The organism is Nocardia sp. NPDC059154 (assembly GCF_042755705.1).
Lineage (GTDB): Bacteria > Actinomycetota > Actinomycetes > Mycobacteriales > Mycobacteriaceae > Nocardia.
On the sequence record NZ_JBHZCS010000005.1, the window covers coordinates 57,672 to 100,780 of the forward strand.

The window sequence follows — 43,109 nt, forward strand, 5'->3', positions numbered from 1 at the left end:
AATACCGTGCGCCGGATCCACGAGGATCCGCGAGTCACCCTGCCCTACACCGATTCCCAGTGGGAGCGCATCCGCGCCGCGGGCGCGGTCGTGGACGCCCGGACCGAGGCCGCCGGGATCGGCCTGACCATCGGCGGTGAACCCACCTTCGTCTCCCTCGACGATCAGACCGGTCCGGAATGGACCACCGAGGCCGACGGCCCGCGCAAGCGCGAACGCGCCGCCGACCTGGCCGAGCGCCTGCGCCGCATCTACGCGCCGACCGGCCTGGTGCAATACCGCCAGGGCAAGTGGTATCCGGGAGAACCCCTGCCGCGCTGGGAAATCGCCATGCTGTGGCGCGACGACAACGAACCGCTCTGGCGGCACCCCGACCTGCTCGCGCATCCCTGGCTCCCACAGGCCGGCGACGTGGGTGAGGCCGCCGCGTGGACACCCGGCGCGACCGAACAGCGGCGGACCGCACCGGGCGATGAACCGCAATCGCATCGCTCGGACGTCCGGGCCGCGCGGGCGGTGATCGCCCACATCGCGCGGGGCTTGGGCCTGCCGGACGGTCAGGTGCGGCCCGCCTACGAGGATTCGCTGCTCCGGATGGCCGCCAAGGCCGCTGTGCCACAGGGTGATCCGGTCGGTGCCGGCGAGGATCTGGACAGTGGCGGGGATTCGCTGTCGGCGCGCCGCGCGCTGCTGGCTCGGCTGGATGCCGCCGTCGGCGAGCCCGCCGCCTACGTGCTGTCGCTCTATCGCCGGGACGACGAGGCCGGGTGGGCGAGCGCCGACTGGAAGTTGCGGCGCGGTCGAATCGTCTTGACGGAGGGCGATTCCCCGGCCGGACTGCGGTTGCCGCTGCGGTCCGTCACCTGGAACGCGCCACCGCCGCGACCCGAGGCGGACCCGTTCGCGCCGCGCCCGCCGCTGGCCGCGGATGAGCCGCCCGCGGTGGTGGAGTCCGCCGAGCGCGCGCCGATCACCGCGCTGGTCGCCGAGGTCCGCGACGGCCGGCTGTTCGTATTCCTGCCTCCCGTCGAGGAATTCGGCGCGTTCTGCGATCTGGTGCGCCGGGTCGAGGAGGCCGTCGCCGCGGTCGGCCGGCCGGTCGTACTGGAGGGTTATCCGGCCCCGGTGGACGGCCGATTGCATACCTTGTCCCTGGCACCAGACCCGGGCGTGATCGAGGTGAACGTCCAGCCCACCACCGGTTTCGCCGAGCAGTCGCGGCTGCTGGAGACGCTCTACGAGCAGGCCCGGCTGGCCCGGCTGAGCACCGAATCCTTCGATGTGGACGGCACCGATCGCGGCACCGGCGGCGGCAATCACATCACGCTCGGCGGCCGCACCCCGGCGCGCTCGCCCCTGCTGCGCCGCCCGGACCTGCTGGTGTCGCTGCTCACCTACTGGCAGCGGCATCCGGCGCTGTCCTATCTGTTCTCGGGCCGCTTCATCGGCCCGACCTCCCAGGCGCCCCGCGTTGACGAGGGCCGTGAGGACGCGCTCTACGAACTGGAGATCGCCTTCGCCGAGATCGCCCGCCTGAGCCGGGCCGCCGCGGCCGCCGACCCCGACCAGCCGGCCGCGCCGCCCTGGGCGGTCGATCGCGCGCTGCGCCACCTGCTCACCGACCTCACCGGCAATACCCACCGCGCCGAATTCTGCATCGACAAGCTCTACAGCCCGGATTCGGCGCGCGGCCGCCTCGGACTGGTGGAACTGCGCGGCTTCGAGATGCCGCCGCACTTCCGCATGGCCATGGTGCAGTCGCTGCTGGTGCGGGCGCTGGTGTTGCGGTTCTGGGAGCACCCCTACACCGCGCCGCTGCTCCGGCACGGCGCCAACCTGCACGGGCGCTACCTGCTGCCGCATTTCCTGCAGGCCGATATCGCCGAGGTGGCGGCCGATCTGCGCGCGCACGACATCGAATTCGACACCAGCTGGCTGGATCCGTTCTCGGAGTTCCGTTTTCCCCGCTTCGGCACGGTGGTACTCGGGGATATGGAAGTGGAACTGCGCGGGGCGATCGAGCCGTGGAACACCCTCGGGGAACAGACCACCGCCTCCGGGACCGCGCGATACGTGGACTCCTCGGTCGAGCGCCTGCAGGTCCGGGTGACCGGGGCGGACCGGGACCGGTATGCGGTGACCTGCAACGGTTTTCCGCTGCCCCTCATCCCGGCCGGGCGGGCGGATGTGCAGGTCGCGGGCGTGCGGTATCGGGCGTGGCAGCCGCCGGAGTCCCTGCACCCGACGATCACGGTGGACGCGCCGCTGGTCTTCGACGTGGTCGAGCTGCAGACCGGCCTGTCCCGCGGCGGCTGCACGTATCACGTGAGCCATCCGGGCGGCATGTTCTATGCCGGGCCGCCGGTGAATTCGGTGGTGGCGCAATCCCGGCGCAATCGGCGATTCGAATCCTCCGGGCACACTCCGGGCCCGGTGGATATCGCTGATTTGCGTGCCAAAATGGCCATACAGGCAACAGACGTCGGTGCGCCCGGAATACTCGATCTGCGCCGGGCGCGGGCCGTGTGGGGCGTCGTCGGCGATCGATAGGCATACCCGGGGATGTGGTAGCGGTGACAGTGCTCGACGCAGTGCCACCCGGCGAGGAGTTCGCGAATTACCGTGCTGCCGCGGCCGATACCGGCGCCCGCGACGCCTGCGGTCTGGCCACCGGCGGCTTCTACGACGAACTCGTCGATCACGACGGCCGTCTGCGCGGCCTGTGGGCCGACCTGTCCGCCGACTTCCTGGACCAGGGCCGGGCCGGACTGCACCGCATCGACGGCCGGGTCCGGCGGCTGATCGAGGACGACGGCATCACCTACACCGAACTGACCGGCTCCGAGGGGGCCGCGACGCCCTCGCCGTGGCGGCTGGACCCGATTCCGCTGCTGCTCTCCGACACCGAGTGGGCGGCGCTGGAATCCGGTGTGGTGCAACGTTCCCGGCTGCTCGACGCGGTGCTCACCGACGTGTACGGCCCGCGCCGCACCCTCACCGAGGGGCTGCTGCCACCGCAGGTGGTCTTCGCGCACCGCGGCTATGTCCGTGCCGCGCACGGTATTTCACTGCCGGGACGGCATCAGCTGTTCCTGTACGCCTGCGATGTCAGCCGCTGGAGCGACGGCGGCTTCCGAGTGCTCGCCGACTGGGCGCAGGCCCCCTCCGGCGCGGGCTACGCGCTGGCCGACCGCCGCGTGGTGTCCGCCGCCATTCCCGAGGCCTTCGAGCTGGCCGGCCCGCGTCCGCTCACCCCGTTCGTGCGGGCCATGCGGCTCATGCTCATCGAGGCCGCGCCGCAGGGCGCCGACGAGGACCCGGTGGTCGTGGTGCTGAGCCCGGGCGTGCACTCCGAAACCGCCTTCGATCAGGCGTATCTGGCCTCCGTGCTGGGCTTCCCGCTGGTGGAGAGCGCCGACCTGGTGGTGCGCGACGGCCGGCTGTGGATGCGCTCGCTGGGCACGCTCGAACGGGTCGACGTGGTGCTGCGCCGTGTGGACGCCGAGTTCTCCGATCCCCTGGACCTGCGGCCGGATTCGCGCCTGGGCGTGGTGGGCCTGGTCGAGGTGCTGCGGCGCGGCGCGGTCACCGTGGTCAACACCCTGGGCAGCGGACTGCTGGAGAATCCGGCGCTGGCCGCGTTCCTGCCGCGCCTGTCACGGCGGCTGCTGGACGAGGAACTCACCCTGCCGGGCATCGAATCCTACTGGGGCGGAGACGATTCCGAACGCTCCCACCTGACGGCCAACCTGCACCGCCTGATCCTGCGCTCCACCGTGGACGGCACCACGGTCTTCGGCCCCATCCTCACCGCCGTGCAGCGCGCGCAGTGGCGGGCCCGCATCGAGACCGAGGGCTGGAAGTGGGTCGGCCAGGAACCGGCCCGCTTCTCGGTCGCCCCCGCGGTCGACGGCTCCGGGGGACTCGCCGCCGCTCCGGTCGCCGTCCGCCTGTTCTCCCTGGCCGGACGGGTCGGATACCGCATCATGCCGGGCGGATTGGGGCAGCTGCATCAGCACGGCGGACCCGAGGGCATGGTGGGGAAGGCCGCCGCCAAGGACGTCTGGGTGCGCGCCGCGCCCGCCGCCGTCCCGGCGGTGCCCGCGGCCACCGCCGAGGTACCCGAGGAGCGCGAGCGCCGGGTCGTCGCGGTCGCCCCGATGGACGTGGTCAGCTCACCGCGCGTGCTCAACGACCTGTTCTGGCTGGGCCGCTACGGCGAGCGCGCCGAGGTCACCGTGCGCCTGCTCAGCGCCATCCACGAACGCCACCAGGACTACCGCTACCGGCCGTGGCTGGAGGGCGCGGAGGCCATGCCCATCCTGATGGCCGCCCTCGCCCGCATGACCGGCACGACCCCGGCCGAGCCGAAGCTGCCTGCCGTGCCGAAACCGACTGCTGTGCACACTGATTCGCCGGAACGTCGGCGCAGGCGCCGCCAGCCCGAGGCGCAGTCCGCTGCGCGGACCCGATCCGGATCCCAGCCGCCACGGCGTCGCGAGTACTCCGACGAGCCGACCGTCCCGATCGCGCTGCCCGGCGCGTCCCGCCGCGACCACGACTACCTGGTCTCCCTCACCGTCGACCGCGAGGTTCCCGGCTCGGTCGCGTTTTCCGTGGAGCGCTACGCGAAAGCCGCACGCGCCGTGCGTGATCAGCTCTCACCCGACACCTGGATGGTGCTCGGCTCCATCGATCGTGCCCTGTCGGAGTACCGGGCCGTCCGCGGCGACCGCGGCGCGGCCCTGTCGGCCGTGCACTCCCGCGCCCTGTCCGCCCTGCTGTCGCTGACCGGCATCGACGCGGAATCGACCGTGCGGGACACGGGGTGGCACGTCATGGACATCGGGCGCCGCATCGAGCGTGCGCTGGCGCTGTCGGCCCTGCTGACCGCCGCCCTCACCGACGCCTACCCGCCGGAGGTCGGCCGGGTGGTGACCGACGCGGTCCTGCAGGCCACCGTCTCCGCGGTGAGTTACCGCCGCCGCCACGGTGATTCGGTCCGCATCGCCGCCGTCGCCGGACTGCTGCTGTTCGACGGGCACAACCCGCGCTCGCTGGCCTACCAGCTGGAACGCCTCGAGGCCGACTTCCCGGTGCTGCCCGGGGCCTCCGGATCCTCACGCCCGCAACGACTCCTGGCCGATGCCCAGCGCATGCTGCGCCGCGTCGACCCGGCCGAGCTGGAGACCGTCGCCGACGGCCGCCGTACCGAGTTGGCCGAGCTGCTCGACGGCGTCCACCTGCGGCTGCGCAAACTCTCCGAATCCTTCGAGGCGAGCCGGCTGTCGGTGCCGCGCGAGATCCAGCCGCTGTGGGGCTCCGCCCGGGTGGTGGGCTGATGCGCCGCTACCGGGTGCTGCATCGCACCGTCTACCTGTACTCGGACGTGGTCAGCAGCTCCTACGGCCGCGCCTACCTGACACCGCGCGAGTTTCCGGGACAGCGGTTGCTGTCCCACGACATTCGCGTCGATCCCCTCCCGTCGGATCGATCGGTCGGCACCGACGTCTACGACAACACCACCCTCTACTTCCACGTCACCGCCGAACACCGCCGGCTGGAGGTGACCGGCGAATCCCTCGTCGAAGTCGGCGCGCCCGCCGCGCCCGCCGCGCAGCCGGCCTGGGAGCAGGCCCGCCCGACCGCCGAAAACGGCCCGCTCGCCGTGGAATTCACCCTCGACCTGACCCCGCCCGAGATCATCCCCGAGGTCGCCGCCTATGCCGCCGAATCCTTCCCGCCCGGCCGCCCGCTGCTGGACGCGTTGCGGGAACTGACCACGCGCATCCATACCGACTTCGCCTATGAATCCGGTTCCACCACCGTCAGCACCAGCGTTGCCGACGTCTTCGCCGCCCGCCACGGCGTCTGCCAGGACTTCGCCCGCCTCGGCATCGCCTGCCTGCGCTCCCAGGGTCTGGCCGCCCGCTATGTCTCGGGCTACCTGTCCACCGATCCGCCCCCCGGCAAGGAACGCATGGTCGGCGCGGACGCCACCCACGCCTGGGCCGCGGTCTGGCTCCCGGGCGCCGCCGGGCACTGGATCGGCTTCGACCCCACCAACGACCAGTTCGCCGACGACCGCTACGTCACCGTCGCCTGGGGTCGCGACTACGCCGACGTGCCGCCCCTGCGCGGCATCATCTATACCGATGCCAAGGAATCGACCATCACCGTGTCGGTCGATGTGGCACAGATCGCCGCCGATGAGTGACACGCCCGGGCTGTGGCGCCCGCCTCCCCTGCTTCCGGGCATCTATTGCGCCCCTGTAAACTCGTCGCCATCATGCAGCGGGCACTTCTCCTCGGCCGCCGCGACGGGGTCTGATTCGGACCGGCTCCCGTCGCGGGGATCTGCCGTGCCGGTCTACCCCATACCTGGGATCCAGCCACACCCTCGGAGATAAATCGCCATGTCAGCCGCTGACGCTTTCGTATCCGGTACCCGGTCCATCACCGCGCCGTCCAAGCCCGCGCCCGCCGACCAGCCGGCCTGGAACACACAGAAGAACTCCTCCATGCCGGTCTTCCGGTATCGGCCCTTCGCCGAGGAGGTCGAGCCGGTCACCCTTCCCGACCGCACCTGGCCGGACAAGATCATCGACCGCGCGCCCGGCTGGTGTGCGGTGGACCTGCGCGACGGCAACCAGGCGCTGATCGACCCGATGAGCCCCGCCCGCAAGCGTCGCATGTTCGACCTGCTGGTGCGCATGGGCTACAAGGAGATCGAGGTCGGCTTCCCGTCCGCCTCGCAGACCGACTTCGACTTCGTCCGCGAGATCATCGACGACGGCGCGATTCCGGCCGATGTCACCATCCAGGTGCTGACCCAGTCCCGGCCCGAGCTGATCGAGCGCACCTTCGAGGCCTGCGCCGGCGCCGCCAATGTGATCGTGCACTTCTACAACTCGACCTCGATCCTGCAGCGCCGTGTGGTCTTCCGTGCCGACCGCGACGCCGTCAAGAAGATCGCCACCGACGCCGCCAAGCTGTGCCTGGAGGTCGAGAAGCGCTACCCGGACACCAACTGGCGCTACGAGTACAGCCCGGAGTCCTACACCGGCACCGAGCTGGACTACGCCCGCGAGGTGTGCGACGCGGTCTCCGAGATCATCGCGCCGACCCCGCAGAAGCCGCTGATCATCAACCTGCCGGCGACCGTGGAGATGGCGACGCCCAACGTCTACGCCGACTCCATCGAGTGGATGCACCGCAACCTGGCCCGCCGCGACTCCATCGTGCTGTCGCTGCACCCGCACAACGACCGCGGCACCGCCGTGGCCGCCGCGGAACTGGGCTACCAGGCCGGCGCCGACCGCATCGAGGGCTGCCTGTTCGGCAATGGCGAGCGCACCGGCAATGTCTGCCTGGTGACGCTGGGCATGAACATGTTCTCGCGCGGCATCGACCCGCAGATCGACTTCTCCAACATCGACGAGATCCGCCGCACGGTCGAGTACTGCAACCAGCTGCCCGTCGCCGAGCGCCACCCCTACGGCGGCGACCTGGTCTACACGGCCTTCTCCGGCTCGCACCAGGACGCCATCAACAAGGGCCTGGACGCCATGAAGGCCGCCGCCGACGCGCAGGGCGCCGACGTGGACGACATCGTGTGGGAGGTCCCGTACCTGCCCATCGACCCGAAGGACGTCGGCCGCACCTACGAGGCCGTGATCCGGGTGAACTCGCAGTCCGGCAAGGGCGGCGTGGCCTACATCATGAAGACCGATCACGGGCTGGTGCTGCCGCGCCGGCTGCAGATCGAGTTCTCGCAGGCCGTGCAGAAGATCACCGACGGCGAGGGCGGCGAGGTGACCCCGAAGGAGATGTGGGACGTCTTCTCCGAGGAGTACCTGACCCCGATCCTGCCGCTGGAGCGCATGCGCCAGAAGGTCACCGCCGCCGAGACCGACGGCGGCGTCGACCACATCGAGGCCGTGGTCAAGGTGGGCGGCGTCGAGCACGCCGTCTCCGGTGAGGGCAATGGCCCGCTGGCCGCGTTCGTCGACGCGCTGGCCACCATCGACTACGACGTGCGCGTGCTGGACTACAGCGAGCACGCCATGTCCTCCGGCGACGACGCCCAGGCCGCCGCCTATGTCGAATGCGCCATCGGCGATCAGGTCACCTGGGGTGTCGGCATCGCCACCTCCATCACGACCGCCTCGCTGCGCGCGGTCGTCTCCGCGGTCAATCGCGCTGCCCGTAGGGCCTGAGGGATTGTTCCCGATCCTCGCGAACGTGACGACTGATTTCGCGAGGATCGGGGTAACTCACCGGGTACGTCCAGAATCGGTTCGGCACCCGACGTAGGCACGCATGCAGGAGAGATAACGGCACTCGGCCGGGCGCCGAAGCTGCGGGGAGGCGGCTCTGCCTCGCCGCGTCCGGACGGGTCAACAATGCTAGCGTTGGGACGCATTAGCGCCGAGCTCTCTGTTCGAGCCGTCGAGCAGATGGGGGACACGTGACCACGAAAGATCAGAATTCGACCTCGAAGCCTGTGCAGGGCAAGGGGGTTACCGACGACGCCGTCGAGGTGGCCGATGTCGAGGCCGAGCAGGACGCGGTGAAGGCCGACGGACTGGCCGAGAACAACGGCGCGGCGAGCGATTCCGAGGAGCAGGTGGCCGGATTCTTCCCGCCGGTGCCGGATTCGATCGACCAGGCCCTGCCTCACCCGGGTGAGGGGCCCAACCCCTTCGCACCGCCCAACGCCCCCTTCCCGGGGCCCTACGGTGCGCCGGACGGCCACAATCCGTTCGCGGGCGATGGCCACAATCCGTTCGCGCCGGGCGGTCCCGGACCGTACGGACAGCCGGGCTTCCCGCCCGCCGGCGCGTTCCCGCCGCCGGATGCCGGGCAGTTCGCGCCGCCGCCGAATCCTGGTGTGCCGGGCGGTTTTCCGCCGCCCGGTGCACCGCTGGGCGAGGTGCGCGATCAGACGCCCTACGGCGAGATCCGGCAGGAGATCGGCAGCGACGGCATGGTGCGCCGGGTGTTCGCCGAGCCGCCGGGCGTGCCGGGTAACGGTGAGAAGCCCGGGGAGCCGGGACATTTCGGTGGTCCGGGCCAGCCGGGGCAGTTCGCGCCGTCCAATGATCAACCGGGCGGGCCGATCTACAGCTGGTCGCCGCCCCCGGCCGCGCCGCCGCAGACCCAGCTATCCCAGCCGCAGCCCCAGGTGGGTTTCCAGCCCGGCTGGAATCCGCAGCCGCAGCAGGGTTTTCCGCAGCAGCAGGGTGGTTTCGGGCAGCAGTTCGGGCAGCAGCCGATGCCCCCGGGGCATTCGGTCAATGATCTGAACCTGTTGAAGCGGGCCAAGCGGGCGCCGCGCAGCGGGTGGCGGCGGGCCGTGCACAAGGCGTCCGGCGGTGCCATCAACCCGGGCGAGTCGGCCGCGGATGTGGTGTATCGGCAGCTGGTGGACCGGGTGAACCAGCCGGTCCGCGGGGACTACCGGATCGCGATCCTGTCGCTCAAGGGCGGCGTCGGAAAGACCACCACCACGGTCGGTCTGGGCTCCACCTTCGCCTCGTTGCGCGGTGACCGGGTGATCGCCATCGACGCCAACCCGGACCTCGGAACGCTGGCGCACCGCGTGCCCCGGCAGACCCGCTCCACGGTGCGAAACCTGTTGGAGGACGGGCACATCTCGCGGTATTCGGATGTGCGCGCTCACACCTCGCAGGCGCCGAGCCGACTGGAAGTGCTTGCCAGTGAACAGGATCCGGCGGTGTCGGAGGCGTTCTCCGAGGCGGACTACCGCAAGGCCATCGGCATCCTGCAGCAGTTCTACAACATCATCCTCACCGACTGCGGCACCGGCCTGATGCACTCGGCCATGTCCGGCGTGCTGGATATGGCCAGCTCGCTGGTGCTGGTGACCTCCCCGGCCATCGACGGCGCGCGCAGTGCCTCGGCCACCCTGGACTGGCTCGACCACCACGGCTACCACAAGCTGGTGGAGCGAACCGTGGTGGTGGTCAACGCCTCTCGCAAGGGTTCCTCCACGGTGGACCTGGACCAGCTGCGCAAGCTGTTCCTGGACCGCACCCGCGCGGTGCAGGTCGTCCCGTTCGACGACCACCTGGCCGAGGGCGCGGAGATCGACCTCGAACTGGTCGGCAAGCCGACGCGGCGGGCCCTGCTGGAACTGGCCGCCATGGTGGCCGACGATTTCGGCTATCAGGCTGCGCAGCAAGGGTTCCCGCCGCAGGGCGGCTTCCAGCAGCCCCCGCAGGGCGGATTCGCGCCGCAGCAGGGCGGCGGTTACCCGCCGCAGGGTGACGGCGGCTATCCGCAGGGTGACGGTTTCCGGCCGCAAGGCTGATCCGGTATCGAACGACGAAATGCCCCGCAGTTCAATTGAACCGCGGGGCATTTCCTATGAGTCGGCCTCGGAAAGGGGAGCGGGTCAGCCCCGGACCAGGGGAGCCAGGGCGCGACCGGCGAGTTCGACCGCGCCGGCCTCGTGGCCGTTGGTGACCATGTTCACGATGATGCCGTCGATGCCCTGGTCGAGCACCCGGGACTGGATCTGCTCGGCGACCTGATCCGGGGTGCCGACGAACTGGCGGTCCGCCGGGGTGTTGCGCAGCGCCTCGTTGGGCAGTGCGCCCAGATCGGTGATGCCGATGCGGGCGAGCATCTCGGCCTGGGTCTTGCGGGCGCGGTCGCCGTCCTCGTCCACGATGACGAACGCCAGGAAGCTGGTCTCCAGGGTCTTCGGGTCGCGGCCCGCCTCGTCCAGGCGCGCGTGCAGGGCCTCGAGCTTGCGCGGGATCTCCGAGGCATTGCAGATGATGTTGAGGTGGTCGGCGAAGCGGGCGGCCAGGCCGAAGGTCTTCTTCTCGCCGCCGCCGCCGAGCAGGATCGGCAGGTCGTCACGCACGCGCGGCTCGTTCATGGCGTTGTTCGTGCGGTACCACTTGCCGTCGAAGGCGGAGTGCTGCCCGCGCAGCATCGGGGTGATGATCTCGAGGGCCTCCTCGAGCTTCTCGAACCGCTCGGTGAAGGTGCCGAAGTCGAAGCCGTAGGCCTGGTGCTCGAGCTCGAACCAGCCCGCGCCGATGCCCAGCACGGCCCGGCCGCGGCTCACCACGTCCAGGGTGGTGACGGTCTTGGCGGTGAGCGCCGGATTACGGTAGGTGTTGCCGGTCACCAAGGCGGACAACTGGATTCGCTCGGTCGAGGCGGCCAGGCCGGACAGCGCGCTGTACGCCTCCAGCATGGGCTCCTCGGGCGCGCCGAGCAGCGGCAACTGGTAGAAGTGGTCCATGACGAAGGCCGCGTCGAAGCCGGCCGCCTCGGCCTCCCGTGCCTGTGCCACCACCGCCGGGAACAGGTCCCGCGGCGCGACCCCGTAGCTGAAGTTCGGCATCTGATACCCGAGTCGAATGCTCATGCCGCAAAGGTAGGACCTGGAGTGCGCTCCAAGTCAACCGCTGATTTCCGATTCCCGGTCGCGCGGTGTGGCCGGGCTATTCGGTCCCGGTGGCGCGGCGGGCCGCGGCCTGGAACGCGGCGATGACCATGGCGACGGCCGGGCGCTTGTCGGCATGCGGGCGGGTGGCCAGGTCGTAGACGCGGGCGGCGCGGACGCCGGCCAGGCGGAGCATGACCAGGTCGGGGTGACGGACCGCGTGGCGGGGCATGAGGGCGACGCCGTAGCCGGTGGCCACCAGCGCCTCGATGACGCTGAACTCGTTGAGCCGCTGCGCGATTCGCGGCTGCACGCCGGTGACAGTCGCGATCGAGCGCAGCACGTCGTCGACCGGGAAGCCGGTGCGGACGCTGATCCAGGTCTCGTCGGACAGCTCCGCCGGAACCACCGCGCCCTGCCGGGCCAGCCGGTGATCGGGCGCGACCACCACGTCGATCGGCTCGCGCATGAGCACCCGCGAGGACACCCGCGGCCCGCTGAGCGAGGGCGCCCGCTCGTCGCGATGGGTGAGCACCACGTCGTAATCGGCCAGCAAACGCGGCACCTCGCTGGGCGGCACGTCCTCGTCGCGCGCCACCATCTCCACCCCGCTGTCCGCCAGCTCGGCCAGCACATGCGGCAGCAGCAGCGCCGCCCCCGACGGGAACAAGGCCACCCGCACCCGCCCGCGCGGCGACCCGCGATACTCCGCCATCTCGCTGACCGCCCGTTCCATGGCCTCGAGCACCTCATCGGCCCGCACCACCAGCGCCCGCCCCGCATCGGTCAGCCGCACCCGCCGCCCATCCGGCTCCAGCAGCGCCACCCCCGCCTCCCGCGCCAGCACCTTCAACTGCTGCGACACCGCCGACGGCGTCATGGACAACGCCTCCGCCACCGCGGCAACCGTCCCGCGATCGGCCAATTCTCGTAGCACCCGCAGTCTTTCGAGTGACATGAGCGGCCCCTCGGGCCGTGCCACGCCGGACCCCTCGAGCTGCGCCGCGCGGACCTCCGCGGCGTCGCCCGTGCCTCGGCCGCCCTCGTGGACCGGGGCCGCGTCGGGAGGGCCCGGTTTGACGCGTCGCGCCCGCGTAGGGGCGCGGCCGGGTTGGGCTGCGGTCGCCGGGGCGTCCGGGGTGGCATCGGCGCGGGTGTCGCGGGGGATGCGGCGTGGGGGTGGGACGGAGCGGGGTGGGTCGGGCTGGGGCATAGTTAAGTAGTACTACATTGTTGCTGCAGAATTATTCGATTGTTCTTATCTATTAGCGTCAGCAAGATTTTCGGCATGACCAATCGCGATCGACTGCTCGGGCTCACCGTCGTGGTGCTGTGGGGGTTGAACTTCCTGGCCATCCACGTGGGGCTGGAGCATTTCCCGCCGTTCTTCTTCGCGGGGCTGCGGTTCGCGGTGATCGCGATTCCGGTGCTGCTGTTCGTGCCGCGGCCCGGGGCGCCGTGGAAGTGGTTGCTGCTGTACGGGATCGGGTTCGGGATTCTGCAGTTCGCGTTTCTGTTCACCGCCATGCGGGCGGGGATGCCGACGGGCCTGTCCTCGCTGGTGCTGCAGTCGTCCGCGCCGTTCACGGTGCTGCTGGGCGCGGTGTTCCTGCGGGAGCGGCTGCGCGGCATTCAGCTGGCGGGGATCGCGGTGGCCATGGCGGGTATGGCGGTGATCGGGTGGGACCGTTCGCACCACGCGGCGCTGCTGCCGCTGGTGCTGACCCTGCTGGGCGGACTGGGCTGGGCCTTCGGCAATATCGGGTCCCGGCTGGCCGCGGCCTCGTCCGAGCAGGTGAACCCGCTGCACCTGACCCTGTGGATGGCCGTGGTGCCGCCGATCCCCATGTTCGTGCTGTCCGCGCTCACCGAGGGCCCGGCCACCGGCTGGAACGATCTGATCGACTCCTGCTCGGCGACCGGCTGGCCCGCCTACGCGGCTCTGGCCTACATCGTCGCGCTGGGGACGATCGCGGGATCGGGGCTGTGGACCTATCTGATGAGCCGCTATCCGGCGGGCACGGTGGCGCCGCTGTCGCTGGCCGTGCCGGTGGTGGGAATCGCCGCCTCCTGGGCGTTCCTGCACGAGACTCCGTCCGCGTTGTCCCTGTTCGGGGCCGTCATCGTGATCGCCGGCGCCTTCACGGCCACCTCGGCGGGCCGCCGCGTCCGGGTGCCGGAGGCAGCGCTCGACACGCCCGGACCCATCCGACCCGCCGAGCCGACACGCCGGTCAGAACTGGACCCGAATCTCGTCGAGGCCTAGCTGAGCAGTCCGATTTGCTGTAGTTCGCCCATCTTTCGGGTCTTCGGGATGAAATTTTCCACCCCAACCGACCATCTGTCTGCGACAGCTCCATAGGATGCGGACCAGGCGTGGGAGGTAACGGGTATGGCAGGACGACGTTTGTCCGTCACGCGGCGATCAGTGCTGCGTGGAGCGGTCGCAGCCGGGGCAATGGCGGGAGCGGTGGCGGCGGGGGCCGCCCGCCCCACCACCGCCCGGGCCGAGGCCGGACGGCGGGTCGCGGTGCTGGGCGGTGGGGTCGCGGGTCTGACCGCGGCACACGAACTGGCCGAACGCGGCTTCGAAGTGACCGTCTACGAGCGGCGGGCCCTGGGCGGCAAGGCACGCAGCATCGCGGTCCCGGGCAGCGGCAAGGAGGGGCGGCCGGAGCTGTGGGGCGAGCACGGATTCCGGTTCTTTCCCGGCTTCTACCGCCACCTGCCCGACACCATGCGGCGAATCCCGTTCGCGGGCAACGCCAATGGTGTGTGGGACAACCTGATCGCCGCCCCCGAGGCGCGGTTCTCGCGCAAGGACGCGGACGACACCATCATTCCGATGGGCAAGTTCGGCAAACCCTGGTCGAGTCCGGACGACTTCCGCGAGACCGTCGGGTCGGCCATTACGACCTCCACGAAAATGGGCACCAGCGACGCCCTCTATTTCGCGAGTCGCCTGCTGGTCTTCAACACCAGCTGCGACGCCCGCCGCTACGGGCAGTGGGACAACATGGCCTGGCGGGATTTCGTGGGCGCGGGCAGGCGCTCCAACGAATTCCGCATGCTGCTCTCGCGCACGCTCACCACGCTGCTGGTGGCCGCGCGGGAGGACAAGGCCAGCACCCTCACCATCGGCACCATGGGCGAGCAGTTCCTGGGCAATCCGCTCGAGGTCGGCAATGACGGCGCGCTGGACCGGCTGTTGAACGGGGCCACCAACGAGGCATGGATCGATCCCTGGGTGAACCGCCTCCGGGATCTCGGCGTCACCTTCGTCAACGCCGAGATCCGGGGTCTGGATCTGGAGGGCGCGCGCATTTCCGGTGCGCGCGTGGTGGATTCGTCGGGCGCGGCCCAGACGGTCACCGCCGACCATTTCGTGAGCGCACTGCCCGTGGAGGTGGCCCGCACCCTGTGGACGCCCGAAATCCTGTCGCTGCGACCGGAATTGGCGGGCATGAGCCAGCTGACGGTGGACTGGATGACCGGCATCCAGTTCTTCCTCCGCCGCCCCACCGACATCGCGCGCGGGCACACCGCCTACGTCGACTCTCCGTGGTCGCTGACCTCCATTGCGCAGGGCCAGTTCTGGAACCGCACCCCGGTCACCGGCATGGGCGACGGCACCGTGCAGGACTGCCTGTCGGTCGACATCTCCGACTGGAACACACCCGGCATGCTCTACGGCAAAACGGCCAAGGAGTGCACCCATGACGAGATCGCGCGCGAGGTGTGGGCGCAGCTGAAGGCACACCTCAACGATCGCGCCGACCTGCTGCGCGACGAGGATCTGCACTCCTGGTTCCTCGACACCGGCATCGCGTGGGACGCCGCGCAGCAGCGCAACACCAATGCCGATCCGCTGCTGATCAATACGGCGGGCTCCTGGGCGCTGCGCCCGGAATCGCATTCCGACTCGCTCCAGAACCTGTATCTGGCAGGCGATTACGTGCGCACCAATGTGGACCTGGCCACCATGGAGGGCGCGTGCGAGGCGGCGCGCGGCGCGGTGAACAAGCTGCTGGAGGTGGCGGGCTCGGATGCCCCGCGCTGCAAGCTGTTCACGCTCTACCGCACGGAGGTGCTGGAGCCGTTCCGGCAGCTGGACATTCAGCGGTACGCGGCGGGACAGCCGAACATGTTCGACGCCTAGGGTGCTTCCTCACACCGGCGAAAAAGGCTGGTGTGAGGCCCGCACCGCGCGTTGAATCGGGAGCATGAGCGAGATCACGGACCCGGTCGAACTGCGTGAACTGCTGGGGGAGGTCGCACCGCGGCCGCGGAACAAGGACCGGCACTCCCTGCATCACCGGGATCGGGAATGGATCGCCCGCTCACCGTTCGTGGTGCTGGCCACCAGCGATGCCGACGGCAACTGCGACGCCTCGCCGAAGGGCGATCCGGCGGGATTCGTGCAGGTGCTCGACGACAAGACGATCGCCATTCCCGAGCGGCCCGGCAATCGCCGCGCGGACGGCTACCTCAATATCCTGAGCAATCCGCACGTCGGCGTGCTGTTCCTGATTCCGGGCCGCGGCGACACCCTGCGGATCAACGGCCGCGCCCGGCTGCTCCGTGACGCACCCTATTTCGACGACATGGTGGTCAAGGGTCATCGCCCGATCCTGGCCATCGAGGTCGCCATCGAGCAGATCTTCTTCCACTGCTCCAAGGCGTTCATGCGCAGCGCGCTGTGGCAGCCGGAACAGTGGCCCGAGGATACGATGCCCAGCGTCGCGCGCCTGGTGAAGGATGTGCAGCCGGCCACCCCCGAGACCTTCGAGCAGCTCGAGGCGTACTACACGGGCGAGGGCTATCGAAAGATGCTCTACAACGGCTGAGTGCGGCGCGTATCACGCCGTGGGCCCCGATGCCGCCTGCACGTCCCGCCCGCCATCCCCATAAACTCGCGTCGTGGCAGACATCTCGATGCGCGGACAGCTGGCGCTGCGGGCGGCGACGGCGGCGTCGTGGGCCTCGCGGCGGGCCGGGCGGGGCAACGGCTCGATGATCGGCGGGCTGATCGCGCTGAAGATCGATCCCTCCCTCATGACCCAGCTGGGCCGCGGCAAGCGCACCGTGCTGGTGACCGGCACCAATGGCAAGTCCACCACCACCCGCATGACCGCCGCGGCGCTGCAGACCCTCGGCGGCGCCGATCGCCGCGGACTCAGCAGTGTCGCCACCCAGGCCGACGGCGCGAACATGGACGCCGGGATCGTGGCCGCGCTCACCGCGCACCGCAGCGCGCCGCTGGCCGCCATCGAGGTGGACGAACTGCATCTGCCGCATGTCGCCGACGCGCTGAACCCGTCGGTGGTGGTGCTGCTGAACCTCTCCCGGGACCAGCTGGACCGGGTCGGCGAGATCAATATGATCGAGCGCCGCCTGCGCGAGGGCATGGCGCGGCATCCCGCGGCCGTGCTCATCGCCAACTGCGACGACGTGCTGGTCACCTCGATCGCCTACGACCACCCGAACGTGGTGTGGGTGTCGGCCGGCAGCGGCTGGTCGGTGGACGCCACCAGCTGCCCGCGCAGCGGCGAGCCCATCGTGTGGGAGGGCGAGCACTGGTACAGCACGGGCGCGGACTTCCAGCGGCCCGTGCCGCAGTGGCGGGTCGGCGAGCACACGCTGTCCGGGCCGGACGGCCTGGAAATCCCGCTCGCCCTTGCCCTTCCGGGGCGCGCCAATCGCGGCAACGCCGCGCAGGCGGTGGCCGCCGCGGTGGCGCTGGGCGCGGATCCGGACGCGGCCGCGGCCGCCGCGGGCACCGTGCGCGAGATTGCGGGCCGCTATCGGACGGTCGAGGTCGACGGCCGCCGCACCCGCATGCTGCTGGCCAAGAATCCGGCCGGCTGGCAGGAGGCGCTGTCCATGATCGATCCGGCCGCAACGGGTCTGGTGATCGCGGTCAACGGCCAGGTGCCCGACGGCGAGGACCTGTCCTGGCTGTGGGACGTCCGCTTCGAGCACTTCGAGGGCACCCAGGTGGTGGCCGCCGGGGAGCGCGCCACCGATCTCGCGGTCCGCCTCACCTACGCCGGCGTCGAGCACATCACCGTCGCGGATCCGCTGGACGCCATTGCCTCCTGCCCGCCGGGCCGGGTCGAGGTGCTGGCCAACTACACCGCGTTCCGCGACCTGAACCGCGACCTGGAGACTGGGGCCCGCGCATGAGTGAATCGACCGTCCGCATCGGCCTGGTCCTGCCCGACGTCATGGGCACCTACGGCGACGGCGGCAATGCCGTGGTGCTGCGCCAGCGCCTGCGCATGCGCGGCTACGACGCCGAGATCATCGAAATCCCGCTCACCGAGCCGGTTCCCAACTCGCTGGACGTCTACACCCTGGGCGGCGCGGAGGACTCGGCCCAGCGCCTGGCCACCCGCCACCTGCAGCGCCACCCGGGCCTGCAGGAGGCCGCCGAGCACGGCGCTCCGGTGCTGGCCATCTGCGCCGCCATCCAGGTGCTCGGCCACTGGTACGAGACCTCCTCCGGGGAACGTGTGGACGGCGTCGGCCTGTTCGATGTCACCACCTCGCCGCAGGAGAAGCGCGCCATCGGCGAGGTGGCGACCCAGCCGCTCGTTCCGGGCCTCTCACAGCCCCTCACGGGCTTCGAGAACCACCGTGGCGGAACCAAACTCGGCGGCGACGCCAAACCGCTGGGGCGCGTCACCAAGGGCGTCGGCAACGGAGTGGGCGACGGCCTCGAGGGCGTCATCCAGGGTTCGGTGCTCGGCACCTACATGCACGGCCCGGCCCTGGCCCGTAACCCCGAGCTCGCCGACTATCTGCTGACCCGGGCGCTGGGCGTGGATTCGCTTCCGGCCCTGGATCTCCCGGAGGTCGACCAGCTCCGCCGCGAGCGCCTGCGGGCCTGACACCGGCCGGCCTCCGCTCGGTCCCGCGCCGCAGGTGAAGTGTGGAAACACATAGCCGGCCCGCATATCTCGGTGGTGATCTCTCACCAACCTGTTGAGGCGTTGCCGAGCGGCCGGTAATCTCGCGCGCGGCCATGCGTGATGAGGGAGGTGGCCGCTTGCGTAGGCGCGCCGTGTTGAAGGCTGCTGTTTCGGCGGCTCTGCTGGCAGGTGTCGGGACGGGTACCGCCGGTCGCGGCGCCGGACCGGCGTCGGCCAATCCGTTGTGGAACGCGCTGTACCAGGCGTGGGTACCGGAAATCTTTGCGCCGCTGCCGGATCCGCCGGAACACAGCGAGGCCATCGTCATCGGCTCCGGCTTCGGGGCCGCGGTGACCGCGCTGCGGCTGGCCGAGGCGGGCGTGCAGAACACCGTGCTCGAGCGCGGCTCGCGCTGGCCCAACGACCCGTGGCGGGAGATCTTCACCGGCGACGACCTGCCCGACGGGCGCGGCTTCTGGCATCGCACCAGCTTCACCGGCATCACCAAGGTGCCCATGCCGTGCTCGGATTTCGGTGGCGTGCTGGACGTCACGGAGTATCCGGGCATCGACGTGTGGCGCGCTGCGGCGGTGGGCGGCGGGTCCATCGTGTTCAGCGGCGCCATGGTCGCGCCACCGCGGCACCTGTTCGACCAGGTCTTCGGGGGCGTGGTGAACTACGACGAACTCGATTCGGTCTACTACCCGCGCGTCCGCCAGATGCTGCGACTATCCACCATGCCGCAGGATGTGTACGACTCCGTGCCCTTCACCCATTCGCGGGTATGGGATCAGCAGGTGCGGGCCGCGGGTTACGAACCGCAGGCCAATGATTCGATCTTCAACTGGGATGTGATCCGCGCCGAGCTGGCGGGCGCGAGCCGGGCCTCGGCCACCGCGTCGCGCAGCAATCTCGGCAATTCCAATGGCGCCAAGTTCGATCTGAACCAGAACTACCTGCGCTACGCCGAGGGCACCGGCCGCTCGGCCATCTACCCGGGCCACCGGGTGGACGCCATCGGCCAGGACGGCAGCGGCAGATACGTGGTCACGGTGACCAAGCTGGCCCCGACCGGTCAGGTGCTCGGCAGCCGCACCCTCACCTGCGACCGCCTGTTCCTCGGCGCGGGCTCGGTGGGCACCTCCGAACTGCTGGTGCGCGCCCAGGCCACCGGCGCCCTGCCCAACCTCAACGAGCATGTGGGCGACGGCTGGGGCACCAATGGCGATGTGGTACTGGCCCGCAGCGTCAGCTCGCTGTCCATGACCGGCGGTGGCGTGCCCAGTGCCAGTCGCATCTTCGACGACTCGGGCATGCCGCTGCACCTCGAAAGCTGGTATGTGCCGGGCATTCCGGTGGACACGGGCGCCATCGGCTCGCTCGGCATCACGCTGGATCCGACCCGGGCCCGCTTCGGCTACGACGCCGGCCGCAACGCGGTGGGACTGAGCTGGCCCAGGGCGGCCCAGGATCAGGTGGTCGCCGCCTGCCGCGCGGTCGATCAACGGGTGGCGCAGGCCGACCGCTCGCTGGTGAACTACACGCCGATCGGCTTCGACGCGCAAGGCTTCTTCACCGCGCACCCGCTGGGCGGGGCTGTGCTGGGGCAGGCCACCGACGCCTACGGCCGGGTCATCGGGCATCCGGGCCTGTACGTCATGGACGGCGCGGGTATCCCGGGCAGCACCGCGACGGTGAACCCGTCGCTCACCATCACCGCTGTGGCGGAACGCAATATCGAGGCGATCATCCGGGCGGGGAAGTAGCCGGCCCGGCCGCCCGGCCCCTCGAAGCCCGCCGCGCGGTCGTTTGCGCCGACTACGCTGGCGGGACCGTTCGATGAGGAAGGGGACGTCGTGATCGAGCTCGGCGCAGCGGATGAGGATGAATTCCCCCACAAGCCTCCCACCCTGTGGACCGATTTCGTCATGCTCGGGCTCGCGGTGGTCTCGGTCGCGCTCGTCACCTGGGTGACCTTCTTCCCGGTCTCCGATCACACCTACCGCACGATCCGCATCACGGACTACAGCATCTGCGCGGTGTTCCTCGCCGAATTCCTGTGGCGCTGGCGGCGTGAGGGCTGGAGCTGGACCTTCCCCTTCATCTACTGGTACGAGGTCCTCGGCATGGTCCCGGTGACCAGTCCGTTCTTCCGCGGTTTCCGGCTGCTGCGCATCGTGGTGATCGCGGTGCGGGTGGGCCGGGTGGCCGACCGCGCGTTCGGCGATCGGATCACCGCGGCGGTGGTGAACCGCTCGATCGGCGCCATCGTCGAGGCCATCGAGCGCCCGATCACGGTGGCCGTGCTGGACGAGGTCGCCGAGGTTTTGCGGTGTGGCCGATACACCCGCAATATCGCGAATGCGCTGGAGGAGAACCGTTCCGAGATCGACCAGATGATCCTCGAGGTGATCCGCAGTGATCCCCAGCTGGGGAAGGTGCGCTATGTCCCGTTCCACGAGGAGATGATTCGCGGCATCGCCGACGCCAGTTTCCGCGTCGTGCTGCAGGTGCTCGCCGATCCGCGCACCGACGAGCTGGTGGCGGATGCCCTGCGCGAGAACATCAATCAGATCCGCGAGGCCGTGAACTCGGGGGAGCGGGTGCCGGAGGCCATCGACAATCGGCTCACCCCGCGGCCCTGAGCCGTCGTCGGCCGCGTGTTCGAGGGCCTCAGTCGAGCCCGTGCCGGATCAGATCGCGCGGCTGGGCATAGCGCACCACCTCGAACACGATGAGCGCCAGCAGGACCGCGCAGAGCATGCCGAGCGCGGCCAGTGCGGGCATTGCCGACGCCAGCGGGATCAGGGCCAGCAGCACCACCGCCGCCACCAGTCGCGGCACCAGCACCTTGCCGGTCGCGTAGTGCCGGAACCCGACCAAGGCGACCAGGTACGCGATCACACCGCCGTACAGCGCGAACAGCGGGATCCCGTGCAGCTCGTCGCTGAGCGAATGTCCTTGCGCCCCACCCACATAGTTGAGCACCTTCTTCAAACCCAGTGCCATGGCTACGATTCCGGCGATCATCGGGAAGTGCCAGAAGGTGTAGCAGTTGCGCGCGATCTGGATGCGGCGCTCGCCGCCGGCGCGGTGCATCGCGTGCTCCACGACCAGTGCGGCCACATCGAAGTACGCCCACCACAGCAGGCCCGCCACGCCCAGGCCCAGCATCGAGCCCACGGTGATGGACCAGGAGATCGGCAGCCCGGCCACGCCGACGCCGATGGACACGATGGATTCGCCCAGCGCGATGATGACGATCAGCCCGTACCGTTCGGCGAAGTGCGAGGGCGAGTAGAGCCGCCACTCGTTGCCCGCGAAGAACGTCCAGCCCATGTCCCAGACCAGCGCCGCCAGCCACAGCCCCAGCTGCGCGGTCCCGGTGGTGAGCGCGCCGGCCACCAGCAGCACGCTGGCCACGCTGAGTGATCCTGCGGCCCAGCGGATCACCTGCCGGCGTAGCTGGGCGTCGTGACTGCTGGCCATCCAGAACACGGTCAGGTGGACCAGCCGGACGGCCAGGTACGCGATGACGAACACCAGTGGCCCGTACCAGCCGCCCGGCAGATCGTGGAAGGACTCGGGAATGGTGAGCGCGATCATGAACGCCGCGCCCATGGCCACGAACATGGCCACCCGGGCGATGCCCTCATCGGCCTTGACCACATTGCCGAGCCAGGAGTAGCCGATCCAGCCCCACCACAGCATGGCCAGAATGAGCAGTGCGCGCAGCAGATTGACCGCGGTGGTCTCGTGCGCGGCGAAGTCGGTGACCATGGTGAAGGCGAAGACGATCACCAGGTCGAAGAACAGTTCCAGCTGCGTCACCGAGGCGTCCTCGGCGACGGGCATCATGCGGGTGCGTACGGGACCGGGCATGAGGGACATCCTGCCCAATGCGCGGCTCGAAAGGCAGTGCCGATCACGACTGTTCGCTGTTCGCGATCAGCCGCGAGTGTTCGCGGCCGGCCTAGGCGGTGCCGAAGCCGGGCTCGAAATTGCGGCCGTAGTCCAGGCGCTGCGCGTAGCCCGGCTGGGCGTACCCGGGCTGGGCCTGACCGGGCTGCTCGAAGGCGGCCGATTCGGTGTAGGACGCTTCGTCCACCTCGCCGAGTCCCTGGACGCCGGTGACGGATTCGACGAATGCGATGAAGTTGCTGATCATCGCGTCGCCCTCGCGGCGGGCGGTGCGCTTGAGCAGCATGCCGGGCGCGGGAATCGGCAGGTAGACCTCGGAGTGGTACCAGACCTCGGTGGCGCCGTCCTCGGTTTCGCCGAGGTCGAACCAGCCCTTGCCGCCGGCGCCGGCGCTGGATTCGGAAACCCGCCATTCGACGCGGTTCTCGGTGCAGGTGTACTCGACGACCTGCCGGTCGGGGCGGCCCATGAGATTGGCCGACACGTAGACGCGCTTGGGGCGCCCGCGCTTGTCGCGGGTGGCGACCCGGACGTCCTGATGGGAGGGGGACCAGTCGGGCATTTGCTCGACCATGAGCAACGCATCCATCACCTGTCCGGGATCGATGTCGATGACGAACCGGTGATCAGTCTTCGTTCTCATATCTACCCTTCCATTCGGGCACCGATTGTGACCAGGGTCGCTCGGAGAGTCAACTGTGCTACCCCTCGCTTCTGACCGACTGGTCGGTCTGGTAAGTCCCGATTTCCCTGCTCGGCAGGGCTATCCGGTCACGCCGGGGCGTGATCGGAAAATCTTGGGCTAACGCGGCCGAAACGGGTTGTGACCGGGTGTCGTCAGCCCGGCTCCACCACGGAGTCCGGGCCCGGGAACACCAGGCTCGTACGGCCGTCGGCAAACCGCACCACGTAGGGCGGCTCACCTTCCGCGCCGCGCACTTCGACGATTTCCGCGGTGTGATCGGGGAGTCCGACATTGCGCCCATGGATGACCAGATGATCACCGACACTTGCATGCATACCTGGGATTATTCGCCCCTGGTGATGCTCGTCACAAGGTCGGAATGGCACGTTCCACCGCCATGCGTACCAACCGGGCCGCCTCCTCGTCGGTGAAGATGTCCGGCAGTGTGAGTCTTTCTACGATCAGCCAGTTCAGGGCCAGGTAGAGCAGCGTCACCGAGTCGGCGTCGCCGGGCAGGCCGGAGTCCAGATGGTTGCGGACATTGAAATCGAGGTCCGCGCGCACCCGCTCGGCGAGGATCGCCTGCAGCTCCGGGCGGCGGGTGGCCTCGAGTCGGAGTTCCAGCAGGGCGAGGTAGCCGGTGCGGAACCCGGTGATGCGGGTGACGGTCTCCGCCATCAGTTCCGCGATGGTCTCGCGGGTGCGCGGGCCGGTGAAGAGATGGTCCATCGTCTCCTTGCTGGGTTGTAGCCGCTCGTAGAAACGGTGCCCGGCCTGGATCAGGAGTTCGTCGCGATTGGCGAAGTAGTTCGAGGCGGTGCCCGCGGGCACCCGGGCCTCCTTGTCGACCGCGCGGAAGGTGAGTCCGCGCGCGCCGTCGCGGGCCAGGACCTCGATGGCCGCGTCGATCAGGGCATTGCGTCGTTCCGGATTCGTTCGAACCATTGACACCACTCCATGTGTAGTACTACGTTCGTAATCACTACGGACATAGTACTATGAACAAGGCGGTAAACAATGCGAAAGCTCGTCTACTACGTGGCGGTCTCCCTCGACGGCTACATCGCCGGTCCGCAGGGGGAATACGACTTCTATCCGACCGGCGACGACCTGATGGCCTGGTTCGGCGAGGCCATGCCGGAGACGGTCCCGACCCACCTTCGCGAACTGGTCGGCCTGCCGGTCGATACGCCGAACCGGCAGATCGACACGGTCCTCATGGGTCGCGGCAGTTACGAACCCGGCCTGGCCGCCGGCACCGACAGCCCGTACAACCACCTGAAGCAGTACGTCTTCTCGACCACCCTTGCGCCGGTGGACAATCCGCAGGTGGAGATCGTCTCGGGTGATCCGGTCGAACTGGTCCGGCGCCTGAAAAAGGAAGAGGGCCTGGACATCTGGCTCTGCGGCGGCGCGAATCTGGCGGGACAGCTGATCGGCGAGATCGACCGTTTGATCCTCAAGAGCTACCCGGTCATCGCGGGTGCGGGCCTGCCCATGATCATCGGCAACTTCAGCCCGTCCCGGTTCGAGGTCACCCAGCGCCGGGAATTCGGCAACGGCACGCAGGTCACCTGGCTCGACCGGGCCTGAGTCCCGTTCGTGCTCAATCGCTTTCGCGGAGCCGGGTGGTGACGTCCATCGAGGTCTCGTGCAGCCGGTTGAAGATCTCGAGCAGTAGCTCCAACTGCTCGTCCGAATAGTCGCGGGCGATCTTGGCGAATTCCGTTGCCAGGAACTCGTAGTGCGGTGCGATCTCGTCGATGCGGTCGTCCAGGGCGGTGATGATCACCCGGCGCCGATCCTTCGAATCGTGTTCGCGCCGTACGAATCCGCCCTTCAGTAGCCGGTCGATCATCCGGGTGATGGCCCCGGTGGTGAGGCCGGTGCGCTGGGCCAGTTCGCCCGCGGTGGCCGGGCCGCCGATGCGCAGCATATTGAGACAGCGCAGGTCGGTGACGTGCAGGCCGAGCTTGTCGGCCATGGCCCCGTGCAGCATCACGGCGTCGGTGGCGCTGCGCTGGGCGGCGAAGGTGAGGGCGGCGCCCAGTTCGTCGTGTTTCTCGCTCATCCCTTGACAGCTTAGTCTCACTCGGACAATATCTGAATAAGTCAACTACTTCTCAAGTCAGTTGATGACTCGTTCAGATATCTTCGGGAGAGATGTCATGACTGTTCAGCAGATCACCGACGAAACCACCGTTCGCGCGCTGTTCGACCGGTCGAATCAGGCATGGGCGGACGGGGATGCCGCCGCCTACGCCCAGGTCTTCACGCCGGACGCCGACTACGTCACCTGGTTCGGCGCCCGGCTGCGGGGGCGCGAGGCGATCCGGGCCTCGCACGAACCGCTGTTCGCGAAGTACATGAAGGGCACCCGCCTCGACGGTGAGATCACCGGTCTGCGGTTCGTCACCCCGGATGTCGCGGTCGTGCACGGCCGTGGCGCGGTGGTGAAGGGCAAGCGCCGCCGGAACCGCTTCAACACCAAGGCGAACGTGTACGTCGCGGTGCGGCGGGACGGCGAGTGGGGCTTCGCCGCCTTCCACAACACCAAGTACAGCTGGCTGTTCAACACCCTTGTCGCCAAGCATGATCCGGGCGTGCGGATGTCGGCGCCGGAATAGCTGCCGGGTGACTGGAATCCGCGGACGGGAGGTGGGACGAAAAGTCGTGGACCTGGGCCGGTAGTCTTGTGGGTCGGTAGCAGCAGTTTGTCGATCTTGGAGGATTTCCGCCGTGGCTCTCGTCGTCCAGAAGTACGGAGGATCCTCGGTCGCCACCGCCGAGCGCATCCGGAGGGTCGCCGAGCGGATCGTCGAGACCAAGAAGCTCGGCCACGATGTGGTCGTCGTGTGTTCCGCCATGGGCGACACCACCGACGAACTGCTGGATCTGGCCCAGCAGGTCGCGCCGGCCGCTCCGGCCCGCGAGATGGACATGCTCCTCACCTCGGGTGAGCGCATCTCCAATGCGTTGGTCGCCATGGCCATTCACTCGCTGGGCGCCGAGGCTCGTTCGTTCACCGGCTCGCAGGCCGGTGTCATCACCACGGGCACGCACGGCAATGCCAAGATCATCGACGTGGCCCCGGGCCGGGTGCAGCAGGCGCTCGGGCAGGGCACCATCGTGCTGGTCGCGGGCTTCCAGGGTGTGAGCCAGGACAGCAAGGACGTGACCACGCTGGGCCGCGGTGGTTCCGACACCACCGCCGTCGCGCTGGCCGCCGCGCTCAATGCCGATGTCTGCGAGATCTACACCGATGTGGACGGCGTCTTCTCCGCCGACCCGCGCATCGTCTCCGACGCCCAGAAGCTGGACACCGTCTCCTACGAGGAAATGCTGGAGATGGCCGCCTGCGGCTCGAAAGTTCTCATGCTGCGTTGCGTCGAGTACGCGCGCCGCTACAACGTGCCCGTTCACGTGCGGTCCTCGTACACCGACAAGACGGGCACCATGATTACCGGATCGATGGAGGACATCCCCTTGGAGCAAGCAATCCTCACGGGCGTCGCGCACGACCGCAGCGAGGCCAAGGTGACCGTGGTCGGCATTCCGGACGAGCCCGGCTACGCCGCCAAGGTGTTCCGCGCGGTCGCCGATGCCGAGATCAATATCGACATGGTGCTGCAGAACATCTCCAAGGTGGAGACGGGTAAGACCGACATCACCTTCACTCTGCCCAAGCTGGAGGGCCCGCGCGCCGTCGAGCTGCTCACCAGGCGGCAGGGCGACATCGGCTTCTCCCAGGTCGTGTACGACGACCACATCGGCAAGGTGTCGCTGGTCGGCGCGGGCATGAAGTCGCACCCGGGCGTGACCGCCACCTTCTGCGAGTCGCTGGCCGACGCGGGCATCAACATCGACCTGATCTCCACCTCGGAGATCCGGATCTCGGTGCTGGTCAAGGACACCGACCTGGACGAGGCCGTGAAGGTGCTGCACTCGTCGTTCGATCTGGGCGGCGACGAGGTCGCGGTCGTGCACGGCGGAACGGGACGGTAGCGGCATGGGTGTGCGTGTAGGCGTCGTCGGCGCGACCGGTCAGGTCGGCGCGGTCATGCGAAAGCTGCTGGAGGAGCGCAACTTCCCGGCCGACGAGGTGCGGTTCTTCGCGTCCGCGCGCTCGGCGGGCAAGACGTTGCCGTTCCGCGGCCGCGACATCGTGGTCGAGGACACCGAGACCGCCGATCCGAGCGGACTGGACATCGCGCTGTTCTCGGCCGGCGCCACCATGTCCCGGGTGCAGGCGCCGCGTTTCGCGGCCGCCGGTGTCACCGTCATCGACAACTCCTCGGCCTGGCGCAAGGACCCCGAGGTGCCGCTGGTCGTCTCCGAGGTGAACCCGGAGGCCACCCGCAACCTGGTCAAGGGCATCATCGCCAACCCGAACTGCACCACCATGGCCGCCATGCCGGTGCTCAAGGTGCTGCACGACGAGGCCGGGCTGCAGCGGCTGATCGTGTCCAGCTACCAGGCGGTGTCGGGCTCCGGCCTGGCCGGTGTGGAGGAGCTGGCCTCGCAGGTGCGCGCCGTCATCGGCGATGCCGAGAAGCTGGTGCACGACGGTTCGGCGGTGGAGTTCCCGGCGCCGAACAAGTACGTGGCCCCGATCGCCTTCGACGTGATCCCGCTGGCGGGTTCGCTGGTGGACGACGGCAGCGGCGAGACCGACGAGGATCAGAAGCTGCGCAACGAGTCCCGCAAGATCCTGGGTCTGCCGGATCTGCTGGTGAGCGGCACCTGTGTGCGCGTCCCGGTCTTCACCGGCCACTCGCTGTCGATCAATGCCGAATTCGCGCAGCCGCTTTCGGTGGAGCGCGCCGAGGAGCTGCTGGCGAAGGCGCCGGGTGTGAAGCTCACCGACGTCCCCACCCCGCTGGCCGCCGCCGGTATCGACGAGTCGCTGGTGGGCCGCATCCGCCAGGATCCGGGTGTGCCGGACGGCCGCGGTCTGGCGCTGTTCATCTCCGGCGACAACCTGCGTAAGGGCGCCGCGCTCAACACGATTCAGATCGCGGAAGTTCTTTTGAACAACTGATCAGATCTATCCGTTACGGACCGTGCACAAGAAAGTGCACGGTCCGTTTTCGGATATTGTCCAGGCATCAATGCGATAGGCTCCCTGGAGTCGGTCAATCCGCCCAAAGTTCGGCACAGGGGAGCGGCGGTAGTCGATCGGTCCGGAGCCCGTCGATCACGACTTCTATGCGATGCGGGCGCAAATGCGCAGCGAGGCGTTCGGCAATTGCGCGTTCCGCGCGGTAATCCAAGATCATTCCTCCGGGAAACCGCAGGCGCACATGGACTTCGCCGGTTTTCGGCACGGCGGTCATCTCGATGGTGCCCGATGCGAGGCTGGTTGACCTTTCATCGAGCGCGAGTTCCGGATACCCTCGCGTTCGAGGCGCGCGGTGATGCTTTGCACCGTCGCCCCGTCGGCAGTGGAGGAATACTTGGTGGCCGCAAGGGCGCACGCCGCGAACCACATTGCCGCGCCGCCGATTCCGGCTCCGAGTAGGAAGAAGAGAAGTTCGCCGGGCATGACCACCTCTTGTCGTCCGATTGGTTCGACGGGTCCTCTTCAAACGTTAAACACAGAAAAATTGCGGTGCAATAAGAAAAATCCATGTTCCATACTGTGCGCCGTAAGCTCGGTCGGTCTGGAATCCTTGTCGGCAGATCCCCCCTCTGGATGGAAAGGGCGGAAGGAGAAGGGCATGGTAGACATCGGCGAAACAAGCGGGCGGTGACGGCCGGGAAAGCCGATCAGGCAGAAGGAGTTTGACCCGGTGGCCGAAAGTACCCTTGGGGCACGGGTAGCGGAGTTGCGCCGGCGGCGGGGACTATCGCAGAAAGAGTTGGGAGCGGCGATTCGGCGCTCGGAAAGCTGGGTGTCGCAGGTCGAGCGAGACGTGCTGCCTGTTGAGCGACTGTCCGTTCTGCAAAGACTGGCGGACGTGCTCGGAGTGGCGGTACGCGATCTGCGTCCCGAAGCGGCCGAACCGATTGCCGCCGACCGCGGTGACGGGCATCGGCCCGGCTCGGCGGTGTTCGAGCAGCTGCGGCTGCTGCTCACCGGGCATCCCGCGCTGGAACAGCTCTTCGGAGACGAGGCCGATCGCAGTCTCGAGCTGAGCACTGCGGCCGCGAAACTGCCGGAGCTGCAACAGCGAGTGGACCTGGCCTGGCAGCTGGCGCACGAATCCCGGCTGGTCGAGGTGGGCAGCAGTCTGCTGGAACTGATTCCGGATCTCGAGCACGCCGCGCGGGCGGATGCCACGCGGCGGCCGGAGGTGCTGACCCTGCTCTCGCGCGCCTATCAGGTGGCCGCGACCGCGTTCACCCGCCAGGAAGAGGTCGACGCGGCGTGGGTCGCGGCCGATCGCGCACTGTCCGCGGCCGAGGAATCCGGTGACGCGCTGAGCGTCGTGGCCGGAACCTATCGCATGGCACAGGCTTTCCTGCGTCTGCAACGCCTGGAACAGGCCGAGCAGGCGGCGCGAGTGTCGGTGGCCGCGTTGGCCGCGCAGGTGGCGGCCGAGCAGCCGCGGCCGGAAGTGCTGTCGCTCTACGGATCTCTGCAGCTGATGCTGGCGGTGATCGCGGCGACGGACGGGAATCGCACGGCCGCCCGCACCGGGCTGGCAGCGGCGCGCGCCGCCGCCGACCGGCTGGGCGAGGGCCGCAACGATTTCGACACCGAGTTCGGTCCGACCGGGGTCGCCGTGCACGCGGTGGCCGTGGCGGTCGAACTGGGCGACGCCGGCGAGGCGCTCGATACTGCGCGCACCGTCGACGCCTCGATCCTGTCTCCGGAGCGGCAGGCGCGCTTCCTGGTCGATGTGGCCCGCGCGCACGCGCAGCGGCGGCAGGCGAGCGAGGCATTGGAAGCGTTGCTCAATGCCGAGCGACTAACCCCCGAACTGGTGCACACCGATCATCGCGCCCGCGAAGTGGTGCGCGATCTGCTGCAGTTCGCCGGTCGCCGACCGGCCGACGAACTACGGGAGCTGGCGGGCCGCGCCGCGGTCACCCCCTGAGCGAACCAGGGGTGGCGGCCGGTCAGCGAATCCCGGTGTGCGCGAGCCGGGTCCGACGCATGCCGCTCGGGCGAACCCGGAAAGTTGAAGCCGACGCCCAACAAGCGCCTCTCGGCGAGTGGTCGCTCGTAGCGACGAAGGGTGCGGCCCGGGGCTGTTCCGACGCCGGCAAGGGGGATCAACCCGGGGTCCGCCGGATCTATTCCGGGGTGGGCACTGTGATCTGGGCAACGGTGCCGCGATGGTGTCCGGTGTCACCCTGAGGTGCGGATCGGCGTGATCGAGCTGCTGGCCGCGCGTGGCCGGCACGCCGAGGCGCTGACCCCGCCCCGATGGACCTCGGGCGTCCCCCGGCCGCCGAACCATCCGCCGACAGCGCCACCCGTGGTCCCGCGATAAACCTTTGCTCGATATTTGCCGAACCTGCGCGTCCGGACTGTATATACCTTTGTTTACTCACCGCCCTGCGGACTTTTCTTGACTAGTTCCAGAAAACTCGGCACGCTCGAAAACATGACCAAGGCGACCACCACCAATACCGGCGCCCCGGTGCCCAGCGACAACGAATCGCTCACCGCGGGCACACAGGGCCCGATCCTGCTGCACGATCACTACCTGATCGAGAAGCTCGCCCACTTCAACCGGGAGCGGGTGCCCGAGCGCGTTGTGCACGCCAAGGGTTCGGGCGCGTTCGGCGAACTGGTGGTTACCGGTGATGTCAGCCGCTACACCAAGGCCGCGCTGTTCCAGCCTGGCACCCGCACCGAGTCGCTGGTGCGTTTCTCCACCGTCGCCGGTGAGCAGGGCAGCCCCGACACCTGGCGCGACCCGCGCGGTTTCGCGGTGAAGTTCTACACCACCGAGGGCAACTACGACATCGTCGGCAACAACACCCCGGTGTTCTTCATCAAGGACCCGATCAAGTTCCCCGACTTCATCCACTCGCAGAAGCGCCTGCCCGGCTCCGGCCTGCGCGACGCGAACATGCAGTGGGACTTCTGGACCCTGCGCCCGGAGACCGCCCACCAGGTCACCTGGCTCATGGGCGACCGCGGCATCCCGGCCACCCTGCGCCACATGGACGGCTTCGGCTCGCACACCTACCAGTGGATCAACGAGGCCGGCGAGCGCTTCTGGGTGAAGTACCACTTCAAGACCGACCAGGGCATCAGGAACCTGACCCAGGCCGAGGCCGACGAGCTCGCCGGTAAGGACGCCGACTTCCACCGTCGCGACCTGTACCAGGCCATCGAGCGCGGCGACTTCCCGAGCTGGACCCTGAAGGTCCAGATCATGCCGGTCGCCGAGGCGGACAACTACCGCTTCAACCCGTTCGACCTGACCAAGGTCTGGTCGCAGCAGGACTACCCGCTCATCGAGGTCGGCCGCTGGGCCCTGAACCGCAACCCCGCGAACTTCTTCGTGGACATCGAGCAGGCCGCTTTCGCGCCGTCGAATGTGGTTCCCGGCATTGCCTTCTCGCCCGACAAGATGCTGCTGGGCCGCGTCTTCGCCTACGCCGACGCGCACCGCTACCGAATCGGCGCGAACCACGAGCAGCTGCCGCCGAACCGGGCCAAGGCCGCGCCGGTGAACTCCTACTCGCAGGATGGCGCCATGCGCTTCGCGCACAATGCCGCGAGCGTTCCGGTGTACGCGCCCAACTCCTTCGGCGGCCCGCACGCCGATCCGGCGCGCGCCATCGACGACGGCGCCTGGGCGTTCGACCCGTCCATGGTCCGGGCCGGCTACCTCCAGCACCGCGAGGACAACGACTTCGCGCAGGCCGGCACCCTGGTCCGCGAGGTCATGAACGACGCCGAGCGGGATCGCCTGGTGGGCAATGTCGTCGGCCACATCCTGGGCGGCGTGCGCGAGCCGATCCTGAGCCGGGTCTTCGACTACTGGAAGAGTGTCGACGCCGAGCTCGGCAAGCGCATCGAGATCGGCGTCCGCGAGCAGCTCTGACCCGAATCCCGGGACAGTCCGGGGCCTTCCCCGGACCCCGCACGAGGCCCGCGCCGCGAATTGTGGCGCGGGCCTTCGTCATATCCGCGCAGCGGATAGCTGCGGTGTCCATAACGCGGCTATCTATGATGGGGGCTCGGTGGGCAAGCCCCGCGCGGCGACGAGGAGGTCCGATGCGAATCGGGGAGCTGAGCAAGGCCAGTGGCGTGTCCACCCCGACGATCAAGTACTACCTGCGGGAAGGCCTGCTGCCCAAGGGCGAGGCGACCGGCCACAATCAGGCGCAGTACGACGACGCGCATCTGCGCCGCCTGCGGCTGATCCGGGCGCTCGTCGAGGTCGGCGGGCTCTCCATCGCCTCGGCGCGCGAGGTGATCGCGGCCCTGGACGATTCGGATCTCGGCACCCACAAGATCCTCGGCGTCGCCCAGCACACCGCCGCCCGCAGCATCGCCTTCTGCGACGAGGAATCTCGGACCGCCGCCCGCGCCGAGGTGGAGGCCATGCTCGATCGCCTGGGCTGGCGCGTCGGTCGCGACAATCCGGCGGTGTCGGCCGCCGCCGAGGTGGTCGGCGCGCTGCGCCAGCTCGGCCACGGCGATATCGCGGACCGCCTCGACGACTACGCCCACGCCCTGGAGTCGATCGCCGAACTGGACATGGCCGTGCTGACCTCGCGCGGCGATATCGACAGCATGGCCGAGACGGTCGTGGTCGGAAACGTGCTCGGTGACGAGCTCATCGCCGCGCTGCGGCATCTGGCACAGACCGATCGTTCGGCCGAATTCTTCAGCGGCCGGCCAGCATCGAGTCGGTGAGCCGTTCGGCGAGCGCGTCGTCCAGGGGCGCGTGGCCGAGGATGAAGCGGTACCAGAACACCCCGTAGAACTGGTCGACCAGCAGATCGAGATCGGCGTCGGCGGGCAGTTCGCCGCGTAGCCGCCCGCGCTCGAGCACGGCCCGCACCGCTGCCCGGCGCTGCGCGGTGAAGGTCTGCAACAGCTCCGCGAGATGCGGGTCGTGCGCCGCCTCGCGCACCAGCGTGCGCAGCGCGGGTGCGGTCGAACTGCTCTGTGCGCCACGGAAAGTCGCTTCCATGAGGGTGCGCAGGTCGGTGCGCAGCGAGCCGCTGTCCGGCGGCGGCGCCTCGAGCGCCGACCGTTCGGTGAGCGCGTCCAGCAGGACCGCGCCCTTGGACGGCCACCACCGGTACACGGTCTGCTTTCCGACGCCGGCCGCCCGCGCGATGGCGTCGATGGTGACCGGTGCGCCGTCGGATTCGCCGAGCAGCCGCAGCGAGGCATCGAGGATGGCCTGCCGGGTGGCTTCGTTGCGCCGTCGCCCGGTGTGTGGTCGCGCCGGATTGGGCTGTGCCGCCGTGCTTTCCATGATCGCCCTCCTGTGACGCACCTCACCGCTTTGTCGAGACTAAAAGTCTCGCCAACAGTGTTGTCGAGACTGTCAGTTCCGTAAGAATAGACGGACAGCGACAGAGAGGGTTTCCGACAATGACCACAACACCGCGCGTCGTCGTCATGGGTGGCAGCTCCGGCATCGGCGAGGCCACCGCCACCGCCTTCGCGGCCGACGGCGCCGAGGTCGTCATCACCGGCCGCGGGCGGGACAAGCTCGACGCGGCCGTCGCGCGTATCGGCGGCAAGACCACCGGCTACGCCCTGGACGCCACCAGCCAGGCCGATATCGACGCCTTCTTCGCCCAGGCCGGGACCATCGACCACCTGGTCATCTCGGTGAGCGGCTCGGCCGGCAGCGGTCCCTTCGCCGACCTCGATCTGGACCAGCTGGCCGCCGGCTTCGACGGCAAGTTCTGGCCGCAGGTGCGCATCCTGAAAGCCGCGCTCCCGCACCTGGATTCGCAGGGCTCGGTCACCCTGGTGACCGCGGGCTCGTCCCGCTCGGCCTTCCCCGGCACCGCGGGCCTGGCCGCCATCAACGGCGCGCTCGACGCCATGGTGCCGCCGCTCGCCGTCGAACTCGCCCCGCTGCGCATCAATGCCGTCTCCCCGGGCGTCATCGACACCCCGTGGTGGGACCGGGTTCCCGAGGCGCAGCGCACCGCCCTGTTCGACGGCCTGGTGGCGACCACCCCGGTCGGCCGCGTCGGCCGCCCCGAGGACATCGCCCGCGCCATCCACATGCTGGCCATCAACGGATTCATCACCGGCGTCGTGCTCGACGCCAATGGCGGCACCAGTCTCGCGACGGGTCGCTGACCGGCCAGTAGTTTGGTCGGCATGCTCGAAAGCTCCGCCGCCGCACCGGAAACCACCACACCGCGCCGGGCCACCTGGTTCGAATGCTTCGGGGATCTGGTGTTCGCGGCGGCGGTCGGCCAGATCACGCATCGGGTGGGCGCGCGCCCCGATGCCGGATCGGTGGCCGCGGCGGCCGGACTGTTCGTGCCGCTGTGGTGGGCCTGGGTCCTGTACGCGGTGCACGCCAATCGGGCCGATCGGGATACCGCGGCCCACCGCCTGCTCACCAGTTTCGGGCTGACCGGCATCGTGGGCATGGCGGTGTTCGCGGGCGCGGTCGGCCAGAGCCGGGGCGTGGACGCGGGATTCGTCCTCGCGTACCTGGTGGCCCGGGCCGGTGTCGCCCTGCTGTACGCCTGGGATTCCCGGCGGAATCCGGCACTGCGGGCCGTGTTCCGTTCGTTCACACTGGGTTCGGCCGTGAGCGCGGTGGGCTGGCTCGGCGGCCTCGCCTGCGACGCCGGCCCGCTGCGCTACGGCGCCTGGACGCTGGCCATGCTCATGGAGCTGGCCCTGCCGCTGGTGGTGACCCGGCGGCTGGCCGGCGTCGAGCAGGAGACCGACCATCTGCGAGAACGCTTCGGGCTCTTCACCATTGTGATCCTGGGCGAATCCGTGCTGGGCTTCACCAATGGCCTCGCGGCGGTACACACCGCCGGCTGGGCGGCGGTGACCGCGGCCGCTGCCTTCGCGCTCACCGTGGGCCTGTGGTGGTCCTACTTCAATGGCAGCGGAATACGCCCCGGTTCGCACACCGAGCTGGCGCGCACCGGAAAACTGCTGCACCTCTACACCTTCGGGCACCTGCCGCTGCTGCTCGGTCTGGCCTTGGCCGGCGCGTCGATGGGCATCGCGGTGACCGGCGGCAGTGCGCAATCGAATGCCACCGCCGCGGACTGTGTCGTCGGCGGCGTGATCGTGTACCTGGTCTCGGTAGCGCTGACCCGGGCCGCCTTCACCGGAATTCGCGAAAGTGTCGTGGTGATCCGGTTGCTCACCGCCATGCTGGTGGCGGGGCTGCTGCCGATCGCGACCCACATTCCGGTGGCGGGATTGCTCAGCGTGCTGGCCGGATTGGTGATCGGCTCGGTGGTGGTGGAGACTCCGGCCCAGCGCCGTCGGCTGGCGACGTTGGGCTGAATCACCGCCCGCCGCGGCTCATTTGGCGCGGTCGCGTCGAAACTCCAGTCCGTCCAGGATGAGTCCGAGCTCGGAGTCGAAGAAGTCGTTCCTGGACTGCGTGGGGTCGAGTTCCCGGTAGACGCCGTACCGTTTGGCGACGTGGGGGTAACCGCGTACCGCCTGTTCGGACGCGGCCATCATCTTGGCGAACCATTCCTGTTCACTGAGCCCGCTGCGGGAGACGCTGGTGAGCATGGCGGTTTCGGTGCCGGCGGAGCCGAGGACGAAGGCCCAGAAGGCATTCGAGGCCCGGTCCGCCTCCGCGTCGTCGAAGCCCGCCGCTTCGAGGGTCGCGAGCATGGCGTTCGACAGGCGCATGAGATTGGGGCCGAGGTAGGCGAGTCCGGCTCCGGTGATGGCGGTGCTCATCCAGGGGTGGCGCAGGACGGTGTCGCGCACATCGCGACCCAGAGCGAGTAGATCGGCGCGCCAGTTCTCCGGTGCGATGGTGGCGGGCTCGTGGACCTCGCCGAACGCCTCGTCGATCACCAGTTCCAGGATCTCGTCCTTGTTCGTGACGTGGGTGTAGAGCGAGGTGGCTCCGGCATTGAGGCGGGAACCGAGCTTGCGCATGCTGAGCGCGTCGTAGCCCTCGGTATCGAGCAGCGCGAGAGCTTCGGACACGATCTGTTCCCGGCTCAGTGCGGGCTGATCTCGCCGTTGTCGCTGCGGGCGGGTCCACACCGACGAGAACTCCTGTGCCTTGGCCGCCATGGCTCTTCCTCCTTCGTCCGTGGAACAGCATAACCCCAGCTAGAACGCCGTTCGTTCGACCGTACAGCGTTCCCTATTGCGAACAGTGTACGTAGACCGTACAGTGTTCGACAACGCCGCACAGTGTGCGGAAGAGCTTCTCGAAGGGGAACCGAAATGACTGCGAACGAACTGACCGAGGCGCTGACATCGCCTGCGGCCCAGCGCAATCCGAAGCGCTGGCTGATCCTGGTCGTGCTCTGCCTGGCCACGCTCGTGCTGGTGATCGACAATATGGTCCTCACCGTGGCGCTGCCGGAGATCGCGATCGACCTGCACGCCGGGTCCCAGGCCCTGCAGTGGGTGATCGACTCCTACATCCTGGTCTTCGCGGGCCTCCTGCTCACCACCGGCAGCCTGTCGGACCGCTTCGGCCGCAGGCTGGTGATGGTGCTCGGGCTGGCACTCTTCGGCGCGGCCTCCCTCATCGCGGCCTACGCGACCAGCACAGGGATGCTCATCTCCGGCCGCGTGATCATGGCGGTCGGCGGCGCGCTCATCATGCCGAGCACGCTGTCCATCCTGATCACCGTGTTCGACGAGGACGAGCGGCCCAGGGCGATCGCCGCCTGGACCGGTGTGTCCGTGCTCGGCATGGTCGGCGGCCCGGTGCTGGGCGGCGTGCTGCTGAACCACTTCTGGTGGGGTTCGGTCTTCCTGCTGAACGTGCCGATCGCGGCACTGGCCATCGCGGCCGCCTTCGCCCTGATGCCGGAATCCAAGGGCCCCGCCCGTCCGATCGATCTGCCGGGCATGGTGCTCTCGATCGTCGGCATGGTGTCGCTGGTGTGGTCCATCATCGAGTTCCCGGCCAAGGGCCTGCACGGCACCTGGGCGACGCTGGTGCTGGCGGTTGTCGTGCTGGTGGCCTTCGTGATTCGTGAACTGAAGGCTGAGCACCCGATGGTTCCGCTGCAGCTGTTCCGCAACCGGGTCTTCACCGGATCCAGCTTCTCGCTGGTGCTGGCCACCTTCGCCAATGCCGGCCTGACCCTGGTGCTGACCCAGTACCTGCAGTTCGTGCTCGGCTACTCGCCGATCAAGACGGCCCTCGCCTTCACGCCGTTCGCGCTGACCGCGCTGGTGTTCAACGGCCTGGGCGCCGCGCTGGTGCAGAAGCTGGGTGTGCGTCCCGTCGCCCTGGTCGGCATGCTGGTGCTGGCGGGCGGCTTCGGCGCCCTGGCCGCGCTGACCTCCGACTCCGGCTTCTGGCTGCCGGCCCTGGCGATGTCGCTGGTCGGCGCTGGTGCGGGCCTGGCCATGCCGGCCGCCGTCGGTGCGCTGATGGGTGCGATTCCGCCGGAGCAGGCGGGCGTGGGTTCGGCGCTGAACGACACCATTCAGCAGACCGGTGGTGCGCTCGGTGTCGCGGTGCTCGGCGCGGTGCTGGCCGGTACCTACACCGACGCCATGCCCGCCGACGCTCCGGCGGCGGCCCGGGAGGGCATCGCCGGAGCCTTCGCCACTGATGACGGCAGCCTGGTGTCCGCGGCCCGCGATGCCTTCACCGACGCTATGTCGAACACCTTCCTGGCCGGTGGCGCGGCGGTGCTGGCTGCCACCGTGGTCGCATTCTTCCTGATGAAGGGCGCGAAGCCGGCTGCGCCGGAAGGGGTTCCGGCCGAGGCCGACCTGGTCGAAGCCCGCTAGTCCCGACACCCGCGAACGACTCCGCCCCCGGCAGCACGCCGGGGGCGGAGTCGTTGCCGCGGCTGGAAGTCATTGCTGCGACACCGCGGCGCCGGCCGGTGTCAGTCGAGTAATTGCTCGATGCGGGCCGTGCAGAAGCCGGTGATGTTCATCTCCGGCGGGAGCTGTACGCGGTGGGTCATGCGCAACAGGGGAATCGACAACAGGGCGGCCGAGAAGACCTCGTGGTACTCGAGGTTGCGGACCTCGTGACCGGTCCGCTTCTCGTAGTAGGCGATGGTCTCGGCGCGGGTCGGTGTGCCCGGCAGCGGGCGACGGCCCTCGTACTCGCTGCACGCCCAGTCCAGGAACAGCAGCCAGGCCAGATCCGACTCCGGGACACCGAGATGGGCGATCTCCCAGTCGAGCACACCGCGGACCCGGAAGTCGTGGTCGTACAGGATGTTCGACATCCGGGCGTCACCCCAGCAGAGGCACGGCTGCTCGGGTTCGCGGAGGTTGTCGCGCAGATACGCCACCGCCCGCCGGTAGGTCTCCGGCGGCGTTCCCTCGCAAGCCCACTGCAGCGCGGCGTCCAGATAGTTCACGCCCTGCTCGACGACCCCGGCGCCATGCTCGGGAAACGCGAGGAAGTCCAATCGCAGTGCCCGCCAATCCAACTGGTTGACCTCGGCGATGGTGTCCACGCATCCCCACCACATGCGAGCCCGCTGCTCGGGCGTGGCCTCGAAGTAGTTCCCGGCGGCGTGATATGACGGATAGTCGCTCGGCGCCCGGCCTTCCAGCCGGTTCATCACGAAATACGGGCTGCCGAGCGGATTGTCGCCCCGCTCCAGCCAGGCCACGGCCGGCACCGGCAGCCCGGTGTCCGCCAACCGGCGCATCACCAGCACCTGCCGCAGCAGGTCGTAGTCCGGGAACAGCGACAGGTCCGGCGGTCGTCGCAGGACCAGGGGAGTGCGGCCGGAATCGTCCTCGACCTCGAAAAGATAGGTCTCGGTGGCGAATCCGCGTTCGGTGCGCGCGAGCTCGAGCACGCGCGCGTTCCCGGCGGGCGAAAGGTGCTCGCGTACGGCCGGTTCCAGTGCCGTCGCCAGCTGCTCGGCCGGAATTCGGGTGGTGCTCACGGTCAGTACCCCTCGCACCCGTACCGCGCATTGCGGCCCATGAACACCATTTCGACCAGCCCGTATCCGACCTTGCCGGCGGTCTCGATGCGGCAGAAGGTCTCGCTGAGCATGCTGACCTGCCGCAGATCCGCGGTGTCGGTGAGGTCGGCGGTGAAGCCGTCGCTCCAGTCCGCGCCCTTCCACAGTCCGGAAGCGTAGCCGCGGTAGTGGTCGTATCCCGCGAGGCCGGGCCAGAAGCCGGAGACCGGCGTGATGGTGAATTCACGGTCGCGGCCGTCGGCGCCGCGTGCGGTGAAGCTGCCGCCGCTGACGATGCGGAAGTCGTCGCGGAAGGTCAGCGCGTGGTCGGTGGTGACGATCGGGACCGGCCGCGCGGCGGAGCCGATCGGGGCCAGCACGGTGCCCTCGAAGTGCCAGCGCTGCCCGTCGGCGGTCTCGCGCTGCGCGAAATGCACCAGCTCGTCCTCGAATTGGAAGATGCCCATGTAGTAGAGGACGCCGTCGGGGATGTCGCCCGGCTGCAGGCCCTCGCCCTCGCCGAGGCTGCCGCCGCCCCCGCCGTGGCGGGTGCCCCAGGAGTGGTCGCGCCCGAACCACCAGGTCTCCGGATCGATCTCGAAGCGGGTGCCGGCCACCTCGATCCACCCGGAGATGCGCCCGTTCTGGTAGTAGCGCCGGGCGTCCTCGCGCACCCGGCCGCGGCTGCGGAAGAAGGCGGGTTCCTGTTCGTAGGCCGGGAACTGCCCCTCGAAGTCGAGTTGCAGCCGCACCCCGTGCTCGTTGTCGCCGAGGGTGGCGCGCACCTTGTGCAGCGGTTCGACGATCTCGTACCTGTACGGGCCGACCTGCCAGTCGGCGAGGCCGTCGTAGCGGTCGCCGATCTCGCGCGAGAGCCGGACCACGTGGGCGGTCTTGTCGCCGATCGTGATCATGGCGTAGGCATCGAGCACATTGCGGTTGGGGTAACGCGCCATGCCGGTCATCACGCTGATCTCGCCGGTGGTGTCGAAGCCGTACAGGACGACGCGTTCGGTCCAGCGCAGATCGCTCTGCTGGACGTGGTCGAAGGTGGTGGGGAGCTGGTGGGCGAGCAGTTCGTCCTGGGGCGTCAGCATGGGTGCCTCCTGAATTAGAATACGGGCCATACCGTATTTCAAATCGGACGACGTTGTAACCTGTTTCAGAATTTGCCACCGACCCGAGCGAGAGGGGAGCCCCGTGACCGCAGCCACCGGGACCGCCCGCCCCGGCCCCGGCCGACCCCGTGACCCGCAACTGGATGCCCTGGTGCTCACGGCGACCCAGGAACTCCTGGTCCGCGACGGCTACCAGGCCACCACCATCGCGGCCGTGGCCCGGCGTGCCGGAGTCGTCACGACCTCGATCTACCGCCGCTGGCCCGGCAAGCGTGCCCTGGTGGAGGATGCGATCTTCGCCCTGGACACCGAGAATCACCCGGTTCCCAGCGGCGACCTGCGCGCCGACCTACTGGCCTGGACGCGCCTGTTCCTGAATGCCGCCGCGCACCCGGCGGCGCGATCGGCCATCCCCGGCCTGCTCTCGGAGTATCACGACGATCGGGAGAGCTACCGCCGCCTGCTCGACGGCGGTGAGCGGCCGACGATTCAGGCACTGCGCGAGCTGCTCGTGGCCGCTGCCGAATCGGGTCAGGCGGCCGGCGCCTGCGATGTCGAGGCGATCTTCGAATTCCTGCGGGGTGCGACCCTGATGCGCGCGCTCACGCACGGCACCGAGGATGCCGACCACTTCAGCCGCCGCATCGCGGACGCGCTGCACGCGGTCGCGCAAACTCCCACGTCAGAGTAGGCCCCACCAGTAGATCAGGCAGGCCAGCACGAAGACGACCACGGTTTCCATCGGCAATCCCAATCTTCTTGGCGCACTTACCTACATGATGCCGTCTTCCGGGCGGACAAGGCCACAAATCGGACGAACAAGATCGCTAACCGTTAGCCTGCCACACAAAGAACCCGCCCAGTCCGACACCCCTCGTGGTCGGACTCGGCGGGTTCTGCGCTGGCCTACCACCCCCTTCGCGGTAGGCCATGTCCCCAATTGAGTACCGGTTGGTTGGTTTGCTGTGGCCGACCCGCCACCCCTCGTAGACGGGTCGGCCCCAGCGTTCCCGCCCCCGGATGGTGGCTCGTTGGGTCCGCCGGTGCGTTCCGGCGTTGACACAAACGATGCCGAGCCGCGCTTGGCACGGCCTTAACAAGATCTTGTAATTGCGAAAATGCCTGCTGATGGGCAGTTTTCGTGGACTGTGAAAGTTCAGGAGTGCAGCGCGGTCACCAGGTCGGCGATGGCGACATCGGTGACCTGGTAGCCCGGGAAATAGCAGCAGACGCGAGCGGCGCTGTCGCCGAAGCGGGTACGGATCAGCTCCGCGCATTCGACCGGTGTGCCGCTGACGGTGAGCGCGTTCACCATCGGGTCCTCGATGAGCCCGGCCATCTCCCGCCACCGCCCCTGCTTCGAGAGCAGGTTCAGCTCGGGTTGCAGCTCCGCCCAGCCCTCCACCTCCAGGACCGGACGGTAGGCGGGCGTGGAACCGTAGAACGCCAGCAGGTTTCGCACCGCCCGGCGCGCCTCGAGCAGTTCTCGCTCCGAATCGCCCATGGCCACAATGGCTTCCACGATGATCTCGAAGGGCCGCGGCGAGTCTCCGAGCCCTGTCGCGACGGCCGCCAGTGTCCGCTCCCGGAAGTGCCGCTCGGTATTGAACGGCATCACCAGCAGTCCGTCGGCCACCTCCGCCGCCATGGTGGTCATGCGCGGCCCCAGTGCGCCGACCAGAACCGGCGGCGCCCCATGGGGATTCGGTCCCGGATCGAACTGCGGGGTCATGAGCGTGTGCTGCCAGAACCGGCCGCGGTAGTCCAGCCGCTCCCCCTCCTGCCAGGCCCGCAGGATCGCCTGCACCGCCAGCACGGTGTCGCGCATTCGCTCCACCGGCTCCGACCAGGTGCTGCCGTAGCGCCGCTCGATATGGGTCCGGATCTGACTGCCGAGCCCGAGCCGGAACCGCCCGCCCGACAATGACTGCAGATCCCACGCGGTGTGCGCCAGATGCATCGGGCTGCGCGGGAACGCCATGGCCACATTGGTCATGATGTCGACGCCGGACGTGGCGGCCAGTGTCAAGGGCGGGAACACGTCGTGCGCGCCTTCGAAGGTGAACACCCCGTCCACCCCGAGCTCGCGCAATCGCGCTGCGCGGGAAGCCGATTCGGCGAGCGGCGCGTTCAGCCAGATATCGACGGGCAGGGACACCGTGACTCCTCCTGATACGAGAAAACAACAGCCCCGGGCCGAGAGGTAGTAGGCCCGGGGCTGTTTCGGGTCAGCGGTGGTCGTGATCCGCTGACCCGCGCGGGGGAGCTACCAGGGAAGTAGCAGCACTCCTCCGCGGGCTTGTGGTCAGCCGATGAATTCGGCCGCCTTCTCGCCGATCATGTAGCTCGGCGCGTTGGTATTGCCGCCGGTGATGCTCGGCATGATCGAGGCGTCGGCCACGCGCAGGCCCTCGATGCCGTGCACCTTCAGCGTCGGGTCGACGACCGCGCGCTCGTCCACACCCATGCGGCAGGTGCCGACCGGGTGGTAGATGGAGTGCACGCGGTTGGGCAGCTCGCGGCGCAGCGCCGTCTCGTCCGCCCACTCCTGGCCCGGGAAGAAGTTCTCGGTGATGTCGCCCGCGATGCTCTTGTGCGACATGACCTCCCGGATCATCTTGATGCCCTCGATCAGGAACTCGGTGTCCCACGGGTCGGTCAGGTAGCCCGGGTCGATGAGCGGCGAGGCGAACGGGTCGGCGGAGGCCAGCTTCAGTTCGCCGCGGCTCTTCGGGTAGATGAGGCTGGGCATGACGGTGAGCGCCGGGCGGCGGTCCACCAGGTGCAGCTTGTCGGCGTCCTGGTTGGGCGTCGGGTAGCTCCACGGCAGGGTGTGGATCTGCATGTCCGGGTGGTCGCCCTCGGCGAACTTGGTCTTGACGAAGCCGGCGGCCTCGAAGACCGTGCGGCCCATGAAGGAGCTGCCCGGGTTGCGCATCTCCTTGAGGATGCCGCGCGCGAAGTAGGTGGGGATGCCGCGGTGGATGGCCTTCTTGGACACGAAGGTCATCGGCACGAACAGG

37 protein-coding genes (1 of these 37 only partly in view) are annotated in these 43,109 nt (G+C 68.9%); 23 read left to right on the forward strand and 14 right to left on the reverse strand.

The features are described 5' to 3' along the window. From ACFXN1_RS06605 to ACFXN1_RS06625, 5 genes are all read left to right on the forward strand, one after another. Window positions 1–2,550, forward strand: partial view of a DUF2126 domain-containing protein gene (locus ACFXN1_RS06605; RefSeq protein WP_379444387.1) — the 3' portion only. 879 nt of this gene lie to the left of the window's left edge; only the last 2,550 of its 3,429 coding nucleotides appear in the window; its start codon lies off the left edge, out of view; the stop codon is at window positions 2,548–2,550. A gap of 23 nt (window positions 2,551–2,573) precedes the next feature. After that, window positions 2,574–5,342: a circularly permuted type 2 ATP-grasp protein gene (locus ACFXN1_RS06610; RefSeq protein WP_379444385.1), complete on the forward strand. Its 2,769-nt coding sequence runs from the start codon at window positions 2,574–2,576 to the stop codon at window positions 5,340–5,342. Further along, window positions 5,342–6,217, forward strand: a complete 876-nt coding sequence (locus ACFXN1_RS06615) for a transglutaminase N-terminal domain-containing protein (protein ID WP_379444384.1) — start codon at window positions 5,342–5,344, stop codon at window positions 6,215–6,217. Before ACFXN1_RS06610 ends, ACFXN1_RS06615 begins: the two co-directional genes overlap by 1 nt. Before the next feature lie 199 nt (window positions 6,218–6,416). Further along, window positions 6,417–8,219 carry a 2-isopropylmalate synthase gene (gene leuA / locus ACFXN1_RS06620; protein ID WP_379444383.1) on the forward strand — a complete coding sequence of 601 codons (1,803 nt, stop codon included), beginning with the start codon at window positions 6,417–6,419 and terminating at the stop codon, window positions 8,217–8,219. A gap of 251 nt (window positions 8,220–8,470) precedes the next feature. Continuing rightward, window positions 8,471–10,336, forward strand: a complete 1,866-nt coding sequence (locus ACFXN1_RS06625) for a MinD/ParA family protein (protein WP_379444381.1) — start codon at window positions 8,471–8,473, stop codon at window positions 10,334–10,336. A gap of 84 nt (window positions 10,337–10,420) precedes the next feature. On the opposite strand, the gene ACFXN1_RS06630 is transcribed toward ACFXN1_RS06625, so the two are convergent. After that, complete coding sequence (locus ACFXN1_RS06630; protein WP_379463516.1) at window positions 10,421–11,410, reverse strand: LLM class F420-dependent oxidoreductase; 990 nt, start codon at window positions 11,408–11,410, stop codon at window positions 10,421–10,423. A gap of 76 nt (window positions 11,411–11,486) precedes the next feature. After that, a complete protein-coding gene (locus ACFXN1_RS06635; protein WP_379393620.1) occupies window positions 11,487–12,386 on the reverse strand; it encodes a LysR family transcriptional regulator in 900 nt (299 codons plus the stop codon). Window positions 12,387–12,716: 330 nt separating this feature from the next. Here ACFXN1_RS06635 and ACFXN1_RS06640 point away from each other — a divergent pair, with 330 nt between their 5' ends. The 7 genes from ACFXN1_RS06640 to ACFXN1_RS06670 all read left to right on the forward strand — a co-directional run bounded on the left by ACFXN1_RS06640 (window position 12,717) and on the right by ACFXN1_RS06670 (window position 20,987). Then, on the forward strand, window positions 12,717–13,694 hold the full coding sequence (locus ACFXN1_RS06640; RefSeq protein ID WP_379444466.1) for an EamA family transporter: 978 nt from the start codon (window positions 12,717–12,719) through the stop codon (window positions 13,692–13,694). Window positions 13,695–13,820: 126 nt separating this feature from the next. Beyond that, the gene (locus ACFXN1_RS06645) at window positions 13,821–15,587 is read left to right on the forward strand and encodes an FAD-dependent oxidoreductase (protein ID WP_379444467.1); all 1,767 of its coding nucleotides are present in this window, start codon (window positions 13,821–13,823) and stop codon (window positions 15,585–15,587) included. Between the two features lie 64 nt (window positions 15,588–15,651). Then, window positions 15,652–16,275: a pyridoxamine 5'-phosphate oxidase family protein gene (locus tag ACFXN1_RS06650; protein ID WP_379444469.1), complete on the forward strand. Its 624-nt coding sequence runs from the start codon at window positions 15,652–15,654 to the stop codon at window positions 16,273–16,275. Between the two features lie 88 nt (window positions 16,276–16,363). Then, window positions 16,364–17,614, forward strand: a complete 1,251-nt coding sequence (locus ACFXN1_RS06655) for a MurT ligase domain-containing protein (RefSeq protein WP_379393622.1) — start codon at window positions 16,364–16,366, stop codon at window positions 17,612–17,614. After that, window positions 17,611–18,321: a type 1 glutamine amidotransferase gene (locus ACFXN1_RS06660; protein ID WP_379444471.1), complete on the forward strand. Its 711-nt coding sequence runs from the start codon at window positions 17,611–17,613 to the stop codon at window positions 18,319–18,321. Before ACFXN1_RS06655 ends, ACFXN1_RS06660 begins: the two co-directional genes overlap by 4 nt. Before the next feature lie 134 nt (window positions 18,322–18,455). Further along, entirely contained in the window at window positions 18,456–20,108 is a 1,653-nt protein-coding gene (locus tag ACFXN1_RS06665) for a GMC oxidoreductase (protein WP_379444473.1), read from the forward strand. Window positions 20,109–20,198: 90 nt separating this feature from the next. Continuing rightward, window positions 20,199–20,987, forward strand: a complete 789-nt coding sequence (locus ACFXN1_RS06670) for an ion transporter (RefSeq protein WP_379393322.1) — start codon at window positions 20,199–20,201, stop codon at window positions 20,985–20,987. A gap of 28 nt (window positions 20,988–21,015) precedes the next feature. Here the strand turns inward: ACFXN1_RS06670 and ACFXN1_RS06675 are convergent, their stop codons facing one another. From ACFXN1_RS06675 to ACFXN1_RS06690, 4 genes are all read right to left on the reverse strand, one after another. Beyond that, complete coding sequence (locus ACFXN1_RS06675; RefSeq protein ID WP_379444474.1) at window positions 21,016–22,224, reverse strand: low temperature requirement protein A; 1,209 nt, start codon at window positions 22,222–22,224, stop codon at window positions 21,016–21,018. Window positions 22,225–22,315: 91 nt separating this feature from the next. Beyond that, complete coding sequence (locus ACFXN1_RS06680) at window positions 22,316–22,906, reverse strand: SRPBCC family protein (protein WP_379393326.1); 591 nt, start codon at window positions 22,904–22,906, stop codon at window positions 22,316–22,318. Between the two features lie 194 nt (window positions 22,907–23,100). After that, window positions 23,101–23,283: a DUF1918 domain-containing protein gene (locus ACFXN1_RS06685; protein ID WP_354838910.1), complete on the reverse strand. Its 183-nt coding sequence runs from the start codon at window positions 23,281–23,283 to the stop codon at window positions 23,101–23,103. Between the two features lie 31 nt (window positions 23,284–23,314). Next, window positions 23,315–23,893, reverse strand: coding sequence for a TetR/AcrR family transcriptional regulator (locus ACFXN1_RS06690; protein WP_379393328.1), 579 nt, complete (start codon window positions 23,891–23,893; stop codon window positions 23,315–23,317). A gap of 72 nt (window positions 23,894–23,965) precedes the next feature. Between ACFXN1_RS06690 and ACFXN1_RS06695 the strand changes: the two genes are divergently transcribed. Then, on the forward strand, window positions 23,966–24,541 hold the full coding sequence (locus ACFXN1_RS06695; protein ID WP_379393330.1) for a dihydrofolate reductase family protein: 576 nt from the start codon (window positions 23,966–23,968) through the stop codon (window positions 24,539–24,541). Window positions 24,542–24,554: 13 nt separating this feature from the next. On the opposite strand, the gene ACFXN1_RS06700 is transcribed toward ACFXN1_RS06695, so the two are convergent. Next, window positions 24,555–25,019: a MarR family winged helix-turn-helix transcriptional regulator gene (locus ACFXN1_RS06700; protein ID WP_379444476.1), complete on the reverse strand. Its 465-nt coding sequence runs from the start codon at window positions 25,017–25,019 to the stop codon at window positions 24,555–24,557. 97 nt (window positions 25,020–25,116) lie between these two features. Here ACFXN1_RS06700 and ACFXN1_RS06705 point away from each other — a divergent pair, with 97 nt between their 5' ends. The 3 genes from ACFXN1_RS06705 to ACFXN1_RS06715 all read left to right on the forward strand — a co-directional run bounded on the left by ACFXN1_RS06705 (window position 25,117) and on the right by ACFXN1_RS06715 (window position 27,989). Then, window positions 25,117–25,575 (forward strand): SgcJ/EcaC family oxidoreductase, encoded by a 459-nt coding sequence (locus ACFXN1_RS06705; RefSeq protein WP_379444478.1) that lies wholly within the window; start codon window positions 25,117–25,119, stop codon window positions 25,573–25,575. A gap of 112 nt (window positions 25,576–25,687) precedes the next feature. Continuing rightward, window positions 25,688–26,953: an aspartate kinase gene (locus ACFXN1_RS06710; RefSeq protein WP_354838925.1), complete on the forward strand. Its 1,266-nt coding sequence runs from the start codon at window positions 25,688–25,690 to the stop codon at window positions 26,951–26,953. 4 nt (window positions 26,954–26,957) lie between these two features. Continuing rightward, a complete protein-coding gene (locus ACFXN1_RS06715; RefSeq protein WP_354838928.1) occupies window positions 26,958–27,989 on the forward strand; it encodes an aspartate-semialdehyde dehydrogenase in 1,032 nt (343 codons plus the stop codon). A 94-nt stretch (window positions 27,990–28,083) separates the two neighbouring features. On the opposite strand, the gene ACFXN1_RS06720 is transcribed toward ACFXN1_RS06715, so the two are convergent. Further along, window positions 28,084–28,284 carry a hypothetical protein gene (locus ACFXN1_RS06720; protein ID WP_379463517.1) on the reverse strand — a complete coding sequence of 67 codons (201 nt, stop codon included), beginning with the start codon at window positions 28,282–28,284 and terminating at the stop codon, window positions 28,084–28,086. Between the two features lie 456 nt (window positions 28,285–28,740). On the opposite strand from ACFXN1_RS06720, the gene ACFXN1_RS06725 reads away from it, so the two are divergent. The 3 genes from ACFXN1_RS06725 to ACFXN1_RS06735 all read left to right on the forward strand — a co-directional run bounded on the left by ACFXN1_RS06725 (window position 28,741) and on the right by ACFXN1_RS06735 (window position 32,777). Then, on the forward strand, window positions 28,741–29,991 hold the full coding sequence (locus tag ACFXN1_RS06725) for a helix-turn-helix domain-containing protein (protein WP_379393336.1): 1,251 nt from the start codon (window positions 28,741–28,743) through the stop codon (window positions 29,989–29,991). Window positions 29,992–30,504: 513 nt separating this feature from the next. Next, window positions 30,505–31,959 (forward strand): catalase, encoded by a 1,455-nt coding sequence (locus tag ACFXN1_RS06730; RefSeq protein ID WP_379444480.1) that lies wholly within the window; start codon window positions 30,505–30,507, stop codon window positions 31,957–31,959. Window positions 31,960–32,132: 173 nt separating this feature from the next. Continuing rightward, the gene (locus ACFXN1_RS06735; protein WP_379444481.1) at window positions 32,133–32,777 is read left to right on the forward strand and encodes a MerR family transcriptional regulator; all 645 of its coding nucleotides are present in this window, start codon (window positions 32,133–32,135) and stop codon (window positions 32,775–32,777) included. Here the strand turns inward: ACFXN1_RS06735 and ACFXN1_RS06740 are convergent. Further along, window positions 32,749–33,348, reverse strand: coding sequence for a TetR/AcrR family transcriptional regulator (locus ACFXN1_RS06740; RefSeq protein ID WP_379444483.1), 600 nt, complete (start codon window positions 33,346–33,348; stop codon window positions 32,749–32,751). The genes ACFXN1_RS06735 and ACFXN1_RS06740 overlap by 29 nt on opposite strands. Before the next feature lie 119 nt (window positions 33,349–33,467). On the opposite strand from ACFXN1_RS06740, the gene ACFXN1_RS06745 reads away from it, so the two are divergent. Together ACFXN1_RS06745 and ACFXN1_RS06750 are read left to right on the forward strand one after the other, a co-directional pair. Next, window positions 33,468–34,193, forward strand: a complete 726-nt coding sequence (locus tag ACFXN1_RS06745) for an SDR family oxidoreductase (RefSeq protein WP_379444485.1) — start codon at window positions 33,468–33,470, stop codon at window positions 34,191–34,193. Window positions 34,194–34,214: 21 nt separating this feature from the next. Next, window positions 34,215–35,375, forward strand: coding sequence for a low temperature requirement protein A (locus ACFXN1_RS06750; RefSeq protein WP_379444487.1), 1,161 nt, complete (start codon window positions 34,215–34,217; stop codon window positions 35,373–35,375). An 18-nt stretch (window positions 35,376–35,393) separates the two neighbouring features. Here ACFXN1_RS06750 and ACFXN1_RS06755 read toward each other — a convergent pair whose 3' ends face one another. Further along, window positions 35,394–36,131 (reverse strand): TetR/AcrR family transcriptional regulator, encoded by a 738-nt coding sequence (locus ACFXN1_RS06755; protein WP_379444489.1) that lies wholly within the window; start codon window positions 36,129–36,131, stop codon window positions 35,394–35,396. A gap of 156 nt (window positions 36,132–36,287) precedes the next feature. Here ACFXN1_RS06755 and ACFXN1_RS06760 point away from each other — a divergent pair, with 156 nt between their 5' ends. After that, window positions 36,288–37,820, forward strand: a complete 1,533-nt coding sequence (locus ACFXN1_RS06760) for an MFS transporter (RefSeq protein WP_379444490.1) — start codon at window positions 36,288–36,290, stop codon at window positions 37,818–37,820. A 101-nt stretch (window positions 37,821–37,921) separates the two neighbouring features. Here the strand turns inward: ACFXN1_RS06760 and ACFXN1_RS06765 are convergent, their stop codons facing one another. Both ACFXN1_RS06765 and ACFXN1_RS06770 read right to left on the reverse strand, forming a co-directional pair. Continuing rightward, a complete protein-coding gene (locus ACFXN1_RS06765) occupies window positions 37,922–38,947 on the reverse strand; it encodes a phosphotransferase family protein (protein ID WP_379445553.1) in 1,026 nt (341 codons plus the stop codon). Between the two features lie 2 nt (window positions 38,948–38,949). Continuing rightward, window positions 38,950–40,065, reverse strand: coding sequence for a hypothetical protein (locus ACFXN1_RS06770; protein WP_379445554.1), 1,116 nt, complete (start codon window positions 40,063–40,065; stop codon window positions 38,950–38,952). 103 nt (window positions 40,066–40,168) lie between these two features. Here ACFXN1_RS06770 and ACFXN1_RS06775 point away from each other — a divergent pair, with 103 nt between their 5' ends. Continuing rightward, window positions 40,169–40,777: a TetR/AcrR family transcriptional regulator gene (locus ACFXN1_RS06775; protein WP_379445555.1), complete on the forward strand. Its 609-nt coding sequence runs from the start codon at window positions 40,169–40,171 to the stop codon at window positions 40,775–40,777. A 465-nt stretch (window positions 40,778–41,242) separates the two neighbouring features. Here ACFXN1_RS06775 and ACFXN1_RS06780 read toward each other — a convergent pair whose 3' ends face one another. Both ACFXN1_RS06780 and ACFXN1_RS06785 read right to left on the reverse strand, forming a co-directional pair. Continuing rightward, window positions 41,243–42,238 carry a TIGR03617 family F420-dependent LLM class oxidoreductase gene (locus tag ACFXN1_RS06780; protein WP_379445565.1) on the reverse strand — a complete coding sequence of 332 codons (996 nt, stop codon included), beginning with the start codon at window positions 42,236–42,238 and terminating at the stop codon, window positions 41,243–41,245. A 153-nt stretch (window positions 42,239–42,391) separates the two neighbouring features. After that, window positions 42,392–43,109, reverse strand: a 718-nt coding sequence (locus tag ACFXN1_RS06785; RefSeq protein ID WP_379463518.1) for a GMC family oxidoreductase, incomplete at its 5' end; no start/stop codon positions are given.

What these genes read in the sequence shown, in the direction of transcription:
- ACFXN1_RS06695 (WP_379393330.1), top strand. Translation starts at nt 23,966, where the DNA reads ATGCGAAAGCTCGTCTACTACGTGGCGGTCTCCCTCGACGGCTACATC.
- ACFXN1_RS06615 (WP_379444384.1), top strand. Translation starts at nt 5,342, where the DNA reads ATGCGCCGCTACCGGGTGCTGCATCGCACCGTCTACCTGTACTCGGAC.
- ACFXN1_RS06735 (WP_379444481.1), top strand. Translation starts at nt 32,133, where the DNA reads ATGCGAATCGGGGAGCTGAGCAAGGCCAGTGGCGTGTCCACCCCGACG.
- ACFXN1_RS06685 (WP_354838910.1), bottom strand. Translation starts at nt 23,283, where the DNA reads ATGCATGCAAGTGTCGGTGATCATCTGGTCATCCATGGGCGCAATGTC.
- ACFXN1_RS06650 (WP_379444469.1), top strand. Translation starts at nt 15,652, where the DNA reads ATGAGCGAGATCACGGACCCGGTCGAACTGCGTGAACTGCTGGGGGAG.
- ACFXN1_RS06635 (WP_379393620.1), bottom strand. Translation starts at nt 12,386, where the DNA reads ATGTCACTCGAAAGACTGCGGGTGCTACGAGAATTGGCCGATCGCGGG.
- ACFXN1_RS06720 (WP_379463517.1), bottom strand. Translation starts at nt 28,284, where the DNA reads ATGACCGCCGTGCCGAAAACCGGCGAAGTCCATGTGCGCCTGCGGTTT.
- ACFXN1_RS06630 (WP_379463516.1), bottom strand. Translation starts at nt 11,410, where the DNA reads ATGAGCATTCGACTCGGGTATCAGATGCCGAACTTCAGCTACGGGGTC.
- ACFXN1_RS06770 (WP_379445554.1), bottom strand. Translation starts at nt 40,065, where the DNA reads ATGCTGACGCCCCAGGACGAACTGCTCGCCCACCAGCTCCCCACCACC.
- ACFXN1_RS06740 (WP_379444483.1), bottom strand. Translation starts at nt 33,348, where the DNA reads ATGGAAAGCACGGCGGCACAGCCCAATCCGGCGCGACCACACACCGGG.
- ACFXN1_RS06715 (WP_354838928.1), top strand. Translation starts at nt 26,958, where the DNA reads ATGGGTGTGCGTGTAGGCGTCGTCGGCGCGACCGGTCAGGTCGGCGCG.
- ACFXN1_RS06745 (WP_379444485.1), top strand. Translation starts at nt 33,468, where the DNA reads ATGACCACAACACCGCGCGTCGTCGTCATGGGTGGCAGCTCCGGCATC.
- ACFXN1_RS06705 (WP_379444478.1), top strand. Translation starts at nt 25,117, where the DNA reads ATGACTGTTCAGCAGATCACCGACGAAACCACCGTTCGCGCGCTGTTC.
- ACFXN1_RS06645 (WP_379444467.1), top strand. Translation starts at nt 13,821, where the DNA reads ATGGCAGGACGACGTTTGTCCGTCACGCGGCGATCAGTGCTGCGTGGA.
- ACFXN1_RS06680 (WP_379393326.1), bottom strand. Translation starts at nt 22,906, where the DNA reads ATGAGAACGAAGACTGATCACCGGTTCGTCATCGACATCGATCCCGGA.
- ACFXN1_RS06730 (WP_379444480.1), top strand. Translation starts at nt 30,505, where the DNA reads ATGACCAAGGCGACCACCACCAATACCGGCGCCCCGGTGCCCAGCGAC.
- ACFXN1_RS06665 (WP_379444473.1), top strand. Translation starts at nt 18,456, where the DNA reads ATGCGTGATGAGGGAGGTGGCCGCTTGCGTAGGCGCGCCGTGTTGAAG.
- ACFXN1_RS06700 (WP_379444476.1), bottom strand. Translation starts at nt 25,019, where the DNA reads ATGAGCGAGAAACACGACGAACTGGGCGCCGCCCTCACCTTCGCCGCC.
- ACFXN1_RS06675 (WP_379444474.1), bottom strand. Translation starts at nt 22,224, where the DNA reads ATGCCCGGTCCCGTACGCACCCGCATGATGCCCGTCGCCGAGGACGCC.
- ACFXN1_RS06760 (WP_379444490.1), top strand. Translation starts at nt 36,288, where the DNA reads ATGACTGCGAACGAACTGACCGAGGCGCTGACATCGCCTGCGGCCCAG.
- ACFXN1_RS06655 (WP_379393622.1), top strand. Translation starts at nt 16,364, where the DNA reads ATGCGCGGACAGCTGGCGCTGCGGGCGGCGACGGCGGCGTCGTGGGCC.
- leuA (WP_379444383.1), top strand. Translation starts at nt 6,417, where the DNA reads ATGTCAGCCGCTGACGCTTTCGTATCCGGTACCCGGTCCATCACCGCG.
- ACFXN1_RS06640 (WP_379444466.1), top strand. Translation starts at nt 12,717, where the DNA reads ATGACCAATCGCGATCGACTGCTCGGGCTCACCGTCGTGGTGCTGTGG.
- ACFXN1_RS06755 (WP_379444489.1), bottom strand. Translation starts at nt 36,131, where the DNA reads ATGGCGGCCAAGGCACAGGAGTTCTCGTCGGTGTGGACCCGCCCGCAG.
- ACFXN1_RS06690 (WP_379393328.1), bottom strand. Translation starts at nt 23,893, where the DNA reads ATGGTTCGAACGAATCCGGAACGACGCAATGCCCTGATCGACGCGGCC.
- ACFXN1_RS06660 (WP_379444471.1), top strand. Translation starts at nt 17,611, where the DNA reads ATGAGTGAATCGACCGTCCGCATCGGCCTGGTCCTGCCCGACGTCATG.
- ACFXN1_RS06750 (WP_379444487.1), top strand. Translation starts at nt 34,215, where the DNA reads ATGCTCGAAAGCTCCGCCGCCGCACCGGAAACCACCACACCGCGCCGG.